The organism is Streptomyces maremycinicus (assembly GCF_001184025.1).
GTDB classification, from domain to species: Bacteria; Actinomycetota; Actinomycetes; order Streptomycetales; family Streptomycetaceae; genus Streptomyces; species Streptomyces maremycinicus.
In genome coordinates, this window is record NZ_BBYG01000020.1 from 170,398 (window position 1) to 228,068 (window position 57,671).

General features: G+C 73.1%; 42 protein-coding genes, 3 tRNA genes and 1 pseudogene (2 of these 46 only partly in view). 26 read left to right on the forward strand and 20 right to left on the reverse strand.

What is annotated here, in order from left to right; all coding sequences use genetic code 11:
- From AOQ37_RS31260 to AOQ37_RS31295, 8 genes are all read left to right on the forward strand, one after another.
- A protein-coding gene (locus AOQ37_RS31260; protein ID WP_062649302.1) for an AAA family ATPase crosses the window boundary here: on the forward strand, window positions 1–73 show its final stretch. It extends 983 nt beyond the left edge of the window; 73 of the gene's 1,056 nt are visible here — the last part of the coding sequence; the start codon falls outside the window, past its left edge; the stop codon is at window positions 71–73.
- Window positions 63–3,575 (forward strand): SAV_2336 N-terminal domain-related protein, encoded by a 3,513-nt coding sequence (locus AOQ37_RS40930; protein ID WP_062649304.1) that lies wholly within the window; start codon window positions 63–65, stop codon window positions 3,573–3,575. The genes AOQ37_RS31260 and AOQ37_RS40930 overlap by 11 nt, the downstream gene beginning before the upstream one ends.
- Before the next feature lie 286 nt (window positions 3,576–3,861).
- Entirely contained in the window at window positions 3,862–4,899 is a 1,038-nt protein-coding gene (locus AOQ37_RS31270) for a rod shape-determining protein (protein WP_062649305.1), read from the forward strand.
- Between the two features lie 18 nt (window positions 4,900–4,917).
- Window positions 4,918–6,582, forward strand: a complete 1,665-nt coding sequence (locus AOQ37_RS31275) for a GAF domain-containing sensor histidine kinase (RefSeq protein ID WP_062649307.1) — start codon at window positions 4,918–4,920, stop codon at window positions 6,580–6,582.
- A gap of 185 nt (window positions 6,583–6,767) precedes the next feature.
- On the forward strand, window positions 6,768–7,892 hold the full coding sequence (gene amcF / locus AOQ37_RS31280; protein ID WP_159401391.1) for a cispentacin biosynthesis acyltransferase subunit AmcF: 1,125 nt from the start codon (window positions 6,768–6,770) through the stop codon (window positions 7,890–7,892).
- Window positions 7,893–7,921: 29 nt separating this feature from the next.
- The gene (gene amcG, locus AOQ37_RS31285) at window positions 7,922–8,437 is read left to right on the forward strand and encodes a cispentacin moiety biosynthesis protein AmcG (RefSeq protein ID WP_062649311.1); all 516 of its coding nucleotides are present in this window, start codon (window positions 7,922–7,924) and stop codon (window positions 8,435–8,437) included.
- Window positions 8,434–9,942, forward strand: a complete 1,509-nt coding sequence (gene amcH / locus AOQ37_RS31290; protein ID WP_062649313.1) for an adenylate-forming 2-oxoglutaryl-ACP ligase AmcH — start codon at window positions 8,434–8,436, stop codon at window positions 9,940–9,942. The genes amcG and amcH overlap by 4 nt, the downstream gene beginning before the upstream one ends.
- A complete protein-coding gene (locus tag AOQ37_RS31295; RefSeq protein WP_062649315.1) occupies window positions 9,939–10,661 on the forward strand; it encodes a thioesterase II family protein in 723 nt (240 codons plus the stop codon). The genes amcH and AOQ37_RS31295 overlap by 4 nt, the downstream gene beginning before the upstream one ends.
- 82 nt (window positions 10,662–10,743) lie before the next feature.
- Here AOQ37_RS31295 and AOQ37_RS31300 read toward each other — a convergent pair whose 3' ends face one another.
- The 6 genes from AOQ37_RS31300 to AOQ37_RS31325 all read right to left on the reverse strand — a co-directional run bounded on the left by AOQ37_RS31300 (window position 10,744) and on the right by AOQ37_RS31325 (window position 15,720).
- Window positions 10,744–11,598, reverse strand: a complete 855-nt coding sequence (locus tag AOQ37_RS31300) for a hypothetical protein (RefSeq protein WP_062649317.1) — start codon at window positions 11,596–11,598, stop codon at window positions 10,744–10,746.
- On the reverse strand, window positions 11,595–12,638 hold the full coding sequence (locus AOQ37_RS31305) for a methyltransferase (protein ID WP_159401392.1): 1,044 nt from the start codon (window positions 12,636–12,638) through the stop codon (window positions 11,595–11,597). The genes AOQ37_RS31300 and AOQ37_RS31305 overlap by 4 nt, the downstream gene beginning before the upstream one ends.
- Before the next feature lie 58 nt (window positions 12,639–12,696).
- Window positions 12,697–13,755, reverse strand: a complete 1,059-nt coding sequence (locus AOQ37_RS31310; protein ID WP_062649321.1) for a pyridoxal phosphate-dependent aminotransferase — start codon at window positions 13,753–13,755, stop codon at window positions 12,697–12,699.
- Entirely contained in the window at window positions 13,752–14,141 is a 390-nt protein-coding gene (locus AOQ37_RS31315) for a cupin domain-containing protein (RefSeq protein WP_062649323.1), read from the reverse strand. The genes AOQ37_RS31310 and AOQ37_RS31315 overlap by 4 nt, the downstream gene beginning before the upstream one ends.
- Complete coding sequence (locus AOQ37_RS31320) at window positions 14,138–15,175, reverse strand: class I SAM-dependent methyltransferase (protein WP_062649325.1); 1,038 nt, start codon at window positions 15,173–15,175, stop codon at window positions 14,138–14,140. Before AOQ37_RS31320 ends, AOQ37_RS31315 begins: the two co-directional genes overlap by 4 nt.
- Before the next feature lie 311 nt (window positions 15,176–15,486).
- Entirely contained in the window at window positions 15,487–15,720 is a 234-nt protein-coding gene (locus AOQ37_RS31325; protein ID WP_062649326.1) for an acyl carrier protein, read from the reverse strand.
- An 858-nt stretch (window positions 15,721–16,578) separates the two neighbouring features.
- Between AOQ37_RS31325 and AOQ37_RS31330 the strand changes: the two genes are divergently transcribed.
- The 7 genes from AOQ37_RS31330 to AOQ37_RS31360 are packed head-to-tail and all read left to right on the forward strand — an operon-like array spanning window position 16,579 to window position 27,476.
- Window positions 16,579–17,610, forward strand: a complete 1,032-nt coding sequence (locus tag AOQ37_RS31330; protein ID WP_062649328.1) for a ketopantoate reductase family protein — start codon at window positions 16,579–16,581, stop codon at window positions 17,608–17,610.
- The gene (amcB, locus tag AOQ37_RS31335) at window positions 17,607–17,915 is read left to right on the forward strand and encodes a cispentacin biosynthesis acyl carrier protein AmcB (protein WP_062649330.1); all 309 of its coding nucleotides are present in this window, start codon (window positions 17,607–17,609) and stop codon (window positions 17,913–17,915) included. Before AOQ37_RS31330 ends, amcB begins: the two co-directional genes overlap by 4 nt.
- Window positions 17,912–22,087, forward strand: a complete 4,176-nt coding sequence (locus AOQ37_RS31340) for a non-ribosomal peptide synthetase (protein ID WP_078890435.1) — start codon at window positions 17,912–17,914, stop codon at window positions 22,085–22,087. The genes amcB and AOQ37_RS31340 overlap by 4 nt, the downstream gene beginning before the upstream one ends.
- Window positions 22,088–22,099: 12 nt before the next feature.
- The gene (locus tag AOQ37_RS31345) at window positions 22,100–23,113 is read left to right on the forward strand and encodes a zinc-binding dehydrogenase (protein ID WP_062649334.1); all 1,014 of its coding nucleotides are present in this window, start codon (window positions 22,100–22,102) and stop codon (window positions 23,111–23,113) included.
- A 12-nt stretch (window positions 23,114–23,125) separates the two neighbouring features.
- On the forward strand, window positions 23,126–24,367 hold the full coding sequence (locus AOQ37_RS31350; protein WP_062649336.1) for a beta-ketoacyl [acyl carrier protein] synthase domain-containing protein: 1,242 nt from the start codon (window positions 23,126–23,128) through the stop codon (window positions 24,365–24,367).
- A gap of 58 nt (window positions 24,368–24,425) precedes the next feature.
- On the forward strand, window positions 24,426–24,854 hold the full coding sequence (locus AOQ37_RS31355) for a nuclear transport factor 2 family protein (protein ID WP_062649338.1): 429 nt from the start codon (window positions 24,426–24,428) through the stop codon (window positions 24,852–24,854).
- Window positions 24,855–24,899: 45 nt separating this feature from the next.
- Window positions 24,900–27,476, forward strand: a complete 2,577-nt coding sequence (locus tag AOQ37_RS31360; RefSeq protein ID WP_062649340.1) for an AMP-binding protein — start codon at window positions 24,900–24,902, stop codon at window positions 27,474–27,476.
- A gap of 67 nt (window positions 27,477–27,543) precedes the next feature.
- Here the strand turns inward: AOQ37_RS31360 and AOQ37_RS31365 are convergent, their stop codons facing one another.
- Complete coding sequence (locus tag AOQ37_RS31365; RefSeq protein ID WP_062649342.1) at window positions 27,544–28,494, reverse strand: M28 family metallopeptidase; 951 nt, start codon at window positions 28,492–28,494, stop codon at window positions 27,544–27,546.
- A gap of 586 nt (window positions 28,495–29,080) precedes the next feature.
- Here AOQ37_RS31365 and AOQ37_RS31370 point away from each other — a divergent pair.
- Window positions 29,081–30,151 (forward strand): glycoside hydrolase family 5 protein, encoded by a 1,071-nt coding sequence (locus tag AOQ37_RS31370; protein ID WP_062649344.1) that lies wholly within the window; start codon window positions 29,081–29,083, stop codon window positions 30,149–30,151.
- 244 nt (window positions 30,152–30,395) lie between these two features.
- On the opposite strand, the gene ligA is transcribed toward AOQ37_RS31370, so the two are convergent.
- Window positions 30,396–32,549 carry an NAD-dependent DNA ligase LigA gene (ligA, locus tag AOQ37_RS31375; RefSeq protein WP_062649345.1) on the reverse strand — a complete coding sequence of 718 codons (2,154 nt, stop codon included), beginning with the start codon at window positions 32,547–32,549 and terminating at the stop codon, window positions 30,396–30,398.
- A 136-nt stretch (window positions 32,550–32,685) separates the two neighbouring features.
- Here ligA and AOQ37_RS31380 point away from each other — a divergent pair, with 136 nt between their 5' ends.
- The gene (locus AOQ37_RS31380) at window positions 32,686–33,558 is read left to right on the forward strand and encodes an LLM class flavin-dependent oxidoreductase (protein WP_062649537.1); all 873 of its coding nucleotides are present in this window, start codon (window positions 32,686–32,688) and stop codon (window positions 33,556–33,558) included.
- A gap of 104 nt (window positions 33,559–33,662) precedes the next feature.
- On the opposite strand, the gene AOQ37_RS31385 is transcribed toward AOQ37_RS31380, so the two are convergent.
- Window positions 33,663–35,216, reverse strand: coding sequence for a discoidin domain-containing protein (locus tag AOQ37_RS31385; protein ID WP_199825109.1), 1,554 nt, complete (start codon window positions 35,214–35,216; stop codon window positions 33,663–33,665).
- Window positions 35,217–35,512: 296 nt separating this feature from the next.
- On the opposite strand from AOQ37_RS31385, the gene AOQ37_RS31390 reads away from it, so the two are divergent.
- Complete coding sequence (locus tag AOQ37_RS31390) at window positions 35,513–36,229, forward strand: SCO4225 family membrane protein (RefSeq protein WP_062649347.1); 717 nt, start codon at window positions 35,513–35,515, stop codon at window positions 36,227–36,229.
- Between the two features lie 242 nt (window positions 36,230–36,471).
- A complete protein-coding gene (locus tag AOQ37_RS31395; RefSeq protein ID WP_062649349.1) occupies window positions 36,472–36,909 on the forward strand; it encodes an Lrp/AsnC family transcriptional regulator in 438 nt (145 codons plus the stop codon).
- Between the two features lie 24 nt (window positions 36,910–36,933).
- Here AOQ37_RS31395 and AOQ37_RS31400 read toward each other — a convergent pair whose 3' ends face one another.
- Complete coding sequence (locus AOQ37_RS31400) at window positions 36,934–37,884, reverse strand: LysR family transcriptional regulator (protein WP_107085350.1); 951 nt, start codon at window positions 37,882–37,884, stop codon at window positions 36,934–36,936.
- A 229-nt stretch (window positions 37,885–38,113) separates the two neighbouring features.
- Between AOQ37_RS31400 and AOQ37_RS31405 the strand changes: the two genes are divergently transcribed.
- Complete coding sequence (locus tag AOQ37_RS31405) at window positions 38,114–38,629, forward strand: SRPBCC family protein (RefSeq protein ID WP_062649354.1); 516 nt, start codon at window positions 38,114–38,116, stop codon at window positions 38,627–38,629.
- Between the two features lie 150 nt (window positions 38,630–38,779).
- On the opposite strand, the gene AOQ37_RS31410 is transcribed toward AOQ37_RS31405, so the two are convergent.
- The 3 genes from AOQ37_RS31410 to AOQ37_RS31420 all read right to left on the reverse strand — a co-directional run bounded on the left by AOQ37_RS31410 (window position 38,780) and on the right by AOQ37_RS31420 (window position 39,173).
- Window positions 38,780–38,853: transfer RNA gene (locus tag AOQ37_RS31410), tRNA-Ile, on the reverse strand.
- 169 nt (window positions 38,854–39,022) lie between these two features.
- Window positions 39,023–39,095, reverse strand: a tRNA-Asn gene (locus AOQ37_RS31415).
- A gap of 5 nt (window positions 39,096–39,100) precedes the next feature.
- Window positions 39,101–39,173, reverse strand: a tRNA-Asn gene (locus AOQ37_RS31420).
- 160 nt (window positions 39,174–39,333) lie between these two features.
- Here AOQ37_RS31420 and AOQ37_RS31425 point away from each other — a divergent pair.
- The 4 genes from AOQ37_RS31425 (at window position 39,334) to AOQ37_RS31440 (ending at window position 45,172) form a co-directional block, all read left to right on the forward strand.
- Window positions 39,334–39,642: a hypothetical protein gene (locus tag AOQ37_RS31425; RefSeq protein WP_062649356.1), complete on the forward strand. Its 309-nt coding sequence runs from the start codon at window positions 39,334–39,336 to the stop codon at window positions 39,640–39,642.
- 171 nt (window positions 39,643–39,813) lie between these two features.
- Complete coding sequence (locus AOQ37_RS31430) at window positions 39,814–41,271, forward strand: xylulokinase (RefSeq protein ID WP_078890436.1); 1,458 nt, start codon at window positions 39,814–39,816, stop codon at window positions 41,269–41,271.
- A 239-nt stretch (window positions 41,272–41,510) separates the two neighbouring features.
- Complete coding sequence (locus AOQ37_RS31435; protein ID WP_062649360.1) at window positions 41,511–43,244, forward strand: ABC transporter ATP-binding protein; 1,734 nt, start codon at window positions 41,511–41,513, stop codon at window positions 43,242–43,244.
- The gene (locus tag AOQ37_RS31440) at window positions 43,244–45,172 is read left to right on the forward strand and encodes an ABC transporter ATP-binding protein (RefSeq protein ID WP_062649362.1); all 1,929 of its coding nucleotides are present in this window, start codon (window positions 43,244–43,246) and stop codon (window positions 45,170–45,172) included. Before AOQ37_RS31435 ends, AOQ37_RS31440 begins: the two co-directional genes overlap by 1 nt.
- Window positions 45,173–45,278: 106 nt before the next feature.
- Here AOQ37_RS31440 and AOQ37_RS31445 read toward each other — a convergent pair.
- The 5 genes and pseudogenes from AOQ37_RS31445 to AOQ37_RS31465 form a co-directional block, all read right to left on the reverse strand.
- A pseudogene (locus AOQ37_RS31445) lies at window positions 45,279–46,645 on the reverse strand (sigma-70 family RNA polymerase sigma factor).
- 103 nt (window positions 46,646–46,748) lie between these two features.
- Window positions 46,749–48,644, reverse strand: coding sequence for a DNA primase (gene dnaG, locus AOQ37_RS31450; RefSeq protein WP_062649366.1), 1,896 nt, complete (start codon window positions 48,642–48,644; stop codon window positions 46,749–46,751).
- Between the two features lie 169 nt (window positions 48,645–48,813).
- Window positions 48,814–50,079: an NAD(P)/FAD-dependent oxidoreductase gene (locus AOQ37_RS31455; protein ID WP_062649368.1), complete on the reverse strand. Its 1,266-nt coding sequence runs from the start codon at window positions 50,077–50,079 to the stop codon at window positions 48,814–48,816.
- A gap of 167 nt (window positions 50,080–50,246) precedes the next feature.
- The gene (locus AOQ37_RS31460) at window positions 50,247–51,530 is read right to left on the reverse strand and encodes a deoxyguanosinetriphosphate triphosphohydrolase (RefSeq protein WP_062649370.1); all 1,284 of its coding nucleotides are present in this window, start codon (window positions 51,528–51,530) and stop codon (window positions 50,247–50,249) included.
- Between the two features lie 277 nt (window positions 51,531–51,807).
- Window positions 51,808–52,686, reverse strand: coding sequence for a sirohydrochlorin chelatase (locus AOQ37_RS31465; RefSeq protein WP_062649372.1), 879 nt, complete (start codon window positions 52,684–52,686; stop codon window positions 51,808–51,810).
- A gap of 198 nt (window positions 52,687–52,884) precedes the next feature.
- Here AOQ37_RS31465 and AOQ37_RS31470 point away from each other — a divergent pair, with 198 nt between their 5' ends.
- Both AOQ37_RS31470 and AOQ37_RS31475 read left to right on the forward strand, forming a co-directional pair.
- Window positions 52,885–53,562 (forward strand): SanA/YdcF family protein, encoded by a 678-nt coding sequence (locus AOQ37_RS31470; RefSeq protein ID WP_062649374.1) that lies wholly within the window; start codon window positions 52,885–52,887, stop codon window positions 53,560–53,562.
- A 106-nt stretch (window positions 53,563–53,668) separates the two neighbouring features.
- Complete coding sequence (locus AOQ37_RS31475; protein WP_062649376.1) at window positions 53,669–55,924, forward strand: molybdopterin oxidoreductase family protein; 2,256 nt, start codon at window positions 53,669–53,671, stop codon at window positions 55,922–55,924.
- An 89-nt stretch (window positions 55,925–56,013) separates the two neighbouring features.
- On the opposite strand, the gene AOQ37_RS31480 is transcribed toward AOQ37_RS31475, so the two are convergent.
- Both AOQ37_RS31480 and AOQ37_RS31485 read right to left on the reverse strand, forming a co-directional pair.
- Window positions 56,014–56,718 carry a DUF6215 domain-containing protein gene (locus AOQ37_RS31480; protein ID WP_062649378.1) on the reverse strand — a complete coding sequence of 235 codons (705 nt, stop codon included), beginning with the start codon at window positions 56,716–56,718 and terminating at the stop codon, window positions 56,014–56,016.
- Between the two features lie 201 nt (window positions 56,719–56,919).
- A protein-coding gene (locus AOQ37_RS31485; RefSeq protein ID WP_062649380.1) for a helix-hairpin-helix domain-containing protein crosses the window boundary here: on the reverse strand, window positions 56,920–57,671 show its 3' portion. Its footprint extends 286 nt past the window's final position; the window shows 752 of its 1,038 coding nt (coding positions 287–1,038); its start codon lies beyond the right edge, outside the window; the stop codon is at window positions 56,920–56,922.

Genomic DNA, 57,671 nt, shown 5'->3' on the forward strand with positions numbered 1-57,671 from the left:
CGACTCCCGCGACGCACTGGCGGAGCGACTGATGCCGTATCTCGGCGCCACGGCGGACGGCGATGGCTTCTGAGGAGTCACCGGGGGGTGACCTGTCCGCCCTGGACCGGCTGACCGCGCTGCTGACGGCCGCGACGGACACCACGCCCACCCCTCGCGAGCTGGCCGAACTGCTGTGGCTCGCGGAGCTGTCGAGCGATCCGGCGGAGCCGTCACCACCGGACGCGACGGGCGCGCGGGCCGGTCGGGGCACCGGCTACGCGTCCGACGGCCCGCCCGGCGACACGGCGGGCGGCACGCCCGGGGACGCGACCGACCGCCCGGAGGGCGGTGACCCGCCGGGATCCGCGGCCCCCGCACCGCCTCCCGCACCCGCCGACCGTGTCCCCCTCCACCTGCCCACACCCGCGTCCACGGCCGGTTCCGGTCCGGGTTCCGGGAGCGGGGACGCCGGGGACGCCGGGGACCGTCCCGTCCTCGCGCCCGCGCCTCCGATGCTCCCGCACCCCCTCGCCCTCCAGCGGGCCCTGCGCCCGCTGAAGCGCACGGTGCCCTCGACGCGCGCCCGCCTCCTCGACGAGCGGGCGACGGCCGACCGCATCGCGCGGCTGGGCGCCCACCCGGACGTCTGGCTGCCCGTCCTGCGTCCCGCGCGCGAGCGCTGGCTGCGCCTTCTCCTCGTCCACGACACCGGGCCGACGATGCCGGTCTGGCGGCCCCTCGTCCGTGAACTGCACACCGTCCTGGCCCAGTCGGGCGTCTTCCGGACGGTCACCCCGTACCCGGCCACGCCCGACGGCGCGGCCCGGCAGGTGCCCGACCCGGCGGACGGGCGGACGGTCGCCCTGATCGTGAGCGACTGCACGGGCCCGCAGTGGCGCCCCGGCCCGGCGGGCGAGCGCTGGTACCGGACCCTGCGGCACTGGGCGACCCGGATGCCGCTGGCCGTCGTACAGCCGCTCCCGGAGCACCTGTGGCCCACGACGGCCCTGCCGGCCGAGCCGGGTCTGCTCTCCTGCGCGAACCGGGCGGCACCGCTCTCCGGGCTCACGTTCACCCCGTACGACCCGGAGGCCGCGCCCCGGCCCGGCGCGGCCCTCCCGCTCCCCGTCCTGGAACCGGGCGCGCCCTGGCTTGCCAACTGGGCGGCGCTCGTCGCGAGTCCGGGCGGCGCACGCACGCCGGGGGCGGTGGCCTGGCTGCCACCGGTCCCCGCCCCGCCCGGATCCGCCGGGCAGGAGTCCGCCGACCCGGCCGACCTGCCCGCCCAGGACCTGGTGCTCCGGTTCCGCGCCACCGCCTCCCGGGAGGCCTTCCGGCTGGCCGGCCACCTGGCCCTGGCCGTTCCCTCGGTTCCCGTGATGCGCCTCGTCCAACGTGCCGTGAACCGCGACCCGCGCCCCCAGCACCTGGCCGAGGTGATCCTCAGCGGCATGCTGACCACCGTCCCGGGCCCGCCCGGTTCGTACGACTTCCGCCCCGGCGTACGCGACCTGCTGCTGCGCACCCTGCCGCGCACGACCCGCGGCCGCACCCGCGAACTCCTCGATCGCATCGGCGGGTTGATCGACGAGCAAGCGGGCCGCGTGACGGGCGAGTTCCGCGCACGGACCGGCCCGCCCGACGCCACCACCGGCGCCTTCGCGACGGTGAGCGCGGAAACGGTGCACAGACTCGGCGGCTCCCCCCGCCTCCCGGAGACCGACACCCCGACGCCCGACACCCCGGCGCCCGAGACACCGGCGCCCGAGACACCGGAAGCGAGCGGGCCCGAAGCCGGTGCGCCGCAGGCCGGGCCGTCGGCGGTGGACGGGGCCGAGGCCGGTGCGGCGGAGGGTGTGTCGTCGGGGGGCGGGGTCGAGGCGGGGGCTGTGCTGCTCTTCGAGGTCGACGCCGATCTCGGGGCCCGTCCCGAGACCCGGATCACGCTCGAGTACGCCGTGCACGAGGTGCTCGCGCGGGGCGATCTCACGCCCCAGCAGTACGAGGTCCACGTCCGCGGGAACGGGTATGCCGTCCGGATCCGGCCCGAGGCGTATCTGCTGCCGGTGCTCGCCGCCGCCCTGCGCGGGCTCCCCGGTCCGCTCGCCGGGCCGGCCGGACAACCGCCTCTGCGGGTGACGTTCCTGGACGGGCCGGAGTCTCCCGCGCCGCCCGCGCCCCCGCGGAGCGCCGCCCCGGTCCTGCTCACCGTCCCCCCGGCCCTCTACGCGGCGTTCGCCGAGAGCTCCGCCGCCTCGGGACCGCACCGTTTCCGGCCCCTGTTCGGCGACGCCCCGGACGCCCCGCCACCCGCCTGGTACTGCCCGCTGCCACCGGAGGAGGGCGCGACGGGAGCGGGAGGCGGCCCGCACGACGCCGGGGCCCCGGTGCGCGGCCCCTTCCTCACCCGCGACCTGCGCCAGCTGGGCATCCCCGCGCCGGGTCGCACCGCGATCGTGCACACCGGCCCCGACAGCCCGCTCACCCTCCTCGACCCCGTCCTGCCCTACGAGGGCCGCCCGCCGCGCCCGGCGGCGTACTACGAGGTCGACCTGACCCCGCAGCACGCCGTCGACCGGATCTCCCTGCCCAGCTCGGGGAAGGGCGCCTTCACCGCCGCCGTCGAGCTGACCTGGCGGGTCGAGGACCCGGTGGCGTTCGTGCGGGCGGAGCCCACGGGCGTGAGCCGGCGGCTGCTGGCGCATCTGCTGGCGACGGGCTCGCAGATCACCCGCCGCCACTCCGTCCGCCGGGCGGCCGGCGCGCAGCGGGCCGTCAACTCCCAGCTCGGCAGGTGGCCGGTGCCGGGTCTGGCGGTGACCTGCTCGGTGACCCTCGCGCCGGACTACGCGCCGCCCCCCGAGGTGCGCCGGCCGGCCGGTACCGCCACGCGCCCGCTCCGGGAGCTGCTCGCCGACGCCGAGACCGTGCTGTTCGGCTTCGACGGTCCGCTGACCCGGCTGTTCACGGCGACGACCGCCCGTGCGGCCGCCCTCGACCTGCTGGCACTCGTCGCCGAACACCGCGACCCCGAGGACGCTCTGGCGGGCCGTCCGGTGGGCGACCCGGGCGCCGCGCGCCGGGAGCTGTTCGTCCACCCGCTGGACGTACTGCGGGCCTTCGCCCAGGACCGGCTAGGCCCGCTGCTGCGGGACCGTCTCGACCGGCTGGAGCTGAGCGCCGTCCCGGACGCGCCCACCACCCACCACTCCGTCGTCCTCGTGCGCACCCTGCACGACTCCGGGCGCCGGGTCGGGGTGGCCACGGACGTCTGCGCGGCGGCCGTCCACCGCCATCTGGAGAACCACCGGCTTCCGCTGCCGGCCGGCGTCCACGGCCGGGACGACGACCTCACCCTGCTCACCCCGAACCCGCACCGTCTGCTGCACGCCCTGCGGCCGCTCGGCGCGCCCGCCGCCACCGGCGTCCTCATCGGCTCCACGCTCGCCGAACTCGCCGCCGCCCGGGCCGCGGGTCTGCGTTTCCTCGGCCTCGCGCGCAATCCCACCGCCGAGCAGGCGCTGCTCGGGGCGGGGTGCGACGCGGTGGTCCCCTCGCTCACCCCGGTGCTGGAGGCGGCCCGCACGCTCTGAGCCGTCCCCGGATCGGGCGGTCCCCGGGCCGGGGCGGGGCATCTTCGGCTGATCCGGCCGCGCGCCTCCCCGGCCCGACTGTATTTCATACTTACTTTGGACATGTGAGACAAAACCTCTATAGGGGAAACCCCCGTTCGGGCGCACCCCGCCCGGCCCACCTGAAAGGGCGGCCGCCTTCCCGCCCCCGCACCATGCGAAGGAGGCCGACCGCCCGGCGGCCCCCGCACGAGAGGCCCGCCGGCCCGGCGAGCCCCCACGGTCTGTGCTCTCGGGAGGACCTGCCATGACCGCCAGTCTGGAGCAGCTGCGCCGCTGCCACTTCGCCGTCGACCTGGGAGCGGCGCGGACGCGGGTGTACGTGAAGGGGGCCGGACTCGTCGTCGACCAGCCGTCCGCCGCCGCCGTGAACACCCGCACCGGCGCGCTGATCGCGGTCGGCGAGTTCGCCGAGAAGATGACCGGGCGCACGCCGCACTACATCCGTGTCGTGCGCCCGGTCTCCGGCGGCACGGTCGTCGACATCGAGATGGCCCAGCGCATGCTGCGCCACCTGCTCGGCGACAAGATCCGCCGGCAGCTGCGCCGCAAGCCGTTCCTGCGCGCCGCCGCCTGCACCCCGCACGACGCCGACCCGCTCGCCCAGCGCGCCGCGATCGAGACGCTGGTGGGTCTCGGCGCCCGCCGCGTGGAACTCGTCGACACCCTGATCGCCGCCGCCGTCGGCTGCGGGCTGCCCGTCGAACGTCCCGAGGCCACCATGATCATGGTGTGCGGGGCGGCCGCCACCCAGGTCGCCGTCCTCTCCCTCGGCTCGATCGTGACCGCCGAGCGGATCCCGGTGGGCGGTGAGGCCGTGGACCACGCGATCGTCCAGCATCTGCGCCACGAGCACGAGTTGATGCTGCCCAGCCAGTCCGTCCGGCCCTTGCAGGTCGCCCTCTCCGGCAACGGGCTCACCTCGCAGGGCCCCGCGTCCACCGAGATCCACGGGCGGGACGTCGCCACCGGCCTGGCCCGTTCCGTGCGGGTCGACACCGCGGCCGTGCGGGACGCCATCGAGACCCCGCTGACCGCCGTGCTCGACGGCATCGGCAGGGTGCTGCGCGAGTGCCCGCCCGACCTGGTCGCCGACCTCGCGGACCGCGGGATCATGATGGTCGGCGGTTCCGCGCTGCTGCCGGGCTTCGACCAGATGCTGCGTCAGGCCACCGGCATGCCGGTGCACATCGCGGAACGGCCCGACATCTGCGCCGCACAGGGCCTGGGCGCCATGCTGGAGGGCAAGATCGAGCCGCTGACGCTGGACCCGCTGGGCGCCTGAGCCAGGCCGCCGGCCACCGTGAGCGGTCTGCCGCCCCTCCCGCACTCCGTCCTGGGCGTCGGCTCCGAGCCCGAACTGCGCGCGGCCCTCCAGCACCTCGTGGACGCCGCCGTCGAGCTGACCGGCGCCCGGTACGCGATCCTCACCACGGCCGGCCCCGGCCGGGAGGACCGCACCGGCACCCACTCCGGCATCCGCACCGGCATCCACTCGGGCATCCACCCCGGCGGGCCGTCCCCCGGGCCGTCTCCCGGGCCGTCCCTCGGGCCGGGCACGCGGGAGCTGCCGGTCGACGTGGACGGCGAGCCGTTCGGCCGGCTCCTGGTGGCCGGGAAGGAGGGCGGCGGGCGGGAGTTCACCGCCGAGGACGTCCGGCTCCTGCGCCTCCTCGCCGCCCGGGCCGGTCTCGCCATCGGCAACGCCCGCCGGTACGAGGCGGCCCGCCGGCGCGAGCGCTGGATCGAGGGTGCCGCCGCCGTCACCACCGCGCTGCTCACCGGCGAGAGCGACGACGCGCTGCTCACGGTCGCCGAACGGGCCCGCCACCTCGCCGACGCCGCCGCGGGCATCGTCCTCCAGCGCACCGAGGACGGCGGCATGGAGATCGTCATCGCCACCACCGGCGCTCCCGACCCGGGCCCGCCCGACACCGTCGCCGCCGCTTTCGGCGATCCCGACCCCGGCGCCCCCGGCGATCCCGGCACCGGTCCTCCCGGCACCGGCGGCACCGGTGCCGCCGGTGATCCCGGTGACATCGTCGGTGCCACCATCCGGCCGGGCAGTCCCGTTCTCGTCCAACTACTGGGCGGTGAACCGGTGTTCATCGACGACTCGGCGACCGACCCCCGGATGACGACCCACGTCCGGCACCGCTTCGGCCCCAGCATGATGCTGCCGCTCCAGGCCGGCGGACAGCTCATCGGCACCCTCGCCCTCCCCCGCCGGCGCGGCGACCTCCCGTACACCGAGGTCGAGAAGCTGCTGGCCGTCCAGTTCGCCTCGCAGGCCGCGGTCGCCCTGGTCCTCGCCGACGCCCGGCACCGCCGCGAGCGCCTCGCCGTCTTCGAGGACCGCGACCGGATCGCCCGCGACCTGCACGACCTCGTCGTCCAACGGCTGTTCGCCACCGGGATGATGCTCCAGGCGGCCCGGCGCAGGACCACGCGTGAGACCGACCGCCGGGTCGACGAGACGCTCGGCAGAGCGGTGGACGAACTCGAGTCGACCGTCCAGGAGATCCGGACGACGATCTTCGCGCTCCAGCAGCCGCCCGCCGAGGCGCCGACGACCTTCCGCGGCCGGGTGCTGCGCGAGACGGCGGGCGCGGCCGCCCTGCTCGGCTTCCAACCGTCCACCCGGTTCAGCGGCCCGGTCGAGAGCCGCATCCCGGAGCGGACCGCCGGACACCTCCTCACCGCCCTGCGCCGTGCGCTGACCGCCGCGTCCGGCCGCCCGGGCGTCTCCCGGATCGAGGTGGTGATCGACGCGACGGCCACCCTGTCCGACGGCCGGGCGGGCGTACGGCTCACGGTCTCCGACGACGGGCGCACGGGGAGCGACGGGGGCGACGGGGGCGACGGGGGCGACGGGGGCGACGGGGGCGACGGGGGCGACGGGGGCGACGGGGGCGACGGGGGCGACGGGGGCGACGGGACGACAGTGACCTGGCAGGCGCCGGTGTGAGCGCGAAGCCTGCGTCCCTTGCCACTCCAGAACTCCTTCGTTAAAATACGATTGCTGTATGCAAATAGAATTTCGATCGGCAAATCGGGGTCACGCGGGCCGCACAGAGCTTCGCTCAGAGCGTTTATCGGAACACCGGGGGGATTTAATTGGGGGGTTTCAGCAGGGCCGACCGTGATCGGGCCGTGTGCATCACCGGAATGGGCTGGACCACAGCACTGGGTGACGGCCTCGACGAGGTGTGGCAGCAGCTGACGGACGGCCGCGTCGGCATCCGGGAGTCGACGGGTGACGGCCGTCCGCCCGCCGCCCTGCTGACGGACGACGGCCCGGCCCGGCCTCCGTCCGAGCGCCAGATCGCGCTCGCCGTCACCACCGCGACCGCCGCCCTGCGCGACGCCGGCTGCCCGGCCGGGGACGTGGACACCCTGGTGCTCGGCAGCAGCCTCGGCCCGCATCTGGACGACGCCGCCGAGATCTCGCCGCACGCCCTGACGTCCGCCGTCGCCACGCGGCTGGGCGTGCCCGGTTCCGCCTCGGTGAGCACCGCCTGCTCCTCCGGCGCCGACGCCCTCGCGGCCGGCGCGGCCCTGCTCACCGGCGGCGGGGCGGAACGCTGTCTGTGCGGCGGCATCGACCTGCTCACCGAGGGCAAGCTCCTCGGACACCGGGCGCTCGGCACCCTCGCGGCGTCCGGCACCGTCCGCCCCTTCGACACCGACCGCGACGGCACCCTCTTCGGCGAGGGCGCCGGCTTCCTGCTGCTGGAGACCAGGGCGGCGGCCACGGCGCGCGGCGCCCGGATCCTGGGCGAGCTGCGCGGCTGGGGCGCGTCCAACGACGGCACCGGCCCCACCGCCCCCGACGAGACCGGGGCCGGCGCGGTCCTCGCCGTCCGGCGGGCTCTGGCCAGGGGCGGGGCCGACACCCGGGACATCGCGGTGATCAACGCCCACGGAACCGGCACCCGCGCCAACGACACCGCGGAGGCGGCCTGCTACGGCACCGTCTTCGGCCCGGAGTCGGAGGCGCTCGTGTTCGCCACCAAACCGGCCCTCGGCCACACCCTCGGCGCCACCGGCGCCCTGGAGGCCATCGCCCTGCTCCTCGCGCTGCGGCACGGCACCGTGCCCCCGCTCCCGCACACCCGCACCGTCATGCCGGAACTGTCCCTGGCACTGGCCACGGACGGCCCCCGGGAGTTCACCGGCTCCCTCGGCATCAGCCTCACCCTGGGCTTCGGCGGCTTCAACACCTGTCTGCTGCTGGCGGCCGGCGAACCGCGGACCGTGACCGGGAGTGCCGCGTGAACCCGGCCCGGTGGTGCCCCCCGGGAGCCGTGATCACCGGCTCCGCCCTGGTCGAGGCCGACGACCCGGGCACGGTCGGGCGCCGGGTCCCCGGGGTCTACGCCGATCCGGTGGCCTGGCTGATGGCCGAGGCCGTGGCGGAGGCCCTGGAGAACTGCGGCGACGCCGCGCCGAGCCGCCCCGGGGAGGTCGGGGTCGTCGGGGTGAGCGAGCGGGCCACCCGCCACACCCTGCGCGCGGTCGCCGAGTCCGTCCCGCGCGGCCGGGTCTCCCCCATGCGGTTCGCGGGCGCAGGTGCGGGCTCGCTCGTCGGCGTCGTCTGCTCGGCGTTCGGCTTCCACGGGCCGGTGTCGATGCTGCCCATGCCCCTCGCCCCGGCCGTACCGCTCACCAGAGCCCTGTGCGGGGACTGGCTGCTCGGCGACCCGCCGAGCGCCGCACACGTCCTGGTCGTCACCCACGAAGTCGACGACGAAGGCAAGCACCGGGCGCACTGCCTGGTCGTCAGTGGGCCGACGCCCACGCGGAGGCCCCGGAGAACATGACCTCGCAGAACACCACCCCGCAGAGCACCGCCTCGCAGAACACCGGCCCGCGGAACGCGCCTGTACCGAGCACGACGTCAGCGCGCTCGGCGTCCGCGGACCTGGAGTGGACGGCCGATCCGCTTCTCGACCCCGGTGTCGTCGCCGACTTCCTGGGCCGCGTCGAGGATCTGTCCCCCACCGAGGACGCGGGAGGCCCGGCCGGGCTGCCCGCCCTGGTCGACCGGTTCGCGGCCCTGCCGGCCCCGCCCGGCGCCGTCGTCGTCATCGCGCTGCCGAACGGCATCCGGGCACTGCGGTTCTTCTTCGCCGTCGCGCTGGCCGGGCACACCCCGGTGCTGCTCTCCCCGTCCACCCCGGTGTCCCGGGTCCGCGAGGTGGCCCGCGAGCTGGGCGCCTGCGCTCTGGTCCGGGCGGCGATCCGGCCCGACGCGTACGGCGTCACCGACGTCACCCGCACCGGCGGCGCCGACCTCGGCCTCTTCACCGGCCGGCCGTATCGGCACCACGGGCCCGGCCACGTCATCCTGATGAGCTCGGGCACCTCCGGCATGGCCACCGGCTGTCTGCACGGCCTCGACGCCCTGCTGCGCAACGCCCGCCGCCACGGCCGGTCGCTCGGCCAGCGCGCCGCCGACACCACCCTGGTCAGCCTGCCCGTCTACTACTCCTACGCGCTGGTCGCCCAGGTGCTCGGCGGCCTCGTGCACGGCTCGCGGCTGGTCATGGCCGGCCCGCCGTTCTCGGTCGCCGACTACCTGGCCACGGTCGCCGGCCGGGGCGTCACCCTCTCCTCGCTCACCCCGAGCCTGGTCAAGTCCGTCGTCACCGCGGGCGGCGAACTGCCCGCGCCGCTGCGCACACTGACCGTGGGCGGACAGGCGCTCGACCCGTCGTACGTCTCCCGCCTGCTGAAACTCAACCCCGAGCTCGGTCTGTACATCACCTACGGGCTGACCGAGGCCGGCCCGCGGGTGTCCACCCTCGCCGCCCACCGGGAGCCCCCGCACCGGCACGGTTCGGTGGGGGTGCCGTTGGACGGCGTCGAGGTGCTCACCCGGCCCACCGACACCGGCGAGCGCGAACTGCTCGTGCGCTCCGACACCGTCTACCGCAGGCGGGTCGGCGAACCCGCGCCGTCCAAGCGCGGCGACCTGATCGAGCCCGGCCTGCTGGCCACCGGCGACATCGGGCACGTCGACGACGACGGGTACGTCTACGTGCACGGCCGATCGTCGGACTTCGCGATGGTGCGCGGCGAGAAGGTGTCGACGGCGACGGTGCGCCGGGCCGCCGAGTCACTGCCCGGGGTGGTCCGTGCCGCGACCAGGATCGCCGTCGTGGACGACGACTCCGCCGTCCTCGAACTCGATGTCTTCGTCGACGACGCCGTACCGCCCTCCGAGGCGCAGATGCGCCGGCACCTGCGGTCGCTGCTGACCCGTAACGAGCTGCCGGTGACGGTCCGGATCCAGCCGCTGCGCGCGGGCGAGCACCACAAGTGACGGGCCCCGAACCGCTCACCCTGTTCTGCGTCCCGCACGCCGGCGGCTCCGCGCGCAGCTTCGTGCGCTGGCGGCGCGAGCTGCCGGCCGGGCTGTGCGCCGAGCCGCTGGAGATCGCGGGCAAGGGCCTGCGCTCCCGGGAGCCGCGGGCGGCCAGCCTGCGGGCGGCCGCCACGGACCTCGCCGTCCGGCTGGACCCGCCCGGCCGGTACGCGCTCCTCGGGCACAGCATGGGCGCCCTGCTCGCCTACGAGACGGCGCTCGCCCTGCACGACCTGGGCCGCCCCGCGCCCGAGTTCGTGGTGGTCGCCGCCGCCCGGCCGCCCCATCTGCTCGGCACCTCCTCGTACGGCCCCCTGCTCGGCCTGGGCGACGACGCCCTGCTCGACGCGCTCGCGGACAACGGCCGGATCCCGGCGCAGGTACGCCGGTCACCGATGCGGCACCAGTTCGTGCCGGTCGTCCGCGGCGACCTCGCGCTGCTCGCGGGGCACCGCCCGGACCCCGAGCCGCGGCCCCTGCCGAGCGATCTCGTCACCTGGTACGGCGACGGTGACGCGGACACCCCGCCCGGGGTGATGGCCGGCTGGCGGCACTACACCCGGCGCGGCCACGTCCGCGAGGCCTTCGCCGGCGGCCACTTCTTCCTTCACGAACGCTTCGAGGCGGTGACGGGCCGGCTGCTGGAGCTGGCCGCGCAGCGGCGAGCGGGCCGCTGACCGGGACCGGTCGGCGGCCCGCTCGCCGGAGGGCGGTGCCTGATGGGGTGATGCCGGAGCGACGGCGGTGGCGGTGGCGGTGTCAGTGCTGCACCGGGCAGCCGTTCCCGCCGCCGCGGACCGGGGCATCGGTGTCGTGCCGGGTGCCGAGCAGCCAGTACGCGTCCTCCGCCGCCCGCCACAGCTCCGGGAAGAGCGCCAGCTGCGAGCGTGCCTCCAGCGTCGCCAGGGACCGGCCGCCCAGGCTCTGCGGCAGCTCGAGCCCGTCGTCCCCCTCCTCGTTGCCCTTGCGCAGCCCGGGCTGGCCGCCCAGCTGCGACCAGACCATGATCAGGTGGTGCTGCTTCCAGCCGAGGACACTGCCGTCCAGCCGCAGCATCGCCTCGCGCACCAGGGCCAGCGACTGGGACCCGGCCGAGCGCGGACCGTCGTAGCCGTCGTCCTGCTGGGCGATCACGTCCTGGAGGGACAGCCCGGCGCGTTCCACCGCCTGCTCGTAGGCCTTCCAGACCGGACGGGCCACCCGCCGCAGATTGCGGTAGCCGGGCGAGTCCAGGCCGGTGGCGTCCTCGGGCAGCGCGTTGCGCATCATCAGCAGGCTGTGCTGCGGCAGGTGGTCGGTGAGCAGCCGCACCGCCTGGACGGTCACCTCGCTGAGCCCGGTGGCCCGGTCGAACATGCGGACCGCCTGGTGGTACCGGTCCTCGTCGAGGTGGCCGATCGCGCGGCGCAGCTCGTAGTGGACCTGCACCCAGGCGTACTCGGTGATGAGGTGGGTGACCTGGAAGAAGCGCTGGTCGGGGTGTTCCGTCTCGCTCTCCGGGACCAGCGCGCCGAGGGCGTCGGTGAGATGCAGGACGTTCTCGTAGTTGCTGCCCCGGTCGAAGTCGTAGGAGAGCAGGGCGTTGGGTTCGTCCGGGTTCAGCGAGCGCTTCACCGGGTCTCCTCTTTGGTGTACTCGACCAGCCAGTGGCCGGGCAGCTCGAACTTCCTGGCGTCCGTGAGGGTGAGCCCGGCACCGGCGCCGAGGTCGCGCAGGTCGTCCATGCTGCGCTCGCGGCCGCCGAGCAGGACCAGCATCAGCAGGTCGGCATAGCTCGCCATCACGGGGTCCTTGCCGCTGTCCAGCAGCCGCTCGACGACCACCACGCGCCCGCCGGGGGCGAGCGCCGCCGAGCAGCGGCCGAGGATGCGGGCCGCGTCCCGGTCGCTCCAGTTGTGCAGGGTGTTCGCGATCAGGTAGACGTCGCCGCCGGTCGGCACCGGCTCGAAGAAGCTGCCCGCGACCAGGGCGCAGCGGTCGGCGACCGGGGCGGTGACCCCGGCGGCCTCGTCGATGACGCTGGGCAGCTCCAGCAGGGTGCCGCGCAGCGCGGGGTGCTCGGTGAGCAGCCTCAGCAGCAGGGAGCCGTTGCCGCCGCCGACGTCCACGACATGCCCCACCGAGGCCCAGTCGTAGATCCGGGCCAGTTCCGGCACCAGCCGGTCCGCGATCCGGGCGATGCCCGTGTTGAAGGACTTCTCGATGTCGGGGTGGGCCTCCAGGTCCTTCCAGAAGGGCCGCCCGTGCGCCTGCTCGTACACCGGCAGACCGGTGCGTACGGCGTCCATGAGCCGGCCGACGGCCGGTTCGAAGCGGGCCTCCATGGGCCGGCTGGGGTCCTCGTAGTCCAGCCAGCGGCGCAGATTGCTCGGATGGTCGCCGAGCAGGACCCGGCCCACGTCGGTGAGCTCGTACGTCCGCTGCCGCGTCGCGGTGTCGGTGGTCTCCTCGAAGAGGCCGAGGAGGCTGACGTAGTGCAGGACGCGGCCGAGGGACTGCTCGTCGGTGCCGGTCTCGGCGGCCAGGGCGGCCGCGGTCCGGTGCCCCTGCTCGACCAGGTCGGGCAGGCGCAGGGTCGCGGTCACCCGCACGGCGGTGGGGGTGAACCCGGAGCCCAGGGCGAGGATCGTGTTCAACGGGTCTTGGCGGAACACCAAAAGCCTCCAGTCGTTCTCGTTCGGTCGGTCGTTCGCCGGGCGTTCCGGTGCGAATTCAGGGGTTCTGCTCGATCTCGTCGAGGGCGTCGAGGAACCGTTCGAGGTCCTTTTTCTCGCCGAGCGACGTGCGGAGGTATCCGGGAAATCCGAACAGCCCCGCATTGCGAACGAGAATGCCGAAATCGGCGGCGAGACGATCCTGCGCACGGGTGCAGTCCCGGGCCGCGACGGCGACGAAGTTGGTCACGGAGGGCAGATGGGCGCGGCCCCGGCGGTCCAGCTCGCCGACGAACCAGCGCCGCCGCTCGGCGGTGGAGCGGCGCACCCCGTCGACGAAGTCCGGGTCGCCGAGGGCGGCGATCGCGGCCGCCTGCGCGAGCCGGTTCACGCTGAAGGGCAGGGCGCGCAGGGTCCCCCGCAGCCCGGCGATCAGGTCGGGCCGGCCGACGGCGTAGCCGACGCGCAGCGCGGCCAGGCCGTAGGCCTTGGAGAAGGTGCGCAGCGCGACGACCGGCGCGTCCCCGGCGGCCGTCAGGTCGCGGGTCTGCGGGACGTCCGGGCCGGCGAACTCCATGTACGCCTCGTCGAACACCAGCGGGACCCCGCTGCGCCCGGAGACCTCGACCAGCGCGGCCAGCTCCTGCCGGGTGAGGGCCGCCCCGCTGGGGTTGTGCGGGTTGCACAGATAGCCGATCCCGTGTCCGGGCAGCCGCGCGGCGAACCCGGCGACGTCGACGGCGGTGCCGTCCGGTGGTACGGCGGTGCAGCCGCGTCCGAGCAGCTCCAGACAGGCCCGGTAGCCGGGGAACGTCCCGTCGGTGACGAGGCCGGGAAGGTTCCGGTCGCCGAGGGTCAGGGCGGTGGCCAGGACGAGTTCGTCACTGCCGTTGGCGACGGCGATGTGCTCGGGCCCGACACCCCAGTGCGCGGCGAGCGCCCGCACCAGCTCCTGCCGCTCGGGGTCCGGGTAGACGTTGACCCGGGCCAGTTCCCGCTCGGCCGCCTGGAGCGCCGCCTTGCTGGCGCCGTGCGGACTCTCGCTCAGATGCAGCCGGATCAGGTCGTCGGCCCCGGCGATACTCGTGTTGAACGTCTTGCCCGCGGCCGGGGTCACAGCCGGTCCCCCAGGAGGATGCCGAAGCAGTAGCTGCCGACCTCCGCCTCGAGCGTCAGGAAGCAGTGTTCGCTGCCGGCCGGGATCCGCATGACGGCCGGTGAGAGCAGTTCATGGCGTCTGCCGTCGAGTTGGACCTCGATGCGGGCGCCGCCCTTGTTCGGGGAGACCAGCAGGTACAGCTCGTCGACGGGGTGGGTGTGCGGCGCGGCGACCGGTTTGCCGACCAGGGTGCTGAGTTCACCGCCGGCGAGCTGCACGGGCAGGCCGCCGAACATGTCCGCGGTGAGGTAGAAGGGCGCGGGCTGATGGTGCCCGGCCACGGCGAGGGGGATGGGCAGACCCTCCACGATCTCGGGGTCGGCGGGACGCCGTTCGCTCGTCACTGGGCCTCCAGGACGAACAGGTAGGTGTGCGGGGCGCCGAAGGGGACCGTACGGCGCAGGTGGAGCCCGCCCTCGTGGAAGAGGTTCTCGTACTCCTCGCGCGTGTAGATCGGGACGCCCATCAGCGCGTGGGCGAGCTCGAAGCCGCTGGAGAAGACGGGCAGCGTGTCCTTCTCGTCGCGCGGCCGGACGGTGGTGTCGGCGAGCAGGAAGGTGTGGGCGCGCGGGAACGCCTTGCGCAGCGCCGGGATGACGTCCGTGCGGGTGGTGGGGTCGACGAGCAGGTCGTGCAGGAACATGAAGCTCATCGCGACGTCCACCTGGTCGGCGCCCTGGATGCGGCGGCCGTGGAAGAGGACGTCGAGGACGTCGGCGCAGATCGGCTGGACCCGGTCGGCCAGCTCGTGGCGCTCGACGGTCCCGGCCGCCAGCGCGGTGGCCGAGGCGCTGATGTCCACGCCCAGACCGCGGGCGCCGGGACGGGACTTGACGAGGCGGCACACTCGCTCGCTGATCCCGCTGCCGAGGTCGGCGATGACGGAGAAGTCGAGCGCGGCGATCTGCTCGTCGAGCAGGTTGCGCATCAGCGCCATGTCGGCCTGGGCCGAACCGAGCGCCACCATGGCCTCGTCCCGCAACACGTCCTTGCCGAAAGCGCGTTCCCCGCGCGCGATGGACGCGGCGTTGGCGAAAACCTCGTGGTATCCGCCCACGCCCCAGGTGAAGAACCCTATTTTCCGGCGGAGTTCACTCCAGGCCGGCGTGGGTGTCACCAGATCGTCGTGGACGTCGAGGTACCCGAAGGCCTCCGCCGCCGACACCAACTGGCGGAAAACCCTTTCATCCAGCTTCCGGCGCCAACAGTACTGGGGTACGTCGAGCCGGTCGGCCTCGTCGAACCAGGCGAACAGCCCCAATTGCTCCAGGGCGAAAACGACATGTGTGGAGATGAATCCGTTGAAGGCGGTGTCGGCATCGAGCGGGGTGTGCGCGGCGCCCTGCCATTCGGCGGGACGGAAAACGCTTTCACCCATCGCTCGGAGGCCGTCACGGGAAAGGGGAGCTGTCACGGGAAGTGCCTTCCTTGTTTCGGTCGAATGCCGAGATCCGGTCCGGGCCGACGCCGGGCCGACATCGCGCCCGCATTGCCGCGCCGCCCCGAGAGGACATCGAGCCGGCCTATGGCCGACCCGGACTCCGCGTAGACTCGGCTCCGCGTGGACTCGGCATGGATCCGGGCATGGTGAAGGGCAGGGACGCGGTACGGAGGCGGCGTGGAGTCGACGTCAGGTCGACGTCGGTCCGGAACCGGTCCGATGCCGGCGCCCGACGCGGCGGGGACCGGTTACAGGCGGGGCGAGGTGGCGGCGATACGCTCCACCGCCACCGCCAGTTCGCGCACCGTGGGGTGGTCGAAGAACAACCGGTTGGGCAACCGGACGCCGAACCGCCGGCGCAGCCGCATCAGCACCTGCGTGGCTTTCAGGGAGTGACCGCCCGCCTCGAGAAAGGGGGTGTCGTCATCGAAGTCGTCGTGCCCGAGCACCTCGACCCACGCGGCTCTGACCTGGTCCTCCATGGCGGGCCCAGACGCCGTCACGGGTGGCCCGGAAGCCGGTCCGGAAAGCGGTCCGGAGGCCCGTCTCGCAGCCGGCCCGGAAGCCGGTCCGGAAGACAGCCCGGATGACGGTCCGGAATACGGATCCGGACGTGTTTTCACGCCGTCGTCGCTCAAAAGAATTCCCCCGTGTCATGACGGATCACGGCCGATCGCCCCGGATGCGGGGCAGCAGTGGAACGGCCACGCCCATGGGCGTGGCTGGGTGAAGCTTCAATTGTTTTTCCCCCGTAAAACGGACGCTCCACCGGTATGTCAAACCGGTTCGGTCCCTGAGGTGATTGCTCACCCTGGCGGCAGATTGCCGATATCGGAGAGTAGGCAGCGGCCATCGAGCCAGTCAAGGGGCGAATGTCGGCCACCCTCCGCCGGATAACCCCTGGCCAACGCTTCGGCTCCGCCCGCGATTCCGCCCCGAGATTCGCGTGCATCGGCCATCCGGTTGGCCGAAAAGCGGGTTGACGGCCGAAACTCGGCACCTCTACCGTCGACGAGTCGATTGTGAACGCAGTATTTCAAGGGTTGCGTTCGAGTCCGACATCAACCGGCGTGACAGGGGGAATGATGTACGCCGCAACGGGGGAGGAAGAACCGGTCGACCAACCGGTTCCTTATTCCGTCAGAGTCCTTTTCGAACTCCGATGAACCTTGGATCGGTGACCGCCTGACGCGCGGTCGCCTGATCCCTCAAAAGGCCCAGGCCGGCCTTTCCATCATTCACACGGTGTTGTCTTCCGCTGCCCGCCGCACGGCGCACACCTGTGCCCTCACCGGAGCACGGGCAGCGGTATTCGTCACGAGATGCATCAGGGAAGCGCGTTGAGGCATGCGATTCTGGGCGCCGGGGGAGTCGGGCTCGCCCTCGGAGCGGCGCTGGCCCGTGCGGGCCACGAGGTCGTGCTGGTGATGCGGGAGTCCTCACGGGCCCGCTACCCCGGCGTGATCGACGTCCACAGCAAACTGCACGGCGACCTCACCGTCGAGGCACGCGCGGTGGAGCGGCTCGACGAGCCGGTCGACGTCCTGTGGGTGACGGTCAAGGCGCCCGCGCTGCACGCCGCGCTGGCCAGGGTCGCCCCACGGCTGACCCCGGGCTCGGTCGTCCCCCTGCTCAACGGACTCGACCATCCGCGAGCGCTGCGGGCCAGGTTCGGGCCCCGCCAGCTCGTCGGTGCGATCCTCATCGAGGCGGAACGCACCGCGCCCGGCCGGGTCACCTGGAACTCCCTGTACGCCGAGATCAGCCTCGCGGCCACCACGGCGGGCACGGGCGCGGGCGCGGAATCCGAGACCGAGGCGGGTCCCGAGGCCGGAGGCGGGGCCGGAGAGGGAGCCGGGGCCGAGGCAGCAGCCGGGCAACGGCGGCTCGCGCGGCTTGCCGAGCTTCTCGCCGACGCCGGCCTCGGCTGCACCCCGGAACGGGATCCGGCGAGCGTCCTGTGGCGCAAGCTGGTCCTCCTGCTGCCCTTGGCGCTGGCCACCACCGCGGCCGACGGCCCCCTCGGCATCGTCCGCCGACGGCCCGAGCTGGCCGGCCTGCTGCGCGACGCCGCCCGGGAGGCCTGCGCCGTCGCCGCGGCGGACACCGTCGCGGTCGACGACCGGAATCTTCTGCACACCCTGGACACCCTGCCCGGCCGGACCGACACCTCCCTGCACCGGGACGTCACCGCCGGGGTCAGGCCGACCGAACTCGCCGCGCTCACCGAACCGGTGCTGCGCCGCGCCCGCGACCACCACGTGGCCGTACCCGCGCTGGCCGAACTGGCACGCAGGGCCGCCGAACAGGAGCGGCGGGCGGAGCTTCCCGCACCGCACCGATCCACCTATCGCAAGGGAGAAACGTCATGACAGCCGGTTCGGGCGAGACACGGGACGACACCCTGGAAGCGACCCTCAAGGAGATCCTCGTCGAGGACCTCTTCCTGGACGTGCCGACCGAACGCATCGGGGACGACGACGGCCTCCAGGACGTGCTGGGACTGGACTCCCTCGGCTTCGTGGAGCTGCGCGCCCAGTGCGAGCAGCGCTTCGGCGTCGCCATCACGGACGCCGAGTTCACCCCGCTGCACTTCCACTCGGTGCGCACGGTGGCCGATCTCGTGCGCGCCCTGCGCACGGGCGCCGCAGGCGAGCACCTGGCGGTCCCGCAGTGAGGGAACAGGCCTCCTCCGAGCAGTTGGACGTCTGGCTCGCCTGCCAGCGCGAACCGGAGTCCGACCGCTACAACGTCACCGTCGACCTGGAGTTCACCCCGACCGTCGACATACCGGCGCTGCGTGCCGCGCTGGCCGACGTGCTGGCCGCCCATCCGGCGCTGCGCTGTGCCTTCGTCACCGAGGGCGGCGAGCTGTGGCGCACCCCCGAGACCGACCCGCCGATGGCGTTCGTCACCGACCGGCTCCCCGGCCGCTACGACCGTGCGCAGGCCCTCGCCCGCGCGGTCGTGGCCGGCCGCGCGCCCTTCGACCTGGCCACGGCGCCGCTGCTGCGGGCGACGCTGCTGGTCGGGGAGGGCGGCGCGCTGCTCGCCCTCACGATGCATCACATCGTCTCCGACGGCTGGTCCAGCCGGATCCTCGCCGAGGACCTGGTGGCGGCGTACCGCTCCCGGACGTCGAACGACCCGGCCCCGGCCACATCGTCCGACGCCGATACCGATACCGACCTCGGCACCGGCACCGGCGCCCGTGCCGGCCTCCCCGACATCGATGCCACCGGGGGATCCGCTGCCGCCACGGACGTAGACGCCGACACGGAAGCAGACGCGGAAGCGGAAGCGGAAGCGGAAGCGGAAGCGGAAGCGGACGCCGAGGCCGAGGCGTACTGGAGCTCCGTCCTGCGCGACGCTCCCGCCTCGCTCGCACCCCCGCACGACCTGGTGCCGGAGGACGGTTTCCCCGGTCCCTCCGGCCGGGTCGAGGTGCTGCTGCCCGCCGAGCTGCACGCGGGGGTCCAGGCGCTGGCCGCCGCCGAGCGCGGCTCCCCCGCCGTCGTGCTGCTCGCCGCCTGGTCCGTGCTGCTGCACGCCTGGGCCGGGGAGTCGGAGGGCACCTTCGGCATGGTCTTCGCCGGCCGCCGGTACGCCGACGCCGAGCGGGTCGACCTGTTCAGCCGTGCGCTGCCGATGCGCGACCGGACCTCCCCCGACGACCGTTTCCTGGAGGTGGCGGCCCGGCTGCGCGAGCAGATGCTCGACGCGATGGAACACGCCCACCTGCCCGTGCGGCGGCTGCGGGCGATCCGCAGCGAGCGGGCGAACGGGCCGGGCGTCGAGCGGACGGTGTTCATGTACACCCCCGCCTACGAGGACGAGTGGCGGGCCGGTGAGGTGACCGTCCGCCGCTTCGACCACCCGGACGAGACGACGAAGTACGAGTTCTCGGTCAACGTGCTGGAGGGCTCGTCCGGTACCCGGCTGTGCGTCTACTACGACACCGCCCGCTATCTCCCCGCCACCGCGCGGCTGTTCGCCGAGGAGCTGCGCGAGCTGCTGGTCCGTGCCGTGGCCGCCCCGGACAGCACCTGCGGGGATCTCCTCGCGGCCTGCGACCCGGGCCTGTCCGAGGTCGCCGCGCACGGCGCGCCCGTCGCGTCGCCGGCCCCGAGCATCCCCGAGCTGGTCCTGCGGCACGCCGCCGCCCGCCCGGACGCCGTCGCCGTACGCCACGGCGAGCGCACCCTCGGCTACGGCGAACTGGCCGCCCGCGCGGGCGAGGTGGCCGGCTGGCTGCGCGACCGGGGCGTCGGGCCCGGTGACACCGTGGCGCTGCTGCTCGCCCCCGGCGTCGAGACCCCGGTGTTCTGGCTGGCGTCCGCCCTGGCCGGCGCCGCCTATCTCCCGCTGGACCCCGCGTATCCGCAGGCCCAGCTCCAGCTGATCGTGGACGACGCCCGTCCCGCGGTGCTCGTCGTCGACCCGGACTGCGCACAGGCCCTCGACGTGCCGGAGGGCACCTCCGTACCGGCCGGCGAGGCGCTCGCGCGGGCCCGCGGCCGGTCCGCCCCCGAGATCGCGTACGACGACACCGCGACCCTCTGCGTCCTCTACACCTCCGGCACCACCGGCCGGCCCAAGGGGGTCGTCCTGCCGCACCGCGGACTGGCCCGGCTCTTCGTCCGGCCCGACTTCCTCCCGCTGGACGAGACGGACGTCGTCGCGCAGCTGTGCCCGCTCAACTTCGACGGCGCCAGCTACGAGATCTGGGGCGCCCTCACGCACGGCGCGCAACTGGTCGTCCTCGACAAGCATCTGGTGCTCAGCCCCCGGGAGATGCGCACGGTGGTCCGCGAGCGCGGGGTGACCACACTGCTGGTGACGACACCGCTGCTCAACCGGATCATCGAGGACGCCCCGGACCTGCTCCAGTCGCTGCGGCGGGTGTACTTCGGCGGCGAGCTGATCTCCGTACGGCACATGCGCCGTGCGCTGCGCTGGTCCCGGCCGGGCGTTCTGCTGCACAGCTACGGCCCCACCGAGAACTCCTTCACCTCGACCTGGTTCCCGATCACCGACCTCGCGCCGAACGCCAGGACGGTCCCGATCGGCCGGCCCGTGCCCGGCACCGAGGTCCGGGTGGTGCAGGAGGGCGGCACCCGCCCGGTGCCGCGCGGGGTTCCGGGTGAACTCCTCCTCGGTGGCGCGGGGTTGGCCGACGGCTATCTGAACGCGCCGGGGATGACGGCGGACCGCTTCGTCACCGACGGCACGACCCGCCTCTATCGGACCGGCGACCGGGTGCGCTGGCGCCCGGACGGACTGCTCGAGTTCATCGGCCGCAACGACAACCAGGTGAAGATCCGCAGCCAGCGCGTCGAACTCGGCGAGGTGGAGGCGGTGCTGGACGCGCATCCGGCCGTCGGGTCGGTCTTCGTCACGACCCGTGTCAACCGGCGCGACGAGAAGGAGATCGTCGCCTACGCGGTGGCCGCGCCCGGCACGGACGCCGACGAGCTCGTCCGGCACGCCCGGCTGCGGCTGCCCGCGTTCGCCGTGCCCAGCCATCTGCTGCTGGTCGGGGAGCTGCCGCTCACCCCGACCGGCAAGATCGACCGGCGTCGGCTGCCGGACCCGGAGGGGGCGACCCCGGCCGCTCGGCCCGCTGCCGCCCCGGCCCCGGCCCGCGCACCGGAACCGCCTTCCGGGGCCTCCGCGCCCTCCATGGAGTCCATGCCCCCCATGGGGTACGTGCCCTCCGTCGCGTCCCTGCCCTCCGTGACGGAAGGGGTGCGGGCGGCCTGGCGGGCGGTGCTGGAGCACGACGGATTCGGGCCCGACCGCAACTTCTTCGACGCCGGCGGCCATTCGCTGCTGCTGGTCAGGCTGCGGGAGCACCTGCGGCTGACGACCGGCGCCGACGTGCCGGTCATCGACCTGCTGCGCCATGTCACCGTCCGCGACCAGGCCCGTCTGATCGCCGCGGCCCACCGGCCCGCGGACGAGGCGGCGGCCCCGGCCGGCGTCGTGCCCCGAAAGCCCCTCGACCGCGCGCCGTCGAGGGCGTCGGTCACAGAACCGGTACCGGCTCCCGGGCCCCGGATCGTCGCCCTGTCCGCCGCCACCGCCGAGGCGCTGGCCGTCGCCCGCGAACGGCTGGCCGCCCATCTGGAGGAGAACCCGCACCTGGCCCTGGCGGACGTGGCCCACACGCTGGCGACGGGCCGCCGGCACTTCGGTCACCGATGTGCCGTCGTGGCGTCCGACCCGGCCGAGGCGGTACGCGCCCTGCGGGCCCCGCACACCACGACGCCCGCCGCCCCCGGTTCTCCCCCGGCCGTGGTGTTCGCCTTCGCGGACGCCCCGCCGGACGGCACCGACCGGGACGCCGGACCGCTCACCCGGCAACTGCGCCTGGCCGCCCGGTTCGCCGACCGGGGCGTGACCCCGGCGGCGGTGTACGGCGTGGGGACGGGACGGTTCGCGGCCGCGGTGGTGAGCGGCGCGCTCACGGCCGAGGAGGGCGAGCGGCTGGCGGCCGAGGGAGCCGCCGCGCGCGTCCCCGTACCCCGTCGTCCCACCCTGCTGTGGTCCACCGCGCTGGGTCCGCTGCTCCCCGACGGGCCCGCCCCGCAGGAACAGCATCTGTCGGCCGAGGCCGAGCCGGCCAAGCTGCTCCGGGCGGCCGGTGACCGGCTCGGCGAGGTGGCCGTCCTCGGCATCGCGGCCGTGGAGCCCGACGATCGGGCCCTGCTGGCGGCCGTCGCCGGCCTGTGGTGCCAAGGCGCCGAGGTGCGGCTGACACCGGCGGGCCCGGCCCGCCGGCTGCGGCTGCCCGGCCACCCCCTGTCCTGGGCGCTCTCCGCGTACCCGCTCCCCGCACACTCCTGAAGGAAGGTCCGCATGCCGCACGTACGTGGCGAAGCCGCCGTTCTCGTCGAACCCGGGCGCCTGGAGGTGGCGGAGGTCGCCTTCCGCGAGCCGGCCGAGGGCGAGGTCCTCGTCCGCAACACCGTGGCCGCCATCTGCGGAAGCGATGTGCACCGGGTGCGCGCCGAGTCCCCCTTCTTCCGGGACATGCGCGACCACCCCTACCCCTGCCCGGCCGGCTACCCGGGGCACGAGGGCGTCGGGGAGGTCGTGGAGAGCCGGTCGGCCCGTTTCTCGCCCGGCGACCTGGTGCTCACCGTGCCCAACCACGCCTACATGGCGTCGTTCGCCCGCTACCAGACGATCGCCGACCGGTTCCTGCTGCCGGTGAAGGCCACCGGGTCGCCGACCGTCCAGCTGATGGCGCAGCAGCTCGGGACCGTCGTCTTCGCGCTGAACCGGTTCTGGCCGGAGCGGGTGCCACAGGGGTCGACGGCCGCCGTGGTCGGCGTCGGGTCGGCGGGACTGCTGTTCCAGCAGCTGCTCAAGCACCGCGGGTTCGAGAAGGTCGTCGCGGTCGACCTGGAGCCGGGGCGGCTGGCGGTGGCCCGTTCGCTGGGCGCGGACGCCACCGTGCACGTGCCCGGGCAGAGCGCCGAGGAGGTCGTCATGGAGGCGACCGGCGGCAAGGGCGCCGACCTGGTCGTCGAGGCGGCCGGTACCGACGGGGCGCGCGAGCACGCGATGCGGATGGTCGGCCAGCACGGCCGGCTGGGCCTCTTCGGCATGCCCGAGGACTACGACATGCGCATCCCGTACGCCCATCTCTTCGTCCGCCAGGCGCAGTTGATCACCGCGGTCGGCGGCGCCCAGCTGGAACCCGGGCTCCCGTCCTTCCGGACCGCCCTGGAACTGATCGGGGACGGCTCGATCAAGGTCGACGACCACATCACCCACACCTTCGACATCAAGAACATCGCGGACGCCTTCGACCTCGCGCACCACCGGCAGGACGACGTCGTCAAGATCGCGCTCACTTTCGGCTGACGGAGGACAGGCATGTCGGAACTCGCCGAGCACTCGGCCCCGGTCGCCGTCATCGGCGTCGGCGGCCGCTTCGCCGAGGCGCCCGATGTCGGGGCGTTCTGGAACAACCTCGTGGCGGGCCGGGACTGCTTCCGGCGCGAGCCGGTCCCGGTCGTGGAGGACCTGGGCGAGGACCGGCTGCGGGTCCACTCGTGGGGGATCGCCCCGCACCGGGACACCTACGACCACACGCTCGTCGGCGTCGAGGGCCTGGACCCGCAGCACGGCATCCTCCAGGAGTCGCTGTGGCAGGCGGCGGAGGACGCGGGGGTCAGGCTGTCGGCGATCGCCGACCGGACCGCCGTCTACGCCGGCTGCGCCCGCACCAAGCACGTGCCGCGGGCCGCCTTCGACGACGTCGTGCAGATCGACCCGACGTTCGCCGGGCCGTACTTCTCCTATCTCCAGGACCTGTGGGGCGAGTCGCTGATGCTGGACTCGGCGTGCGCCACCTCCACGGTGGCCGTGCAGCTCGCCTGCCGGAGCCTGCGGGCGCACGCCTGCGACTACGCGCTGGCCGGGGCGGTGGCCGTCCAGGAGGACGCGGACGGCTCCTATCTGCGGACCCCGCGCAGCATCTACTCCACCGAGGGCCTCGTTCGCCCCTTCGACCGCCGTCACAACGGGGTGGTGCCCGGCGACGGCTCCGGGGCCGTCCTGCTGCGCAGACTGGACGACGCCCTGCGCGACGGCGATCCGGTCTACGCCGTCATCCGGGGCGGCGCCGTCACCAACGACGGGCGGGCCAAGCCCGGTTTCGTGATCCCCGGCGTCGACGGCAAGGTCCGCGCGGTGCGCCGGGCGCTGGAGGCGGCCGGGCTGACCGGGGCCGACGTCGACTACGTCGAGACGCACGGCGTCGGCATCCCGCTGAACGACCAGATCGAGGCGACCGCGCTGATCGAGGCCCTCGGCACCGACGGGCCTCCGGTGGCGGTCGGCTCGGTGAAGGCCTCCGTCGGCCACTGCGACACCGCCGCCGGCATGGCGGCCCTGATCAAGACGTGCCTCGCGATCGACCGCGGCTTCCTGCCCGCGACCCCGAACACCGAGGACCCCATCGAGGAGTTCACCGGGCGCGGCGAACGCTTCGGCATCCTCCCCGAGGGCCGTCCCTGGCCCACGAACGGCCGCCCCCGCACGGCCGGCCTGATGTCGGCCGGCGTGGGCGGCACCAACGCCTTCCTCGTCCTCGAGGAAGCCCCCGCCCACTGAGCATCCGTCAGTTCTTATCGTCCGCACCGTTCTTACGACGCCCTACCGAGGAGCACGCATGTCCGTCACCGCCGACCTCTACATCGAGGTCAAGAACTTCTACGCCCGCCAGATGCGCGTCCTGGACGACCTGGACATCGAGCGTTTCACCGCCACCTTCACCGAGGACGGCTCGGTCGCCCACCCCCACCGCGGCGAGAAGGTGGAGGGCCGCGAGGCGATGCGTACCAAGATGAAGAGCATGCTCCCGATGTACGAGGGGCTCGTCACCCGGCACTGGTTCGACCACTTCCTGATCGAGCCGACCGAGGGCGACGGCCTGCGGGTCACCTACTACTCGCTGGTGACCCAGACGAACACGCAGGACGAGGTCCACTTCTTCTCCTCCTCCAGCGTCGAGGACCAGATGGTCCGCGAGGAGGGTGAACTGCGCATCCGGGAGCGGGTCATCCACCGCGACAACCCCAAGTACGGCCGGGTGATCTGACCCCTGCCCACGCATCCGTGAACCGCTGAAGGAGGGGCAGAGCAGATGACGCGACAGCCGGCAGAGCGACCGACGCGGCAACCGGCACAGGATCCGGCACGGCGACCGGCGCGGCGGCTCACGGAGTCCTGGGAGCCGCCGCCGGCCGAGTGGAACGACACGGCACGGCCGTTCGAGGACCAGGTGAGCATGATCGACCTGATCGAGCGGCGCGTGCGGGAGTCCCCCGACGCTCCCGCCGTCCGCCTCGGCGAGGGGGAGATCAGGACGTACGGCGAGCTGTGGGCGGACTCGGGTCTGCTCGCCCGTTTCCTCGCCGGTCACGGGGTGGGCCGGGGCGCGTTCGTCGGTGTCCTGCACGAGAACTCGTGGGACAGCGTGCTGGCGGTCGTCGGTGTGCTGCGCACCGGCGCCGCCTATGTGCCGCTGGACGCGCGCTGGCCGGCCACCCGGATCGCGGCGCCCGTCCGCCAGTCGGGGATCGGCTGGATCATCACCGGGCACGCGCTGGCGCGCCGCGCGGAGGAGGCCGGGCAGCTCGCGGGCACCGGTGTACGGCTGGTCTGCACGGATCTGCGGGCCGCGGCCCCGGACCCGCTGGACGCGGAGGCGGTGGGCCTGCTCTGGGACTCCGTCGCCGAGGACGAGGACCTGGCCCGGGCGTCGGGCTTCAACCAGAACCCCGGCGACGAGATCTCCGCCGCGCAGATCGACACCTATGTCTCGCACGTGCGCGACCTGGTGCTGTCGGCGGCTCCGGCGGTACCGCGGCCGCGGGTCGTCGAGGTGGGCTGCGGCGCCGGTCTGATCGCGGGGGCGCTGCGCGGCCGGGTGGCCGGCTACACGGGCGTCGACGTGTCGGCCGTCGCGCTGGAGCGGGCGGAGCGGGAGGCCGGTGAGGGGGCACGGTTCGTGCGAGCCGCGGCCGCCGACCTCGGCCGGGTGGTGGCCCCGGCGGGCGCGGACGTCGTCCTCCTCGCGAGCGTCGCCCAGTTCTTCCCCGGGTTCGAGTACCTGCGGTCCGTGCTGCGGGACGCCGTGGGCGCCCTGGCGCCGGGCGGGGCGGTGGTCCTCGCGGATCTCGCGGAGCCGGACGGGGGCCCGGACTCCGGTCATCTGCGGGTGCCCGCCGAGTGGTTCGGGCGTCTGGCCGCCCAACTCGGCCTGCCGGTACGGGCGGAGATCCACCGGCGCGGCGGGGACGGCTGGCCGCCGGTCCTGCGGGACCGGTACGACGTCGTCCTGCGCCCGGCGCCGCGCGACACGGCCGTCGCGCACACGCCGGTGATCAGCACCTGGAGCGAGGTCGAGGCGGCCCGCGCCCTGCCGCTGCCGGCCGGCCCCGGCGCCGACGACACCGCGTACGTCATCTTCACCTCGGGCTCCACCGGTGTGCCCAAGGGCGTGTCGGTGCGCCACCGCAGTGCGGTCAACGTCATCCAGTGGGTGAACGAGACGTACGCGGTGGGTCCGGACGACTGTCTGCTGTGGGTCACCGCGCTCACCTTCGACCTGTCCGTGTACGACCTGCTCGGCGTGCTCGCGGCGGGCGCGAGTCTGCGCGTCGTCCCGGCCGCCGAACTGTCCGACGGCGAGCGGCTGCTGGACATCATGCTGCGCGAGCCGATCACCTTCTGGGACTCGGCTCCGGCCGCGCTCAGCATCGTGATGTCCTTCGCCGACGCCCCGGACGGGACGGACGGCAGGGACCACAGGGACGACAGGGACGCGACAGACGCGACAGGCGCGACAGGCGCGACCAGCGGGATCGGCAGGACGGACAGGGCAGGCGAGACAGGCGGTACAGGTGGGACGGGCGATACGGGCGGGGCCGACGGGTGGGCCGGGGCCGACGGGCCGGTGCCGAGCCTGCGTCTGGTCTTCCTCAGCGGCGACTGGGTGCCGCTGACCCTGCCCGGCCGGGTCCGGGCCCGCTTCCCGCGGGCCCACGTCGTGGCGCTGGGCGGCGCGACCGAGGCGACGATCTGGTCCAACCACTTCGACGTCGGTGAGATCGACCCGGCCTGGACGAGCGTGCCGTACGGCAAGCCGATCCAGAACGCCCGCTACTACGTCCTGGACGGCGACCGCAAACCGTGCCCGATCGGCGTCGAGGGCGATCTGCACATCGCCGGCGTGGTGGTGGCCGACGGGTATGTCGGCGACCCGGAGCTGACGGCCGCGAAGTTCACGGCCGACACGGTGGGCGGCCCGGCGGACGAGTCGATGTACGCGACGGGCGACCGGGCCCGCTGGATGGCCGACGGCAACCTGGAGTTCCGGGGCCGCCGCGACGACCAGGTCAAGGTCCGCGGCTACCGGATCGAGCTGGGCGAGGTGCTGGCCGCCCTGCGCCGGGTGCCGGGGGTGGTGGACTGCGCGGTCACCACGCTGCGCGGCGACGACGGCCCGCAGATCGTGGCGGCCGTGGCCGTGGGCGGTTCGGAGCCGACGCGGGGCGGCGGGTTCGTCCGCCGCCACCTGGCGGGGAGCCTGCCCAGTTACATGCTCCCGGAGCATGTGCTGGTGCTGCCGGCCCTGCCGGTCGGCCCCACGGGCAAGGTCGACCGGGACCGGCTGGCCCGGCTGGCCGCCCGCGCCCGGGACCGCCGACGGGGGTGAACGCCGAGGGGGGCGGGCCACCCGGCGACCGCCGGGTGACCCGCCCCCCCTCGGGGCCGCACGGCTCCTAGCCGCGCACGCCCAGCTTCCACACCATCGCGGCGACGGCGTCGCTGTTGACGTCCAGGGCCCGCCGGTCGATGTTGGCGGGGGTGTCACAGGCCTGGTGGTAGCACTTGTCCATGGCCTCACCGGCGGTCCCGCCCCACTTCGCGGCCTGCTCCGGGGTCTTGATCTCGGCGGATCCGGTGAAGATCCCGCCCACCGCGACCCCCTTGGCCAGGAACGGCTCGTGGTCGCTGCGGCCGTTCAGGGCGGTCGCGGGCTCGGTGGGGATGCCCTTGGCGCTGAAGTACCGGTCGAAGTGCCGGGCGACCTCGGGGCTCTGGTCGTAGACGAAGTACCCGGGGTTCGGTGAACCGATCATGTCGAAGTTCAGATAGGCGGTGATCTTAGACAGTTCGGCCGCCGGCAGGGTGTTCACGTAGTGGGTGGACCCGATGTACGTCTCCTCCTCCGTTCCCCAGAAGCCGAAACGGAGGTGCTGGGAAGGGTTGACGTTCCTCGCGGAGACCGTCAGCGCGGTCTCCAGGATCGCGGCGACGCTGGAGCCGTTGTCATTGATTCCGGGGCTCGTGTCGACCGAGTCGAGGTGCGCCCCGACCATGAGGACTTTTCCGCTCTGCCCGCCCCGGGGCCAGTCGGCGATCAGATTCCAGCTCTTCTTCCCACCGAACTCGAATTCCTGGAGCGAGGTGGTGAATCCAGCGGCGTCCAGCTTTTTCTTCACATAATCCACGGAGGCCTGATAACCGGCCGTACCATGGGCCCGGTTTCCGTTGTTCGCGTCGGAGATCCGCTGGAGCGCGTCCAGGTGCCGCATCACTCCGGTGACGGAGATGTCGGGCGCCGCACCTGCCTGAGCTGGCTCTTCGGCATGCACACCGACCGTCGTCAGCAGCAGGACGGACAGCGTGGACGCCGCGACGACGGCCGGACGGGACGGCTTGAAAGGCACAGCCGATTCCTTTCTCGATGCGAGCAATTGATCTTCCAGAATGCTTGCATGAAGCGTGCACCGAAGCCAACAGAATTCAACGGACTTCACAAACGGAACCGCCCGGGCGCCCTTTTTCCGCCACGTCGGCCACAACGGCTTTCTTTCCTGAGGGCCCACCGGAAATCACCTGTTCGCGACCGTCGCCACGCCGTAACGACGCGGGAATTCATGGCGCGTTTCGCGCGGTCCCGGGAAGCGGCCCGGCGAAACCCGGGGCCGCACCGCGTGCGCGGTTTTCCGGGGTGAGCCGCGGGACCGGACGGCCGGGCCTCTCACCCCACCGGCGGCCTGACGGCCGGCCCCCGGCGGCCTAACCTCCGGCCCCCGCAGGCCCCACCCCGCCTCACCCGCCCCCGGGGCAACGGACGTTACTCGCCCGAAACCTTGACGATCACATCGCCGGGTGCCACGATTCCGGCGCCGCCATGTTTACGTAAACATCAGCCAGCCCGGGACGTTGATGTTTACGCAAACATCGCGTGGCGGCCGCCGCCCAGCCCGCGCGTCCCCCAGCGCCGAGCCGCCTCTCCTGAAAGGGCACGTCATGCGCAACACCCCCACCAGCGACTCCCGCACCCCCCGCCTGCGCGCCGCTCTCGTCGCGGTCGCCGTCGCCGCCGTCACCGGCACGACCCTGGCCGGCAGCCCGGCCGCCGCCTCCTCCTCCCACACCGCACCGGCCACCGACACGACCCAGTTCAAGGGCGTGAACTGGGCCGACCCGCGCGACAACTTCGCCGACGACCTCCTCCAGCTGTCCGGTCTGTCGACCACGGACACCTACCGGCAGACCTACGCGAAGGCGACCCGGATCATCGCGGCGTTCCGGGCGAACCTCGGCGCCAACACCGTGCGGCTGCCCATCAACCCGTACACGGTCGACGGCGCCTACTGGAAGTCCTACCGCGGGGTCATCGACGCGGCCTCGGACCAGGGCTTCAAGGTCATCGTCTCCTACTGGGAGGGCACGGGCGCGCGGAAGGACGGCTTCATCGACGACACGGCCGCGTACTGGCCGATGTGGGACACCGTCGTCAAGGCGTACAAGAACGACCGGCATGTCTACTTCGAGCCGATGAACGAGCCGCACGGCTACACCGACACCGAATGGGCCGACATCGCGGCCAAGTGGCTGTCGACGTACGCGAAGGTTCCGCGCGACCGGGTGTTCGTCAGCGGCGCCGGCTACAACGACCACGTCACCACGGTCTGCGCCGACCCGCGGCTGAAGGGCACGTATCTCTCCCTGCACCACTACGGGTTCTGGAAGGACTACGCCACCTACGACCAGTGGGTGGCCGACCTGAAGGTGCGCATCGGCGACTGCGCGAACCGGACCGTCGCGGACGAGTTCGGCGCTCCCATGACGACCGGCCTGAACTACGACGTGAAGACGCCGGACAACAACTTCGTCAACTACGTCCAGGCCGTCACCGACACCTTCCGCGAGCTGAAGATGGGCTCCGTGTACTGGCCGGGTCTGCGCACCGACGACACCTACTCGGTGCAGACCCTGACCGGGACCACGGCCCGCCCCTGGCTGGCCACCACCAATCAGTCCGGCGCCGACCGCCTCGCCTGGGCGTGGGGCCGCGGCAAGCCCGTCGCGGGCTGAGTGCGGCGCCGAGTGCCGGGCGGGATCTCCGGCTGAACACGGCTGATTCTCCGACCGGATCGAGCTGGTTCTCCGGCTACGGCCTCCGGACGCCTGACGCGTGCGGGTACCTGAGAGCCCCGGGCGCGCGGGCGTCCCCCACCGCGCCCGGTCCGTACCCCCCGAGGGTGAGCGCGCCGGGCGCCACCGAACGCCGTCACCGGGGCGGCCGACCTGACGGCCGCCCCGGTGACGGCTCGCCCGGTCAGGAGGCCGACGGCACTCCGCCGGGACCGGCGTCGACGTAGTCGGCGACGAGGGCGGCGAACTCGTCGGGCGCGGCGAGCCGGACGCCTAGGGTCTCCGCCTTGGTCCGCTTGGATCCGGCGCCCTCACCGGCGACGACCAGGCTGGTCTTCTTGGACACGCTGGAGGAGGAGCGGCCCCCGGCACGCTCGATGAGTTCGTTCATCTGGTTGCGGCTGAGCTTCTCCAGCGCTCCGGTCATCGCGCCGGTGACGACCACGGTCATCCCGGCGAGCGGCCCGGCGTCGGCGATGGCCGGCGCGCCCTCGCCCTCGCCGACGATCCCGTCGGTCCCGTCGGTCCCGTCGGTCCCGTCGGCGGTCGCCGGTGCGGGCGGGGTGGCGCCGGGCTCGGTCATGTTCACCCCGGCGGCGACGAGTCTGTCGATGAGCGGGGCGAGTGCGGCGAGTTCGGCGACGATGGACGGGGCCTTCTCGGTGCCGATGCCCTCGACCTGCTGGATCGCCTCGGCGTCGGCGGCGCGCAGCAGGCCCATGGTGGCGAAGTGGCGTGCGATACGGCGGGACATGGAGCGGCCGGTGCCGCGGACGCCGAGAGCGCACAGGACCCGGGACAGCGGCTGCTTCTTGGCCGCGGCGAGCGCGGCGAGGAGGTTGTCGGTGCTGGTCTCCCCCATCCGCTCCAGACCGAGGAGCTGCTCGCGGGTGAGGGCGAACAGCCCCGCGAGATCGGTGACCAGTCCGGCCTCGACGAGTTGGACGACCCGGGTGTGGCCGAGGCCCTCGATGTCGAGCTGGTCGCGTCCGGCGGCGTAGGAGAGGGAGGCGACGAGGTGGCAGTCGCGGCCGTTGACGCAGCGCCAGCGCTGCTCGCCGGTGTCGATGCCCGATCCGCAGCGCGGGCACGCCTCGGGGAAGACGATGGGCTGTTCGTCGCCGGTGCGCAGGTGGGCGACGGGCGCCTCGATGCGGGGGATGACGTCTCCGGCCCGGTGGACCATGACGTGGTCGCCGAGGCGCAGGTCGCGGCGGGTGATGTCGGCCGCGTTGTGGAGGGTGGCGTAGGTGATGGTGGAGCCGTCGATCCGCACCGGTTCGAGGACCGCGCGCGGGGCGATGATGCCGGTGCGGCCCACGTTCCACTCCACCGCCAGCAGCCGGGTGATCTTCTCCACGGCGGGGAGTTTGTAGGCGGTGGCCCAGCGCGGGGCGCGGGAACCCGAACCGGCGGCCCGCTGGTCGGCTGCGAGGTCGGCCTTGACGACGATCCCGTCGATCCCGAACGGCAGCGAGGCGCGCAGCCCGGCGATCTCGGCCACCCGGGCCAGGACCTCCTCGGCGGTGCTCGCGGTGACGCCGGGCACGGCCGTCGTCGCGGTGGTGTTCACGCCGTAGCCGCCGGTCCGGGTCATGAGGTCGCTGTGCGCGCTCTCCTCCAGCAGCTCGGCCAGCGCCGGTTCGGTGTCGTCCACGGGCAGCAGGCCGTAGCCGAAGAAGGTCATCGGCACGGTGTACGCGCGTTCCCTGGCGCGCAGGGTGCCCGCCGCCGCGTTGCGCGGGTTGGCGAACGGCGCGCCGCCGTGCGCGGTGCGCACCTCGTTGGCGTGCTCGAACTGGGCCGTCGTCATGAGGACTTCGCCGCGCACCTCGACGGTGACCGGCTCCGACAGTTCCTCCGGCAGGCCCTCCACGGTGCCGATCGCGTGCGAGACGTCCTCCCCGGCCGTCCCGTCGCCCCGGGTGATCAGCCGGGTCAGGCGGCCGCGGGTGTAGCGGGCCGCGATCGCCAGACCGTCCAGTTTCGGCTCGACGCTGTACGCGGTGACGTCGTGGCCGACGCGCCGGGTGAGCGAGGCCGTCCACGCGGTGAACTCCTCGGCGGAGAACACGTTGTCCAGGCTGAGCATCGGTCTCGTGTGCGGGACATCGCCCTCGACCGCGCCGCCGGCCACCTTGCCGGTCGGCGAGTCGGGCAGCACCTGCTCGGGGTGCTCGTCCTCCCACGCCGCGATGGCGCGCACCAGCCGGTCGTAGGCGTCGTCGTCGAGCACCGAGGTGCCACCCGCGTAGTAGGCGGCCGACGCCTTCACCGCGTCCTCGATCGCCTGCGCGTAGGCGACGGCGTCCACAATCACTGCACCGGGTGTTGTCATGCCTCACATCCTGCCTGCCACCACTGACAATGCCCCGGACGGGAGCGCCGGGCCGATCTCCCCGGGGCGGCCGTCCGGCCCGGACACACCGTTGATCCACAGCCGTCGACACCCTAGGTTCCGGAGCATGACGAACGTGACGAACGTACGGGTCGGTGTCATGTACGACCGTGACTGGGCGCCCGAGGAACTGCCCGGGTTCGCGCGGCGGGCCGAGGCGCTCGGCGTGGACGACCTGTGGGTGGTCGAGGATCTCGGCTGGAACGGCGGGGTGACGGCGGCGGCCGTCGCGCTGGGGGCGACCGAACGGCTGCGGGTGGGCATCGGGATCGCCCCGGCGCCGTTGCGCAGTCCGGCGTTGCTGGCGATGGAACTGGCCACGCTGGCCCGGGTGTTCCCCGGGCGGCTGGTGGCCGGGATCGGGCACGGCGTGCGCGAGTGGATGGAGTCGGTCGGCGTCGCTCCCCGGTCGCCGCTGGCCCTGCTGGAGGAGACGATCACCTCCGTGCGCGCGCTGCTGCGCGGCGAGCGGGTCGAACTGGCGGGCCGCGAAGTGCGCCTGGACGGAGTGAAGCTGGTGCATCCGCCGGACCAGGTACCGCCCGTGGTGGCGGGCGTGGTGCGTCCGCGCTCCCTCGAACTGTCCGGCCGGGTCGCCGACGGCACCCTGATCGCCGAGGGACACGGCCCGCGGGACCTGGAGACCACCCGGGCGCTCACCGCCAAGGGCGGAGCCGGGCCCGACCACACCCTGACCGTGTTGTCCTTCGCCTGCGTGGGGGACGACCCCGAGCGGGTCGCCCGGCTCCTGCACCCGCACATCGAGGGCCAAGGCGCCTGGCTGGGCCGCCCGCAGGAGGAGGTGTTCACCGTCTCCGGCACCCCCGCTCAGGCCGTCGGCGCCCTGCACGCCCTGAAGGACGCCGGCGCCGACACCGTCGTCCTGCGCATCGTCGGCCCCGAGCCGCTGCGCCAGCTCGAGGCCGTACTGACGGCGGTGCGCCGCTGAACGGGCGCCCGGGCGGCCCCGCCCTGCGCTGACCGGGCCGGGTGTCGCCGAGCTCCCGGAGCCGCACGGCGACCTGCCGCGGGGCCCGGTCGGGCGCGGGCCGCTCAGCCGTCGCGGAGGCGGCTCGCCAGCTCGGCCAGGGTCTGCGCGGTGTCGGTCAGGGACCGCACGGCCGCCTCCAGGTCCGCGGCCAGCCGGGGCGCCGGGACGGCGAGCGACTCGGTCGCGGGTGCGGGCGCCGGGACCGGCGTACCGCGGTAGCCGATCGGGCCCTCGTCGTAGCGCTGGTAGTAACCGGTGAACGCCCGGCCGGCGGAGCCCTCGACGAAGCGGACCCGGGCGAGCTGGGTCTCCTGCGCGCCGGAGTTGCGGGTGATCTCGAGCCGGTAGTGGCGGTACGCCGTGGTGGGTGCGCGCAGGGCGAACTCCCTGGCCTCGAAGCGGCTGTCGAAGGACTCCCCGGTCCGGGAGTCCAGCGGCGTCCAGGTGCGGCCGTCGGCGGAGCCGTGCAGGGTCCAGTCGCGCGGGTCGCGGTCGGGGGCGTCGTTCGCCGACGTCAGGACGTACGAGGTGACGACGGCGGAGCGGGCGAGGGTGAAGCGGAGGACGGCGGTGTCGTCCCATCCCAGCCACTTGGTCCGGGAGCCGTTCAGCAGGTTGTCCGCCGTCTCGCCGGCCTCCTCGAACTCGTCGCTGGCCTCGACGTCGATCACCTCGGCGTCGGCCGCCCCGCCTTCTCCCGGCACGCCGTGGAGCGCGGCCACGCCGGAGTTGCCCCGCTGGTCCCGCCAGGTCACCCGCTCCACGGCGGCCCCGCCGTCGTCCACCAGCAACCGCAGTTCAGGGGAGCTGTGCCAGCCGCCGCCGTAACCCTCCTCCGTACGGAAGCGGTGCAGCCCGGCCGCCGAGGTCTCCTCGATGCCCTCGGGAAAGACCCAGCCGCCGGTGAGGCGGCCGCGGTACTCGTGGGCCGTGGCGTCGGCGGCGCGGTGGCAGCCGTGGAAGTCGGACATGTTCGACTGGAAGCTGATGGCCGATTCGGCCCCGTCCGCGCCGCGCCAGCCGAGCTGCGCGGGCAGCGAGTGCTCGTCCCGGTCGAGGTGGAACACCAGCCGCGGGGCCTCCTGCCAGGGCGTCGACGAGGAGGCGTGGGCGTCGCGGATCTCCGTCCGGTAGGCGAAGACCGAGTTGCGGGCGGCAAGCGCCGCGAGCGCGCGCTCCGAGGCGCCCCGCGCGTCGACCGAGTCCAGGGTGATCCGGTAGAGCCAGAGCATGCTGCGCGCCTCGGCCGAGACGCGTATCTCCAGGGTGTTGGTCCCCGGCTTCAGCATGTGGGCGGGCACCGAGAACACGCAGTCCTGCGGAAGGTCTCCGCCGCCGGGCACGGTGAGGTCCTCGGCCAGCGGATCGCCCTGGAGCAGTACGTCGATCGGGGCGTGGCCCCGGGCGGAGCCGAGCCTGGAGACGAGGGCCGTGACGGTGAGGGTCGCCTCGGGGATGTCCTCCGGGTCCGCCACCTCGAAGTCCAGCAGCACCGTCCCGCCCGCGTGCAACGCCAGGTGGGATCCGCCGAATCCGGCCCGGTCGTGCTCGACGACGGCGTTGGACAACCGCACCGGGTCTGCCGAGAAGTCGGCGAAGGTGGCCTTGATGCTCATGACGTTCAGCTCCTGACGGACAGTCAACACTGCTGCCACCAAAGGGCGGTGACGCGATCAAGGGGACCCTAGCGCCTCGCACCGACAGCGCCCTCCGGCTCCGCCGGGCCCCGCCGACCGCCGCGGACCGTCGGCGCCCGACCGCACCCGCGGCGCCCGAAACCCCCAGGCGCGGTTGAGTATCCGTACTCAACCCCGAACGCCCGCCCTGATCCATCGTGGAGACCACCGACCCGGACCTACCGGGACCGGCCCTGAACGATCCGGACCGACCGGACCGACCCGAAGGATCCACGATGACCGACGCCCCGCGCTCGCACGGCCTCCCCCGCCCGCGCCGCCTCCTCGCGCTCGCCACGGACAGCCGGGCGGCCCGGGGCTACCTGGCCGTGGTCACCGCCTCCGTCGCGGTCATGTTCCTGTTCCCGGAGAGCGGCTTCGCGGCGGCACCCCTGCTGCTCACCGCACCCCTCTCCTTCCTCGGGGTGGTCCTCCCCTTCGGTCTCGGCACCGAGGGCGGCGCGGCGGTCGAAACGGCGGCCGTCGGCTTCTGGGCCGGCTGGCTCCTGCTCTGCGCCCTCGTCAACGCGGCCGTGGTCGGCGCCCTCGTCGCGAGGTCCGCGGCCGGCGCGCCCTCCGGCCGCCCCGCCGCCCTCCCCCGTGTCGCGGACGCCGCCGGCCCCCGGCCGGGGCGGGTCCGGGCGCTGCTGGCGCCCGCGGTGGACAACTGGCTCGCTCGCGGGTACCTCCTCGTGGTGGCGGCCGCCGTCGGGTTCTTCCTCGTCGCCTCGTACGTGCTGCCGGACCCGGGGTTCGCCGGGATCTGGCCGCTCATGGCCACGGCGCCGGTCAGCATGCTCGCCGTCCTGCTGTCGGCGCCCGCGGAGTACTCCTCGCTCACCTGGCTGAGCCCGCTGGTCTTCGCCGCCGGTACGTCCCTGGCCGGGCTGTTCAACGCCGTACTGCTCGGCCGCCTCGCGCACCGGATGCGGGAACCGCGCCCGGCCGTCTGAGCCGCGGTGCCGACCGGGCCTGGACGGCGGCCCGCAGGTGGCCGTGGTGTCCAGGCCGGTCCGGTGGTCCTCGGGCCATTGGTGCGGCTGGACGGTCGGATCGAGGGCGCGGGACATCCGGGCCGCCCGGCGGCTGCCGTACGGCGATGGCGTCGGCCGTGGCGAGTCGCGCACAGGCCAGGCTCCACGACACGTGGTGGCGAAGACCGCTCACCCGACGGCCCGGCGTGCAGTCTTCTGCCATGGATCCGATCGATCTGGCCATCATCGCCGAGCTGGAGCGGGACGGCCGGCTGACCGAAGTCGAGCTGGCGCAGCGGGTGGGACTCACCGCCGGGCCGTGTCTGCGGCGCGTGCGGCGTCTGGAGTCCGAGGGTGTCATCCGCGGCTACCGGGCCGTCGTCGACCCCGCGGCCGTGGGCCGCTCCTTCGAGGTGCTCGTCGACCTCAGCCTCGGGGCCCACGACGCGTCCACGGTGGAGCAGGTCGAGGAGACACTGGCCCGGGCGGAGGAGGTGATCGAGCTGAGAAGGCTCTTCGGCAGCCCGGACTACTTCGTACGCGTCGCCGTCGCCGACCTGCCCGCCTACGAGACCTTCCTCAGCCTGCACGTCATGACCCTCCCCCGGCTCAAGAACGTCACCTCGCGCTTCACGATGAAGACGGTGAAACCGGCCTGACGGGGAGCGACCCCGCCGTCCCGTTCACCAGTCGCGGGCGGCGGTCCGGAGGCGGTCGCGGACGCGGAGTACGTCGGGGTTGGTCTCGGTGCCGGGGCGCTGGACGAGGAAGAGGGTGTTCAGCGGGGGTTCCTCCGGGTCGTGGAGGAGGGTGAGGCGGCCGGAGTCGAGGTACTCCTGGCAGAGCGAGCGGGGCAGGACGCTCCAGCCGGCTCCGGCGTTGACCGCCGACAGCACGGCGTACAGGTTGGGCACGGTGACCGCGGCCCGGTGGGCGAGCTGTCTGCCGAAGATGTTCCGCCAGTAGCGGCGCACGATGGGCAGGTCCTCGGCATAGGTGACCAGGGGGACCTCGCGCAGGGCGGCGCACAGCCCGTCCTCGCCACGGGACGGGGCGGCGAGGCGCTCGGCCCAGGCGGGTGCGGCGACCAGCAGGTACTCCTCGTCGGCGAGCGGTAGGGATTCCAGACCGCGGCCGCGGGGGCGGCGCGTGGCGATGACCAGGTCGTGTCGGCCCGCCCGCATCTCCTCCAGCAGCGGCTCCGGGAGCCCCTGTGTGACACGCAGTTCGACGCCCTCGGCGACGAGGGGGACCAGCGCGGGGAGGACCCGGACGCACAGCAGCTCGGAGGGTCCGGCCAGGTGGACGGGTGCGGCCGACGCGCCGCTGTCCTCCAGGGTGGCGAGGGCGTCGAGCGGCGCGGCGATCCGGCCGGCGAGCTCCCGGGCGTACGGGGTGGGTTCCACGCCGCGCGGCAGCCGCGTGAACAGCTCGCGGCCGGTCTGCTGCTCCAGGGTGCGGATCTGCGCGGTCACGGTGGGCTGGGACAGGCCGAGCGTGGGAGCGGCGGCGGTGAAGGTGCCGGCCCGGTAGACGGCCAGGAAGGTCCGCAGCAGGTTCAGGTCGGCGTGCGCCGGGAACCGGCTGCCGGTGCCTGCCGCGGCGTCGGGAAGGTCGGGCGTCCGGGTCTTCATGACCTCCATCGTATCCACCCCTCACATCGGAGTTCCGATATCAAGGATCGGCTCCTCTATTGGTAGTCCGATGTCCGACGGGTCTAGCGTCGTGACGGTCGGCGGGCCCGCCGAACGGCGCCGCACATCGAGGTCGGCCGGGCCGCCACCGGCCGGAACCCGGCCTCCGCCGGCGGTTCGAACGACCCGCCGCCGATCCCGTACCCGAGCACTACGAAAAGGCACCCCCATGACCACGCAGAACGCGATCGACTGGCCCGAGAAGTACCTGCCCGGCACCGGCGACAACTTCGTCTCCAACGAGGTGATCGTCCAGGGCCTCACGGCCGCCCGGGTGTGGCACTACCTGACCGACACGTCCGAGTGGGAGGGCTACTACGACAACGTGGCCGACATCTCCTTCCCGCGGGGCGGCGGCCCGCGCCTCGAGGACGACCTCGCCTTCAGCTTCGGCACCTTCGGCTTCCCGCCCCTGGCCGCCCACGTGGTCGAGTTCCGGGCCCCGGCCGAGGGCACGCCCGGCCGCCTGTCCTGGACCGCGAGGCAGGACGGCACGCCCGAGGAGCGGCTCGACGTGCTGCACGCCTGGCTGGTGGAGGACCTGCCCGGCGGCCGGGTCCGCATCCTTACTCAGGAGACCCAGCTCGGTCGGCCGGCCGCGGCCCTGGCGAAGGAGCGTCCGAACCCGATGCTCAACGGCCACCAGGCCTGGCTCGACGGCCTCGTCCGCGCCGCCTCCGAGTGACCGCGCTCCGGGTGCGCCTGTCTTGGTGGCGCACCGTGCGCGTTGTCGGCACCGTGCGCGTCGTCCGCCGCACCACACGGCACGGGCCGGAGTCAGGAAATCCGCGCCGCTCCCGCTGAGACGTTTCCGCAGGTCATCGCGTGTGAAAGGTGGGGCGGGTGGGACTCGAACCCACGGCCGACGGATTATGAGTCCGCTGCTCTAACCGGCTGAGCTACCGCCCCATAGCGGCGTGTCGCGTACATGTGTGCGCGCCGTCTGCCGCAGCATAGCCGCTCATACGATCTCACGCTTCGGCTGGTCGACCTTGCACGACCACGAGGGCAACGCCCCTGGCCTGCACGGTTCCCGCCGACATGAAAAAGGACCCCCATGGGGTCCTCGATCACGTTGCTCCCCCGACTGGACTCGAACCAGTAACCTGCCGGTTAACAGCCGGCTGCTCTGCCAATTGAGCTACAGGGGACCGAGCTCCCCCGACTGGACTCGAACCAGTAACCTGCCGGTTAACAGCCGGCTGCTCTGCCAATTGAGCTACAGGGGAATGCCTCGTTTTGCATCGAACGTACTCACCTGGGTATTCGCCAGGGGGCGCTCGCTCGCTGCGACACATACATTAGCGCAAGCAGGGGGGTGCTCCGCCAATCGGTTCCCCCCGGCGCCCATGTCGTGTGCCAGGGACTACGCAAGGAGAGGATGCCGCCATGCGCTACAAGCTCACGTTCGTCGTCGGGCTGGCTCTGGGTTACGTACTGGGCACGCGTGCCGGGCGCGAGCGTTACGAGCAGTTGAAGAAGTCCGCGCGGCAGGTCGCCCAGAACCCCGCCGTGCGCAACACCGCCGAGACCGCCGCCCAGCAGGGCCGTCAGTACGCGGGCAAGGCGTACCACGCCGTCAGCGACAAGGTCGGCGACCGGATGCCGGAGTCGGTGGCGGGCCGGGTGCGGTCCCTGCGCGACCGCAACAGCAACGGCACCACCGGTGGGGATGACTGGGGCACCAGTAACACCTAGCGACGTCACCGCGGCGCCGGGAAGGTCCCGTCCCGGCGCCGCGGCGATGTGACATATGCGGCTCGTCCTCGGGGGTCCGACCAGCGAGAACGTCCCGTACTCGACAGGAGCGGGGCGTCGTCACGCTCTCCGCGGCCCAACCCGAGCGGCGCGTGCGGCAGAATTTTCGCCATGGGGATAGTCGCCGGGTTGGACAGTTCACCCGATTTCACTCGTATCGTCGTCTGCGACGCGGACACCGGAGCCGTGCTCCGGCAGGGGTATGCGCCGCATCCGATGGAAGGCGCCGAGAGTGCGGGAGGGCGGCCCTCCGATGTCGATCCGCAGGCCTGGCTGCTGTCCCTGGGCGAGGCCGCGGGCGGCGGGCTGCTCGAGGGCGTGCAGGCCATCGGCGTCTCCTCGCAGCAGAACGCCGTCGTGCCGCTGGACGCGCAGGGCAACACCGTGCGGCCGGCGATGGTCGGCGGGGACAAGCGGGCGCAGGTCGCGGCGGCCGATCTGATCGACGCGGTCGGCGGGCGCGAGGCCTGGGCGCAGGCGGTGGGCTGTGTCCCGCAGGCCGCCCAGCCGGTGACCAAGCTGCGCTGGCTGGCGAAGAACGAACCGGACGCCGCCGCCCGGACCGCCGTACTGCTCCAGGCGCACGACTGGCTGGTGTGGCAGCTCCTCGGACGGCCCGTGCGCAGGACCACCGACCGCGGCGGGGCCTCCGGGACCGGGTACTGGTCCGCCGCCACCGGCGGTTACCGGCCGGATCTCGTCGAGCTGGCGCTGGGGCACCAGGCCATGCTCCCCGAGGTGATCGGACCGTCCGAAGCGGCCGGTACGACGCCCGAGGGGCTGCTGATCTCCGCCGGGACCGGCGAGACCATGGCCGCCGCGCTGGGGCTCGGAATCGGACACGGGGACGCGGTCGTCTCGCTCGGCGCCTCCGGGTCCGTGATGGCCGTGCACCACGAGGCACTCGTCGACCAGAGCGGGATGATCACCTCGCTGGCCGACGCGACGGGCATGCATCTGCCGGTCGTCACCACCCTGAACGCCGTACGGACCCTGCGCGGGGCCGCCGAGCTGATCGGGGCGCCCGATCTGGAGGCGCTGTCGGACCTGGCGATGAAGTCGACGCCGGGGTCGCACGGGCTGGTCATGCTGCCCTATCTGGAGGGCGAGCGGACGCCGAACCTGCCGCACACGGCCGGGACCCTGGCGGGTCTGCGCCGTGAGTCGATGAAGCCCGAGCACTTCGCGCGGGCCGCCTTCGAGGGCATGCTGTGCGGCCTCGCGGACGCGCTCGACGTGCTGCGCGGCCGGGGCGTGGAGGTGCGGCGCATCTTCCTGCTCGGGGCGGCCGCCGAACTGCCCGCCGTACAGGCCGCGGCGCCCGCGCTGTTCGGCGCGCAGGTCGTCGTACCGCAGCCGGCGGACTACGCGGCGATCGGGGCGGCCCGGCAGGCGGCCTGGGCGCTCGGAGCGTCCCAGGGCACCCTGGACCCGCGTACCCCGCCGGCCTGGCAGGGGGCGGCCGCGCAGGTCCTGGACCCGGGTGAGGAACTCGCCGTGGGTCAGGCGGTGCGGCAGCAGTACGTGTCGGTGCGGGAGCAGACGCACCCGGGGGCCTTCCGCGGATGACGCCGGCACCGCGGTCGACGCGGGCGACGCGGGCGGAGGCGCGCGGGGTGCGAGGGGCGTATCGGGTGCGGGGGGCGCGTCAGGTGTGCGGCCGTGCATCCGGCTTACCCGGACGGCCGTAAGAGCACTGCTCTCAGCTTAATCAGTTGAGGTAACGCGGGTGGAGTGTTCAACGATAGGGGCCAGGGGCAACCGATGCCCCTCCTCTGCTCCTCCCCGCCGACTCCGAGAGACGTAGCGTGCTCATACGACTACTGCGGACCTATCTCAGGCCCTACAAGAAACCCATCGCCGTGCTGGTGGCGCTCCAGTTCCTCCAGACCTGCGCCACCCTCTACCTGCCCACCCTGAACGCGCACATCATCGACAACGGCGTCGTCGAGGGAGACACCGGATACATCCTGTCCTTCGGCGGCGTGATGATCGCCATCTCGCTGGCGCAGGTGGTGTGCAACATCGGCGCCGTGTACTACGGCGCCCGCACCGCCTCCGCGCTCGGGCGCGATGTGCGGGGGGCCGTCTTCGACCGGGTGCAGTCCTTCTCCGCCCGCGAGCTCGGCCAGTTCGGCGCCCCCTCGCTGATCACCCGGACCACCAACGACGTCCAGCAGATCCAGATGCTGGCCCTGATGACGTTCACGCTGATGGTGTCGGCCCCCATCATGTGCGTGGGCGGCGTCGTGCTGGCGCTCGGCCTGGACGTGCCGCTGTCCGCGGTGCTCGTCGCCGTGGTGCCGGTGCTCGGCATCTGCGTGACGCTGATCGTGCGCCGGCTGCGGCCGCTGTTCCGGTCCATGCAGGTGCGGCTGGACACCGTGAACCGGGTGCTGCGTGAGCAGATCACCGGCAACCGGGTGATCCGCGCCTTCGTCCGCGACGGGTACGAGGAGCAGCGGTTCCGCAAGGCCAACACCGATCTCACCGACATCTCGCTGAAGACGGGCAACCTGCTCGCGCTGATGTTCCCGGTGGTCATGACCACGGTGAACCTGTCGTCGATCGCGGTGGTGTGGTTCGGCGCCCACCGGATCGACAGCGGCGGGATGCAGATCGGCGATCTGACCGCGTTCCTCGCCTACCTCATGCAGATCGTCATGTCCGTGATGATGGCCACCTTCATGTTCATGATGGTGCCGCGCGCCGAGGTGTGCGCCGAGCGCATCCAGGAGGTGCTGGACACCTCGTCGTCCGTGGTTCCGCCGGTGGCTCCGGTCACCGAGCTGCGCCGGCACGGGCATCTGGAGATCCGGGGAGCCGGATTCCGCTATCCCGGCGCCGAGGAGCCGGTCCTGAAGGCCGTCGAGCTCGTGGCGCGGCCGGGCGAGACGACGGCCGTGATCGGCTCGACCGGCAGCGGCAAGTCCACCCTGCTCGGGCTGGTGCCCCGGCTGTTCGACGCCACCGAGGGCGAGGTGCTCGTCGACGGGGTGTCCGTCGCCGAGATCGACCCGGTGCTGCTGGCGAAGACCGTCGGACTCGTACCGCAGAAGCCGTACCTGTTCGCGGGCACGGTCGCCACCAACCTGCGCTACGGCAATCCGGACGCCACCGACGAGGAGCTGTGGCACGCGCTGGAGGTGGCGCAGGCCAAGGACTTCGTGAGCAAGCTGGAGATCGGCCTCGACTCCCCCATCGCGCAGGGCGGGACGAACGTATCCGGTGGCCAGCGCCAGCGGCTCGCGATCGCCCGGACGCTCGTGCAGCGGCCGGAGATCTACCTCTTCGACGACTCGTTCTCCGCGCTCGACTACGCCACCGACGCGGCGCTGCGGGCGGCGCTCGGGCGGGAGACCGCCGAGGCGACCGTGGTGATCGTCGCCCAGCGGGTGGCCACCATCCGCGACGCCGACCGGATCATCGTCCTCGACGAGGGCCTGGTCGTCGGCACGGGCACGCACCGCGAGCTCATGGCGGACAACGAGACCTACCGGGAGATCGTGCTCTCCCAGCTCACGGAAGCGGAGGCTGCCTGATGGCCGGGCCCATGGGACGCATGATGGCCGGCACCGGTCCCGACAGCCACTCGCTGGACTTCAAGGTGTCCGGCAGGCGGCTGCTCGCCCAGTTCAAGCCGGAACGGTTCACCCTCTACACGATGCTGGCCTGTGTGACGCTGAGCGTCGGCCTCAGCGTCGTCGGGCCGAAGATCCTCGGCAAGGCCACCGACCTGGTCTTCGCGGGCATCGTCGGACGGCAGATGCCGGCCGGGGCGAGCAAGGAGCAGGTCCTCGACTCGATGCGGGAGCGCGGCGAGAGCAGCGTCGCCGACATGCTCAGGAGCACCGACTTCACCCCCGGCAAGGGCATCGACTTCGGCGCGGTCGGCGAGGTCCTGCTCTTCGCGCTCGGGGTGTTCCTGGTCGCCGGTCTGCTGATGGCGGTGGCGACACGGCTGGTCAACAAGTCCGTCAACCGCACCATGTTCCGGATGCGCGAGGACGTGCAGACGAAGCTGTCCCGGCTGCCGCTGTCCTACTTCGACAAGCGTCAGCGCGGCGAGGTGCTGTCCCGCGCCACCAACGACATCGACAACATCGGGCAGACGCTCCAGCAGTCGATGGGCCAGCTGATCAACTCGCTGCTGACCGTCATCGGCGTGCTGGCGATGATGTTCTGGGTGTCGTGGATCCTGGCGCTGGTCGCGCTGGTGACCGTGCCGCTGTCGTTCGTCGTCGCCACCCGCGTGGGCAAGCGGTCGCAGCCGCACTTCGTGCAGCAGTGGCGCACCACCGGCAAGCTCAACGCCCACATCGAGGAGATGTACACCGGCCACACGCTGGTGAAGGTGTTCGGCCGCCAGGAGGAGTCGGCACGGCAGTTCGCCGAGCAGAACGACGCGCTGTACGAGGCGGGGTTCAGGGCGCAGTTCAACAGCGGGATCATGCAGCCGCTGATGATGTTCATCTCGAACCTCAACTACGTGCTGGTCGCGGTGGTCGGCGGGTTGCGCGTCGCGTCGGGTTCGCTGTCCATCGGCGATGTGCAGGCGTTCATCCAGTACTCGCGCCAGTTCTCGATGCCGCTGACGCAGCTCGCGTCGATGGCGAACCTGGTGCAGTCCGGCGTCGCCTCGGCCGAGCGGGTCTTCGAACTCCTGGACGCGGAGGAGCAGGAGGCGGACCCGGTGGCGGCGGAGCGGCCGGCCGAACTGCGCGGGCTGGTGGCGCTGGAGGGCGTGTCCTTCCGCTACGACCCGGAGAAGCCGCTGATCGAGGACCTGTCCCTGACGGTGGAGCCCGGCCACACGGTCGCCATCGTGGGCCCGACGGGCGCCGGCAAGACGACGCTGGTGAACCTGCTCATGCGGTTCTACGACGTCTCCGGCGGACGCATCACCCTCGACGGCGTCGACATCGCGCGGATGTCCCGCGACGAACTGCGCGCCGGCATCGGCATGGTGCTCCAGGACACCTGGCTGTTCGGCGGCACCATCGCGGAGAACATCGCGTACGGGGCGTCGGGCGAGGTCACCCGCGGCGAGATCGAGGAGGCGGCGCGGGCCGCGCACGCCGACCGGTTCGTCCGTACCCTTCCCGACGGCTACGACACGGTCATCGACGACGAGGGCAGCGGGGTCAGCGCCGGTGAGAAGCAGCTGATCACGATCGCGCGGGCGTTCCTGTCCGACCCGACGATCCTGGTGCTCGACGAGGCCACCAGCTCCGTCGACACCCGCACCGAGGTGCTGATCCAGAAGGCGATGGCGAAGCTGGCGCACGGGCGTACGTCGTTCGTCATCGCGCACCGGCTGTCGACCATCCGGGACGCCGACACGATCCTGGTGATGGAGAACGGCTCGATCGTCGAGCAGGGCACGCACACCGACCTGCTGGCGGCGGACGGGGCCTACGCGCGGCTGTACCAGGCGCAGTTCGCGCAGGCGCTGGCCGAGGTCGACTGACGGTCTCCTCCCCGGCGACATCCCTGGGGCGTCCACGTGGCGTCCCAGGGGCGTCTGCGGGGCTGTGCGGGGCCGCTCGCACCCGGGGGACGGCGAGCGGCTCCGCTCAGTCCAGGTAGCCCCTGAGCTGGTCCGCGAAGGCGTGGTCGCGGAGCTTGTTGAGGGTCTTCGACTCGATCTGCCGGATCCGCTCGCGCGTCACGCCGAAGATGCGGCCGATCTCCTCCAGCGTGCGCGGCCGGCCGTCCGCCAGTCCGTAGCGCAACTGGACGACCTTCCGCTCGCGTTCACCGAGGGTGGAGAGCACGGCCTCCAGGTGCTCGCGCAGCAGCAGGAAGGCCGCCGACTCGACGGGGCTGGCCGCGTCGCCGTCCTCGATGAGGTCGCCGAGGGCCACGTCGTCCTCCTCGCCCACCGGCGCGTGCAGCGAGACCGGCTCCTGGGCCAGCCGCAGGACCTCTCCGACGCGCTCCGGCAGGAGGTCGAGCTGGGCGGCGACCTCTTCCGCGGTCGGCTCGTAGCCGCGCTCCTGGAGCATCCGGCGCTGGACGCGGACGACCCGGTTGATCAGCTCGACGACATGGACCGGGACGCGGATGGTGCGGGCCTGGTCGGCCAGCGCGCGGGACATGGCCTGGCGGATCCACCAGGTGGCGTACGTGGAGAACTTGTAGCCGCGGGCGTAGTCGAACTTCTCGACCGCCCGGATCAGTCCGAGGTTGCCCTCCTGGACGAGGTCGAGCATGGTGAGCCCGCGGCCGACGTACCGCTTGGCGACGGAGACCACGAGCCGCAGGTTGGCCTCGATCAGCCGGCGCTTGGCCATACGGCCCAGGACGACCAGCCGGTCGAGGTCGAGGGCCAGTTGGCTGTCCAGGTCACTCGCGCCGCTCAGCTTCTCCTCGGCGAACAGGCCGGCCTCCACCCGCCGGGCCAGGTCGACCTCCTCGGCCGCGGTGAGCAGCGGGATGCGGCCGATCTCGCGCAGGTACTGCCGGAACAGGTCCGAGGAGGGGCTGCCGCTGTCGGTGGCCCGGGGCGGCCGGACCGGCTCGGGGGCGTCCTCGGGAGCCTCCTCCAGGACCTCGGCGGGCGGCTCGGTCTCGGGATCGGTCTCCGGCTCGGCCGGCAGCCGCGGGTGCGCCTGCCCGCGCGGCTCGGGACGGGACTCGGGACGGGACTCGGGACGGGGCTCGGGGTGGCTCTCGGGGTGGTGCGCGGCACGGTGCTGCGGGGGGACGGCGGCCAGGACGTCGGTCTCGGCGTCCGGCTCCGTGCCGTCGGCCGAACCGGTGCCGGGGGTACCGGCCGTACTCTCGGCAGTGCTGACGGTCTGGGTCAGGGTCTGGGTCTGCACGGGGGCGACCTCCAGGATGATCGCTGCTGAGGTGAGCAGCAGCGGTACTTCGGGGGCGGAGTCGGCGGCCACGCCGCGTCCGTCCGGGATCGGCCGCGCTCCGAGGACTCAGGCACCGCCCCCAGTGTGGAGTACGACACACAGCCGCCACGAGGGTCGTGCGGCGACTTTTTGAGTCCGGTCCGTGACCGCGTGATTACCCTGCCGCGCGGCGACGGCTCAGAGAGCGGACGGGCCTTCGTGCTGAAGCGCCCTGTCGTACCTGGTCAGGATCATCATCTCGTTCTGGACGGCGGCCGACTGGGCCGGGTCCGTGTGCCCGAGACGGGTCAGCGTGCCCTGGAGATCGGTGAGCCTGCGGGCCACGGCCCTGCGCCGGACCGTCACCAACTGCTCCCCCGCGTAGTTCTCGTCGACCGTGCGGCGCATGATCGCCTCCACCGCGAGTTCCGTCACCATCGCGCGGACCGCGTCGTCGGGCGCCGCCTCCCGGACCCGGACGAGGTACTCCTGGCCGTCCTTGACGCCGTACTCGGCGCCGCCCGCGTCCTGGATCGCCTGGCGTACGGCGGCGTAGGGGGCGGCCGTGAACTCGTCGATCCCGTACGCGTCGAAGGCCGGGGAGACCAGTTCGGGGCGCTGGAGCGCCAGCTTGAGCAGCTCGCGTTCGGTGGCGTAGACGGCGTTGCGGAGGTTGAGGGCGGGGCCGCCCGCGGCGGGCCGGGAGGCCGACTCGTACGGCTGCGGGCCCCGGGCCGGCGCCGGGCCCTTGCCGCCCCGGTCGCGGGCCCAACGGGCCAGCTGCGCGACCCTCTTGACGACGAACTGGGTGTCGAGGATGCCGAGCATGCCGGCCAGCTGGACGGCGACCTCGTGCTGGGCTCCGCTGTTCTTGATGCGGGCGACGATGGGCGCGGCCTCGTCGAGCGCGGCGGCGCGGCCCGCCGGGGTGTCCAGGTCGTAGCGGACGACGATCTGGCGGAGCGCGAACTCGAAGAGCGGTGTACGGGGTTCGACCAGGTCGGCGACCGCCTCGTCGCCCTTCGCCAGGCGCAGGTCGCAGGGGTCCATGTTGTCCGGCGCGATGGCGATGTACGTCTCGGCGGCGAACTTCTGGTCGTCCTCGAAGGCGCGCAGGGCCGCCTTCTGGCCGGCCGCGTCGCCGTCGAAGGTGAAGATGACGCGGGCGCTGCCGTTGTCCATGAGGAGCCGGCGGAGGATCTTGATGTGGTCGCCGCCGAAGGCCGTGCCGCAGGTGGCGATGGCGGTGGTGACGCCGGCCAGGTGGCAGGCCATGACGTCGGTGTAGCCCTCGACGACGACGGCGCGGCTGGACTTGGCGATGTCCTTCTTCGCGAGGTCGATGCCGTACAGGACCTGGGACTTCTTGTAGATCGCGGTGTCGGGCGTGTTGAGGTACTTGGGCCCGTTGTCGGCGTCGTAGAGCTTGCGCGCGCCGAAGCCGACGACCTCGCCGCCGATGTCGCGGATGGGCCACATCAGCCGGCCCCGGAAGCGGTCGATGGGCCCGCGGCGCCCCTCCTGGGACAGCCCGGAGAGGAACAGCTCCTTGTCGGTGAAGCCCTTGCCGCGCAGGAAGCGGGTGAGGTGGTCCCAGCCCTGGGGGCTGTAGCCGACGCCGAAGTGGAGGGCCGCGGCCTGGTCGAAGCCGCGCTCGGCGAGGAAGATCCGGCCGGTGTCGGCCTCGGGGCTGGTGGCGAGCTGTTCCGCGTACCACTCGGCGGCGACCTTGTGCGCCTCGACCAGCCGGATGCGTTCGCCACGCTGGTGGGCGGGGTTGTAGCCGCCCTCCTCGTAGCGCAGGGTGATGCCGGCCTGGGCGGCGAGCCGCTCGACCACCTCGGAGAAGGTGAGGTGGTCGACCTTCATCACGAACGTGATGGTGTCGCCGCCCTCCTGGCAGCCGAAGCAGTGGAACAGTCCCTTGCTCGGGCTGACCTGGAACGACGGCGACTTCTCGTCGTGGAACGGGCAGAGGCCCTTGAGGTTGCCGCCGCCCGCGTTGCGCAGCTGGAGGTACTCGGACACCACGGCGTCGATCGGGACCGCGTCCCGTACCGCCTTCACGTCCTCGTCGTTGATCCGTCCTGCCACGAGGTGATTCTACGGGGGCGCGCCGACATCCCCGGCGGGCCGTGCGGCCCACGAGCCGCCCGGGGCCGTCCGGGGGGCAGTGCCGTGCGCGGCCGACCGCGGGGGCGCGTCCGGCCGCACACGACCCGCGGCGGCCGGACGCCGACCCGGCGGGCGGGCGGAACCCGGCCTACGCCCCGAGGCCGTCCAGCGGCACCCGTGGGTCCGCCAGGGCCTCCGTGTCGATCCGCTCGCGTGAGCGGATCAGTTTCTGGATCGGCTCTGTGACGTCCCACACGTTCACGTTCATCCCGGCGAGGACGCGGCCCTCCTTCAGCCAGAACGCGATGAACTCCCGTTTGCCCGCGTCGCCGCGGATCACCACCTCGTCGTACGTCCCCGGCGGGGCCCAGCCGCTGTACTCCATGCCCAGGTCGTACTGGTCGGAGAAGAAGTAGGGCACGCGGTCGTAGGTGACGTCCTTGCCGAGCATCGCGCGGGCGGCCGCCGGTCCGCCGTTCAGGGCGTTCGCCCAGTGCTCGACGCGCAGCCGGGTGTCGAAGAGACCGTGCGGGAAGGACGCGACGTCACCGGCCGCGTAGATGTCGGGGTCGGAGGTGCGCAGCCGGGCGTCGACCGCGATCCCGCCGCCGTGCGCGCGGTCGGCGAGGGTGAGGCCGGCCGTCTCGGCGAGGCCCGTGCGGGGTGCCGCGCCGATCGCCGCGAGGACGTCGTGCGCCGGGTGCTCCTCGCCGTCGTCGGTGCGGACGGCGAGGACCATGCCGTCCTGGCCGACGATCTCGGTGAGGTGGACGCCGAAGTGGAAGCGGACGCCGTGCTCGCGGTGCAGGTCGGCGAAGACGCTGCCGAGCTCCGGTCCGAGCACGCCGTGCAGCGGGGTGGCCTCCGGTTCGACGACGGTGACCTCGGCGCCGTACTCGCGGGCCGCGGCCGCGATCTCCAGGCCGATCCAGCCGCCGCCGGCGATCACGATGTGGCCGTTGTCACGGCCGAGGGCGGCCAGGACGCCCTTGAGCCGCTCGGCGTGCGCGAGCCTGCGCAGATGGTGGACGCCGGCGAGGTCGGTGCCGGGGACGTCCAGCCGGCGGGGTTCCGCGCCGGTGGCGAGCAGCAGCTTGTCGTAGTGGACGAGCGTGCCGTCGTCACCGAAGCGGACCGTCTTCGCGGTGCGGTCGATCGCGTCGACGGTCTGGCCGAGGTGCAGCTCGATGTCGTTCTGCGCGTACCAGGCGGGCTCGTGCACGAAGACGCTCTCCCGCGTCTCCTTGCCGAGCAGGAAGCCCTTGGAGAGCGGCGGCCGCTCGTAGGGGTGGTCACGTTCGTCGCAGATCAGTATCACGCGGCCGGTGAAGCCCTCCGCCCTCAGCGTCTCGGCCGCCTTGGCGCCGGCCAGGCCTCCTCCGACGATGACAAATGTCTGATCCGCGTCGACCACGTGATGCCTCCTACCGGGGGGTCTGGGGGTCGTCCCCCAGATGACACTGTGCGTTCCGCCTCATGCGAGCGTCCCGCACGCAGCGTGATGGGGGAAGGGGGACGTGCCCGATCAGGGCACGCTGGGTCACGTTCCGGGCCCGTTCGGGCGCACCCGGTCCGCACTTGTCAGGATCTCGTCCGCTCCGTCAGACGGCCGTGCAGCGAGCGGGCCGAGGCGTCGGTGAGGGACGCGATCTGGTCGACCACGACCCGCTTGCGGGCGCGGTCGTCACCCGCCTGGTCGAACAGGGCGTGGAACTGGGGGTCCAGGCCGTCGGGGGCGCGGGCGGTGAGCGCCTCGGCCAGCTCGGTGATGACGACGCGCTGGTCGGCGCGCAGGATCTCCTGTTCGGCGCGCTGCATGACATACCGGTCGGCGACCGCCTTGAGGACCGCGCACTCCAGGCGCGCCTCGTGCGGAACGACCAGTTCGGCGCCGTAGCGGGTGAGGCTCCCGGTGCCGTACCGCGCGCGCGTGGCGGCCTCGGCGGCCAGGCAGAAGCGGCCGATGAGCTGGCTGGTGGCGTCCTTCAGCCGGGCCTGGGCGGCCGCCGTGCCGTCGTAGCCGTGCGGCCACCAGTCCTGGTCCTGGAGGCGGTCCAGGGCGGCGGCGAGCTCGGCGGGATCGGTGCCGGCCGGGACGTAACGGCCGACGGCGACCCGGAAGATCTCCTGGCGTTCCGGCTCCGCGTGCAGGCAGTCGGGGTCGATGTGCCCGGCGTGCAGGCCGTCCTCCACGTCGTGCACCGAGTACGCCACGTCGTCGGCCCAGTCCATGACCTGTGCCTCGAAGCAGGTGCGGGTGCCGGGGGCCGTCTCGCGGACCCAGTCGAAGACGGGCCTGTCGTCCTCGTAGACGCCGAACTTGGCGGAGGCCGGGTCGGTGGGGTGGGCGCCCCGGGGCCAGGGGTACTTGGTGGCGGCGTCGAGGGTGGCCCGGGTGAGGTTGAGGCCCACGGAGCCCTCGGCGGTGAAGCGTTTGGGTTCGATGCGGGTGAGGAGCCTCAGCGACTGGGCGTTGCCCTCGAAGCCGCCGCAGTCCCGCGCGAAGTCGTTCAGCGCCTGTTCGCCGTTGTGCCCGAACGGGGGGTGCCCGAGGTCGTGGGAGAGACAGGCCGCCTCGACGAGGTCCGCGTCGCAGCCGAGGGCGGCGCCGAGTTCGCGGCCCACCTGGGCGCACTCCAGGGAGTGGGTGAGGCGGGTGCGGGGGCTGGCGTCCCAGGCGTCGGTGCGGGTGCCCGGCGTGACCACCTGGGTCTTGCCGGAGAGCCTTCTCAGCGCGGAGGAGTGCAGGACGCGGGCGCGGTCTCGTTGGAAGGCGGTCCGGCCGGGGCGTTTGTCCGGCTCGGGGGCCCAGCGGGCGACTGACGTCGGGTCATAGGCGGTGTCGAGGTGTGCGGTGCCTTCCATGTCTCGACAGTAAGCGGCGCCGGTGACAATCGGGCGGCACCGGCCACCGGCCCGGCTGTCGGGTCCGACACGTCGGTGATCGCGGCGCGTCGGTGAGCTCGGTACGTCGGTGAGCTCGGCGGTTCGGTGAGCTCGGCGGTTCGGTGAGCTCGGCGGTTCGGTGAGCTCGGCGGTTCGGTGAGCTCGGCGCGTCGGCGGACCCGGCCGGGTGGCGGGGCCCGCCGGGTGGCGGGCGCGGCCGGGTGCGGGTCCTGCTGGAGCCGGGGTCAGGCCGGGTTCAGGCCGAGGCCAGTTCGGGGGTGGTGTTCGCCGGGGTCGCGCGGGTCTGGTCGTAGCGGTGCAGGAGGAGGCTCGCCATCGCCGGGTGGGTGCCCAGGGGGGCGGACGCGATCCAGGGGGCCGCCTGCGCGGACTCGGTGGCGAAGCGGCCGGGGGCCGTGAAGCAGGAGGCGACCGCCACCCGGTCGCGGCCCCGCGCGGCCAGCGCCCGCAGTGCCGCCGGGACGGTCGGGGTCGCCGTTGAGGCGTACGCCGGAACCACCGGGACGCCCAGACGGCGTGCCAGGAGACGGGCCGTGATGCGGGTGTCGACGGCCGAGTCGGGGTCACGGGAGCCCGCCGCCGCGAGGACGACCGCGCTCGTGCGGCGCTCCTGCGGGGTGAGGTCCGTCCGCCAGCCCGCCTCGACCAGGCGGGTGTACAGCGCCTCCACGAGGAACGGATGCGGCCCGAGCGGAACGGACACGCGCGCGTGCACCCGTGCCCGCGCGGCCATCTCGGGGATGTCCCGCTTGACGTGGTAGCCGCGGGCCAGCAGGAGCGGCACGAGGACGGCGTCCGTCGTGCCGTGCGCGTCGAGGTCGGCGAGCGTGTCCGTCAGCAGCGGCTCGTTGAGCTCGATGTGACCGAGGTGCACCGGCAGGCCCGGGCGCTGCTCGCGGACGCGGTCCAGCAGCGCGCGGACCGTGCTCAGCGCGCGCGGGTCGCGGCTGCCGTGGGCGACGACCACCAGCGCGGGCGGGCCGGGACGCCGGCGGCCGTCGAGCTGGACGAGGGTGAGCTGACTGGCGAGCTGGGAGCTGATCCGGTTCATGATGTGCGCCGTACTGTCGAGGTGGACTTCGGACTCGTCGTACTGAGCGGGCGACGCCTTCATGAACAGATCCTGACGGAACGAGGTTGCACCCCCGTTGCCTGACCGTCACGAGTGTTTTCCGGTCGTTCACGGCGTGCCCGGGCCCGGTGTGAGATGTGGCTCGCGGCACGGGGCGAACCGGATCACCGTCGGCTGCGTCTTCCCGGGCCGAAGGGGCTTTCGACCTGTTCGACCTGTGGGACGTGGGGGGAACACCGTATGGACATCCGTCGACCGCGGCTGCCGCGCACTCGTGCCGGCCGGCGGCGGCTGGTGCAGGCCGTGATGGCTGGGTGCGTGCTCGCGCTGCTGCCGGCCACCTGGCTGTACGTGTCCACGGCCGACCGGCTCGGTACGACCGCCGACGCGCCGCGCACCGAGGTCGCCGTCGTGTTCGGCGCCGGCCTGTGGGACGGCGAGCCCTCGCCGTACCTCGCGCACCGGCTGGACGCGGCGGCGAAGCTGTACCGGGAGGGCCGTATCGAGGTCGTGCTCGTGACGGGGGACAACAGCCGCGAGGACTACGACGAGCCCGACGCCATGCGTACCTATCTGACCGGCCACGGGGTGCCCGACGCGCGGATCGTCAGCGACTACGCCGGTTTCGACACCTGGGACTCCTGCGTCCGCGCCAAGAAGATCTTCGGCGTCGACCGGGCCGTACTGATCAGCCAGGACTTCCACATCCGGCGGGCCGTCGCCCTGTGCGAGGCGGCGGGGGTGGACTCCTACGGCGTCGGGGTCGCCGCCAAACACGACGTGACCTGGTACTACGGGGGCGCCCGGGAGGTGCTCGCGGCCGGCAAGGCGGCCCTGGACGCGGTGTTCGAGCCGGACCCCAGGTTCCTCGGGCCGAAGGAAGCGGGAGTGACGAAGGCGCTCGCCGGCGCCCGGTGAGTGACGGGCGCCTCACGGCGGGCCCGGTGCGGTGAGGAGGGCACCACCACACCGCCGTAACAGGAGACCGCACGGCGCGTAACACGGCCGAAGCACGCTGGGGCGCATGCCGACCACTTCGACGCCCACCCACTGCCCGTACTGCGCCTTGCAGTGCGGGATGGCCCTGTCGCCCCTGCCCACGGGGGGCGTCGAGGTGGTCGAGCGCCCGGACTTCCCGGTGAACCGGGGCGCGCTGTGCGGCAAGGGCCGTACGGCGCCCGCCGTGCTCTCCTCCCGGGTGCGGCTGACCACCCCGCTGGTGCGGTCCGGCGGCTCGCTCGTGCCGGCCACCTGGGAGGAGGCGCTGGACCGGATCGCCGCGGAGTTCGGCAGGCTGCGCGCCGAGCACGGGGCCGACACGCTCGGCGTGTTCGGCGGGGGCGGGCTGACGAACGAGAAGGCGTACGCGCTCGGCAAGTTCGCGCGGGTCGTGCTCGGCACCTCGCAGATCGACTACAACGGCCGCTTCTGCATGTCGTCCGCGGCGGCGGCCGGCATCAAGGCGTTCGGGCTCGACCGGGGGCTGCCGTTCCCGCTGGAGGACATCCCGAGGACGGGGTGCGTGATCCTGGTCGGATCCAACCTCGCGGAGACCATGCCGCCCGCCCTGCGGTTCTTCAACGAGCTGCGGGAGAACGGCGGCACGCTCGTCGTGATCGACCCGCGCCGCACGAAGACCGCCGAGCAGGCCGACCTGCACCTCGCGCCCCGGCCGGGGACGGATCTCGCGCTGGCGCTGGGTCTGCTGCACCTGATCGTCGCCGAGGGGCGGGTCGACGAGGAGTACGTGCGGGAGCGGACCACCGGCTGGGAGGACGCGCGGGCGGCCGCCATGGCGCACTGGCCGGAGTACGTGGAGCGGATCACGGGGGTGTCCGTTCCCGAACTCCGGGAGACCGTAAGGCTGTTCTGCGAGCCGGAGGCCGCGATGGTGCTCACCGCGCGCGGGCCCGAGCAGCAGTCCAAGGGCACCGACACGGTCGGCGCGTGGATCAACCTCTGCCTGGCGACCGGCCGGGCCGGGCGGCCGCTCAGCGGCTACGGCTGTCTGACCGGGCAGGGCAACGGGCAGGGCGGGCGTGAGCACGGCCAGAAGGCCGACCAGCTGCCCGGCTACCGCAAGCTGGACGACCCGGCGGCCCGGCGGCACGTCGCCGAGGTGTGGGGCGTGGACCCGGACTCGCTGCCCGGGCCCGGGCGCAGCGCGTACGAGCTGCTGGACGCGCTGGGGTCCGACGTCCGGTCGCTGCTGCTGATGGGGTCGAACCCGGTGGTGTCGGCGCCGCGCGCCGCGCACATCGAGGAGCGCATCAGGTCCCTCGAGTTCCTCGCCGTCTGCGATGTCGTCCTGTCGGAGACGGCGGCCCTCGCGGACGTCGTCCTGCCGGTCACCCAGTGGGCGGAGGAGACGGGGACGACGACCAGCCTGGAGGGACGGGTCCTGCTGCGCCGCCGGGCGCTCACCGCGCCGGAGGGGGTGCGCAGCGACCTGGAGGTCCTGCACGAGCTGGCGGCACGGCTGGGCGTCGAGAAGGGGTTCCCGACCGAGCCCGAGGAGGTCTTCGAGGAACTCCGGCGGGCCAGCGCGGGCGGCGTCGCGGACTACTCCGGCATCTCCTACGACCGGCTGGCGGAGGGGAACGGGGCCGGACTGTTCTGGCCCTGCCCGGCGGAGACGGAAGCGGCCCCGGAGCCTGGGGCGGAGGCACGGGCACAGGGCGGAGAGGGCGACGGGCCGCAGGGCCTGGAGGGTGATGGACGGCCGGGCCTGGAGGGTGATGGACGGCCGGGCCTGGAGGGCGACGGGCCGCAGGGCCTGGAGGGCGATGGACGGCCGGGCCTGGAGGGCGACGGGCGGCCGGCCGGTACGCCCCGGCTCTTCCTCGACCGGTTCGCCACGGAGGACGGCCGGGCACGCTTCGTGCCGGTCTCGCACCGGCCGGCCGCGGAGGAACCTGACGACGACTACCCCGTCCTGCTCACCACCGGGCGGGTCGTGGCGCAGTACCAGTCCGGCGCGCAGACCCGCCGGGTGGACGAGCTGAACGCCGCCGCGCCCGGCCCGTTCGTGGAACTGCACCCCCGCCTGGCGGCGCGGCTCGGCGCGGCCGAGGGCGACCCGCTGGCCGTGGTGTCCCGGCGCGGACGGGCGGTGGCCCCGGCGCGGATCACCACCGGGATCCGCCCCGACACCGTCTTCATGCCCTTCCACTGGCCGGGCGAGGGCCGCGTCAACACCCTGACCAACCCGGCACTGGACCCGACCTCACGCATGCCGGAGTTCAAGGTGTGCGCGGTCCGGGTGGAGATCGCCGACTAGCCGATCACCGCGACCGACCGACCGGCGATCGGCCGCGACCAGCCTGCCGCCGCCGTACGTCCGCCGCCGCCGTCGGCCGGTCGCCGCCGTCAGCCCGCGGCCGTCCAGCCGGGGATCGCGGGCAGGACCTTCTGTGCGATGTTCAGCAGGGCCGAGTCGTCCGGTCGCACGGCGTCCTGTCGCCAGATGGCGAGTTCATAGGAGCCGCCGCCGTCCTTGGTGTCCGGGGCGACGACGAGAGTGCGGGCGATGCCACCGGCGCCGGTCTCGGCCTTGCCGCCGCCGAGGTCGAAGCTGAAGGCGATCGTGCGGCTCGAGCAGAGCACCGCGGGGTGGCCCAGGACCGTCTTCGGCTCCGCTTCCTCCAGCAGGTCCGCCATCCCCGCGACGGGGAGTTCGTCATACGACCGCGAGAGCTTCACGGTGTAGGTGTCCAGTTGGACGGTCCCCTCCGGGCTGGGGATCTCGGTGCCGCCCGCCATCTTGACCGCGCCGTCGCTGCCGTAGGCCGTCAGCGCGTGCTCCTGCGGAGTGCCGAGAAGCGTCGGCAGGTCCGCGCGGTTCAGCGCCGTGCACAGCTCCGTCCCGGAGACGCGGTGCGCCGCGTGCGCCTTCTCGGTGGCCTTCTCGTCCTCCTCGTCGACGCGGCAGACCGCCGGCTTGTCGACGGCCGAGGCGTCGTTCCTCTGGATCACGTACAGCCCGCCCCCGAGCGCCCCGACCACCACCAACGCCGCGACTGCCTGAGCCCACGCGTTCGGGCCCTTCTCGGGCGCTGCCACTGTTTCGGCCATGTCCCCCGTACCCCCCATTACCCCCGGTACCCCCTGCTCGCGCCGGATGCGCGCGCAGGGATGCTAACGGGTGATCCAGCCACGGGGAAGGGAGTTCCTGACCAGTAGGTCACATCCAGCGGCCGCGCACCGTGCGAACCCCCGCCGCCCGTCGCCGTCCGCTCCGCCTCACGTCGTCGCCCCGGTTCCGGAAGGGGCGATTCAAAGCCGGTACAGAGCGGGGAAGCCTTCGAGCCGCAGGGTCTCCAGGTCCGCCTGGAGGCCGTCCTTCACATAGGCGGGAAACTCGGCGAAGGGCCGGAAAGCGGCCGTCTTGAAATAGGCGGCCTTCCTCGTCTCACGCGGACGGCTCCGCACCGCTTCCAGGTGCGGGAGCATGTCCCACGGCCGGGCGAACCACAGGCCCACGCCTTCGAACCGCTCGGTCGGCGCATGCGCCCGCCCGATGATCTGGGCATGGACCAAGAACACGGGAACGTTCAGCGCCGCCGCGGCCGCGTCGATGTCGTCGCAGTCGGTGGTGTCGAGCTGGAAAAGGGCCATGGCATTTCCCAGGCCACCACCCCCGGGGAGCGCGCTGCGGCCGCTTTTGAGCTCGACGCCCAGGACCGTGCCACCCGATGCGTCCTCGGCCACGAAGTCCGCCTTCGCCTCCCGGTCCGCGTCCGACCGCTTGCCCCGCGGGCGCAACTGGACGGGATCGGTCTCCCGCAGTACCAGTTCCGGTGCCGACCCCGGCGCGCCCCGGAACATGCTCGCCCACGTCCGCTCGACGTACCTGACGGATGCGAGACCCCGCCCGAGAGACCGGACGACACGGTCACAGGTGCCGCAGAGGAACCACTGGGAGAGACGGACCTCTCCGAATCCGTTGCAGTGGCCGCAGAACCCCTCGATCCGCTCGCCCGAGACCCATTGCGGGCTCCGGTCCCCGAAAGACTGGTGAGCGAAGG

Bases quoted from the DNA above. Each gene is read 5' to 3' on its own strand.
- AOQ37_RS40930 (WP_062649304.1), top strand. From the start codon at position 63: ATGGCTTCTGAGGAGTCACCGGGGGGTGACCTGTCCGCCCTGGACCGG.
- AOQ37_RS31270 (WP_062649305.1), top strand. From the start codon at position 3,862: ATGACCGCCAGTCTGGAGCAGCTGCGCCGCTGCCACTTCGCCGTCGAC.
- amcH (WP_062649313.1), top strand. From the start codon at position 8,434: ATGACCTCGCAGAACACCACCCCGCAGAGCACCGCCTCGCAGAACACC.
- AOQ37_RS31320 (WP_062649325.1), bottom strand. From the start codon at position 15,175: ATGGGTGAAAGCGTTTTCCGTCCCGCCGAATGGCAGGGCGCCGCGCAC.
- AOQ37_RS31325 (WP_062649326.1), bottom strand. From the start codon at position 15,720: ATGGAGGACCAGGTCAGAGCCGCGTGGGTCGAGGTGCTCGGGCACGAC.
- amcB (WP_062649330.1), top strand. From the start codon at position 17,607: ATGACAGCCGGTTCGGGCGAGACACGGGACGACACCCTGGAAGCGACC.
- AOQ37_RS31345 (WP_062649334.1), top strand. From the start codon at position 22,100: ATGCCGCACGTACGTGGCGAAGCCGCCGTTCTCGTCGAACCCGGGCGC.
- AOQ37_RS31350 (WP_062649336.1), top strand. From the start codon at position 23,126: ATGTCGGAACTCGCCGAGCACTCGGCCCCGGTCGCCGTCATCGGCGTC.
- AOQ37_RS31355 (WP_062649338.1), top strand. From the start codon at position 24,426: ATGTCCGTCACCGCCGACCTCTACATCGAGGTCAAGAACTTCTACGCC.
- AOQ37_RS31360 (WP_062649340.1), top strand. From the start codon at position 24,900: ATGACGCGACAGCCGGCAGAGCGACCGACGCGGCAACCGGCACAGGAT.
- AOQ37_RS31370 (WP_062649344.1), top strand. From the start codon at position 29,081: ATGCGCAACACCCCCACCAGCGACTCCCGCACCCCCCGCCTGCGCGCC.
- ligA (WP_062649345.1), bottom strand. From the start codon at position 32,549: ATGACAACACCCGGTGCAGTGATTGTGGACGCCGTCGCCTACGCGCAG.
- AOQ37_RS31385 (WP_199825109.1), bottom strand. From the start codon at position 35,216: ATGAGCATCAAGGCCACCTTCGCCGACTTCTCGGCAGACCCGGTGCGG.
- AOQ37_RS31390 (WP_062649347.1), top strand. From the start codon at position 35,513: ATGACCGACGCCCCGCGCTCGCACGGCCTCCCCCGCCCGCGCCGCCTC.
- AOQ37_RS31395 (WP_062649349.1), top strand. From the start codon at position 36,472: ATGGATCCGATCGATCTGGCCATCATCGCCGAGCTGGAGCGGGACGGC.
- AOQ37_RS31400 (WP_107085350.1), bottom strand. From the start codon at position 37,884: ATGAAGACCCGGACGCCCGACCTTCCCGACGCCGCGGCAGGCACCGGC.
- AOQ37_RS31405 (WP_062649354.1), top strand. From the start codon at position 38,114: ATGACCACGCAGAACGCGATCGACTGGCCCGAGAAGTACCTGCCCGGC.
- AOQ37_RS31425 (WP_062649356.1), top strand. From the start codon at position 39,334: ATGCGCTACAAGCTCACGTTCGTCGTCGGGCTGGCTCTGGGTTACGTA.
- AOQ37_RS31430 (WP_078890436.1), top strand. From the start codon at position 39,814: ATGGGGATAGTCGCCGGGTTGGACAGTTCACCCGATTTCACTCGTATC.
- AOQ37_RS31440 (WP_062649362.1), top strand. From the start codon at position 43,244: ATGGCCGGGCCCATGGGACGCATGATGGCCGGCACCGGTCCCGACAGC.
- AOQ37_RS31460 (WP_062649370.1), bottom strand. From the start codon at position 51,530: ATGGAAGGCACCGCACACCTCGACACCGCCTATGACCCGACGTCAGTC.
- AOQ37_RS31465 (WP_062649372.1), bottom strand. From the start codon at position 52,686: ATGAAGGCGTCGCCCGCTCAGTACGACGAGTCCGAAGTCCACCTCGAC.
- AOQ37_RS31470 (WP_062649374.1), top strand. From the start codon at position 52,885: ATGGACATCCGTCGACCGCGGCTGCCGCGCACTCGTGCCGGCCGGCGG.
- AOQ37_RS31475 (WP_062649376.1), top strand. From the start codon at position 53,669: ATGCCGACCACTTCGACGCCCACCCACTGCCCGTACTGCGCCTTGCAG.
- AOQ37_RS31480 (WP_062649378.1), bottom strand. From the start codon at position 56,718: ATGGCCGAAACAGTGGCAGCGCCCGAGAAGGGCCCGAACGCGTGGGCT.